The 57,671-nt window shown below is 33.6% G+C and carries 59 protein-coding genes and 8 pseudogenes (2 of these 67 cut by a window edge); 16 read left to right on the top strand and 51 right to left on the bottom strand.

Annotated elements, in window-relative coordinates:
* A protein-coding gene (locus NSS74_RS09960; protein WP_016101265.1) for a DUF6884 domain-containing protein crosses the window boundary here: on the bottom strand, positions 1-341 show its 5' portion. It extends 109 nt beyond the left edge of the window; only the first 341 of its 450 coding nucleotides appear in the window; the start codon lies at positions 339-341; the stop codon falls past the left edge of the window.
* Positions 342-361: 20 nt separating this feature from the next.
* Positions 362-1,570 (bottom strand): hypothetical protein, encoded by a 1,209-nt coding sequence (locus NSS74_RS09955; RefSeq protein WP_002192850.1) that lies wholly within the window; start codon positions 1,568-1,570, stop codon positions 362-364.
* 176 nt (positions 1,571-1,746) lie between these two features.
* Between NSS74_RS09955 and NSS74_RS09950 the strand changes: the two genes are divergently transcribed.
* Positions 1,747-1,935, top strand: coding sequence for a DUF4017 family protein (locus NSS74_RS09950; RefSeq protein ID WP_002032631.1), 189 nt, complete (start codon positions 1,747-1,749; stop codon positions 1,933-1,935).
* Positions 1,936-1,956: 21 nt separating this feature from the next.
* On the opposite strand, the gene NSS74_RS09945 is transcribed toward NSS74_RS09950, so the two are convergent.
* The 5 genes from NSS74_RS09945 to NSS74_RS09925 all read right to left on the bottom strand — a co-directional run bounded on the left by NSS74_RS09945 (position 1,957) and on the right by NSS74_RS09925 (position 7,029).
* Positions 1,957-3,654: a M3 family oligoendopeptidase gene (locus tag NSS74_RS09945; RefSeq protein ID WP_340813472.1), complete on the bottom strand. Its 1,698-nt coding sequence runs from the start codon at positions 3,652-3,654 to the stop codon at positions 1,957-1,959.
* 107 nt (positions 3,655-3,761) lie between these two features.
* The gene (gene ppaC / locus NSS74_RS09940; RefSeq protein WP_002032629.1) at positions 3,762-4,691 is read right to left on the bottom strand and encodes a manganese-dependent inorganic pyrophosphatase; all 930 of its coding nucleotides are present in this window, start codon (positions 4,689-4,691) and stop codon (positions 3,762-3,764) included.
* A gap of 150 nt (positions 4,692-4,841) precedes the next feature.
* Positions 4,842-5,507: a lytic polysaccharide monooxygenase gene (locus NSS74_RS09935; protein ID WP_002142085.1), complete on the bottom strand. Its 666-nt coding sequence runs from the start codon at positions 5,505-5,507 to the stop codon at positions 4,842-4,844.
* 247 nt (positions 5,508-5,754) lie between these two features.
* Positions 5,755-6,270 (bottom strand): DinB family protein, encoded by a 516-nt coding sequence (locus NSS74_RS09930; protein ID WP_002142086.1) that lies wholly within the window; start codon positions 6,268-6,270, stop codon positions 5,755-5,757.
* A gap of 255 nt (positions 6,271-6,525) precedes the next feature.
* Complete coding sequence (locus NSS74_RS09925) at positions 6,526-7,029, bottom strand: GNAT family N-acetyltransferase (protein ID WP_002065767.1); 504 nt, start codon at positions 7,027-7,029, stop codon at positions 6,526-6,528.
* Positions 7,030-7,134: 105 nt separating this feature from the next.
* Here NSS74_RS09925 and NSS74_RS09920 point away from each other — a divergent pair, with 105 nt between their 5' ends.
* A complete protein-coding gene (locus NSS74_RS09920) occupies positions 7,135-7,776 on the top strand; it encodes an HD domain-containing protein (RefSeq protein ID WP_002142088.1) in 642 nt (213 codons plus the stop codon).
* A 1-nt stretch (position 7,777) separates the two neighbouring features.
* The gene (locus NSS74_RS09915; protein WP_002012986.1) at positions 7,778-8,050 is read left to right on the top strand and encodes a hypothetical protein; all 273 of its coding nucleotides are present in this window, start codon (positions 7,778-7,780) and stop codon (positions 8,048-8,050) included.
* Between the two features lie 54 nt (positions 8,051-8,104).
* Here NSS74_RS09915 and NSS74_RS09910 read toward each other — a convergent pair whose 3' ends face one another.
* From NSS74_RS09910 to NSS74_RS09880, 7 genes are all read right to left on the bottom strand, one after another.
* Positions 8,105-8,470, bottom strand: a complete 366-nt coding sequence (locus NSS74_RS09910; RefSeq protein WP_002085063.1) for a carboxymuconolactone decarboxylase family protein — start codon at positions 8,468-8,470, stop codon at positions 8,105-8,107.
* A gap of 125 nt (positions 8,471-8,595) precedes the next feature.
* Complete coding sequence (locus NSS74_RS09905) at positions 8,596-10,086, bottom strand: alanine/glycine:cation symporter family protein (RefSeq protein ID WP_002142090.1); 1,491 nt, start codon at positions 10,084-10,086, stop codon at positions 8,596-8,598.
* Positions 10,087-10,218: 132 nt separating this feature from the next.
* On the bottom strand, positions 10,219-11,703 hold the full coding sequence (locus tag NSS74_RS09900) for an aldehyde dehydrogenase family protein (RefSeq protein WP_002142091.1): 1,485 nt from the start codon (positions 11,701-11,703) through the stop codon (positions 10,219-10,221).
* An 18-nt stretch (positions 11,704-11,721) separates the two neighbouring features.
* A complete protein-coding gene (dapA, locus tag NSS74_RS09895) occupies positions 11,722-12,618 on the bottom strand; it encodes a 4-hydroxy-tetrahydrodipicolinate synthase (protein WP_002142092.1) in 897 nt (298 codons plus the stop codon).
* 22 nt (positions 12,619-12,640) lie between these two features.
* Positions 12,641-13,582: a proline racemase family protein gene (locus tag NSS74_RS09890; protein WP_002142093.1), complete on the bottom strand. Its 942-nt coding sequence runs from the start codon at positions 13,580-13,582 to the stop codon at positions 12,641-12,643.
* Complete coding sequence (locus tag NSS74_RS09885; RefSeq protein WP_002142094.1) at positions 13,579-14,616, bottom strand: proline racemase family protein; 1,038 nt, start codon at positions 14,614-14,616, stop codon at positions 13,579-13,581. The genes NSS74_RS09890 and NSS74_RS09885 overlap by 4 nt, the downstream gene beginning before the upstream one ends.
* Entirely contained in the window at positions 14,613-15,788 is a 1,176-nt protein-coding gene (locus NSS74_RS09880; RefSeq protein ID WP_002142095.1) for an NAD(P)/FAD-dependent oxidoreductase, read from the bottom strand. The genes NSS74_RS09885 and NSS74_RS09880 overlap by 4 nt, the downstream gene beginning before the upstream one ends.
* Before the next feature lie 182 nt (positions 15,789-15,970).
* Here NSS74_RS09880 and NSS74_RS09875 point away from each other — a divergent pair, with 182 nt between their 5' ends.
* The 4 genes from NSS74_RS09875 (at position 15,971) to NSS74_RS09860 (ending at position 19,548) form a co-directional block, all read left to right on the top strand.
* The gene (locus NSS74_RS09875) at positions 15,971-17,632 is read left to right on the top strand and encodes a sigma-54 interaction domain-containing protein (RefSeq protein WP_002142096.1); all 1,662 of its coding nucleotides are present in this window, start codon (positions 15,971-15,973) and stop codon (positions 17,630-17,632) included.
* Positions 17,633-17,705: 73 nt separating this feature from the next.
* Complete coding sequence (locus tag NSS74_RS09870) at positions 17,706-17,978, top strand: (2Fe-2S)-binding protein (protein ID WP_002012972.1); 273 nt, start codon at positions 17,706-17,708, stop codon at positions 17,976-17,978.
* Complete coding sequence (locus tag NSS74_RS09865; protein WP_002142097.1) at positions 17,975-18,307, top strand: (2Fe-2S)-binding protein; 333 nt, start codon at positions 17,975-17,977, stop codon at positions 18,305-18,307. The genes NSS74_RS09870 and NSS74_RS09865 overlap by 4 nt, the downstream gene beginning before the upstream one ends.
* Positions 18,304-19,548, top strand: a complete 1,245-nt coding sequence (locus NSS74_RS09860; RefSeq protein WP_002142098.1) for an NAD(P)/FAD-dependent oxidoreductase — start codon at positions 18,304-18,306, stop codon at positions 19,546-19,548. The genes NSS74_RS09865 and NSS74_RS09860 overlap by 4 nt, the downstream gene beginning before the upstream one ends.
* Before the next feature lie 69 nt (positions 19,549-19,617).
* On the opposite strand, the gene NSS74_RS09855 is transcribed toward NSS74_RS09860, so the two are convergent.
* The 3 genes from NSS74_RS09855 to NSS74_RS09845 form a co-directional block, all read right to left on the bottom strand.
* Positions 19,618-20,340 (bottom strand): hypothetical protein, encoded by a 723-nt coding sequence (locus NSS74_RS09855; protein WP_002142100.1) that lies wholly within the window; start codon positions 20,338-20,340, stop codon positions 19,618-19,620.
* Positions 20,341-20,496: 156 nt separating this feature from the next.
* The gene (locus NSS74_RS09850) at positions 20,497-20,805 is read right to left on the bottom strand and encodes a YxcD family protein (protein ID WP_000447767.1); all 309 of its coding nucleotides are present in this window, start codon (positions 20,803-20,805) and stop codon (positions 20,497-20,499) included.
* Entirely contained in the window at positions 20,793-21,242 is a 450-nt protein-coding gene (locus NSS74_RS09845; RefSeq protein WP_002032604.1) for a hypothetical protein, read from the bottom strand. The genes NSS74_RS09850 and NSS74_RS09845 overlap by 13 nt, the downstream gene beginning before the upstream one ends.
* 257 nt (positions 21,243-21,499) lie before the next feature.
* Here NSS74_RS09845 and NSS74_RS09840 point away from each other — a divergent pair, with 257 nt between their 5' ends.
* On the top strand, positions 21,500-22,264 hold the full coding sequence (locus NSS74_RS09840) for a DUF1836 domain-containing protein (RefSeq protein ID WP_002032602.1): 765 nt from the start codon (positions 21,500-21,502) through the stop codon (positions 22,262-22,264).
* A 35-nt stretch (positions 22,265-22,299) separates the two neighbouring features.
* On the opposite strand, the gene NSS74_RS09835 is transcribed toward NSS74_RS09840, so the two are convergent.
* Together NSS74_RS09835 and NSS74_RS09830 are read right to left on the bottom strand one after the other, a co-directional pair.
* Positions 22,300-22,797, bottom strand: coding sequence for a GNAT family N-acetyltransferase (locus tag NSS74_RS09835; protein WP_002142101.1), 498 nt, complete (start codon positions 22,795-22,797; stop codon positions 22,300-22,302).
* Between the two features lie 36 nt (positions 22,798-22,833).
* Positions 22,834-23,949: an HD domain-containing protein gene (locus tag NSS74_RS09830; protein ID WP_002142103.1), complete on the bottom strand. Its 1,116-nt coding sequence runs from the start codon at positions 23,947-23,949 to the stop codon at positions 22,834-22,836.
* 282 nt (positions 23,950-24,231) lie between these two features.
* On the opposite strand from NSS74_RS09830, the gene NSS74_RS09825 reads away from it, so the two are divergent.
* Complete coding sequence (locus NSS74_RS09825) at positions 24,232-24,837, top strand: DedA family protein (protein WP_002142104.1); 606 nt, start codon at positions 24,232-24,234, stop codon at positions 24,835-24,837.
* 28 nt (positions 24,838-24,865) lie between these two features.
* Here the strand turns inward: NSS74_RS09825 and NSS74_RS09820 are convergent.
* A pseudogene (locus tag NSS74_RS09820) lies at positions 24,866-25,364 on the bottom strand (DinB family protein).
* Positions 25,365-25,513: 149 nt separating this feature from the next.
* On the opposite strand from NSS74_RS09820, the gene NSS74_RS09815 reads away from it, so the two are divergent.
* Complete coding sequence (locus NSS74_RS09815) at positions 25,514-25,738, top strand: hypothetical protein (protein ID WP_002142107.1); 225 nt, start codon at positions 25,514-25,516, stop codon at positions 25,736-25,738.
* Between the two features lie 47 nt (positions 25,739-25,785).
* Here NSS74_RS09815 and dltD read toward each other — a convergent pair whose 3' ends face one another.
* The 7 genes and pseudogenes from dltD to NSS74_RS09780 all read right to left on the bottom strand — a co-directional run bounded on the left by dltD (position 25,786) and on the right by NSS74_RS09780 (position 32,139).
* Complete coding sequence (dltD, locus tag NSS74_RS09810) at positions 25,786-26,967, bottom strand: D-alanyl-lipoteichoic acid biosynthesis protein DltD (protein ID WP_002142108.1); 1,182 nt, start codon at positions 26,965-26,967, stop codon at positions 25,786-25,788.
* Positions 26,968-27,302: 335 nt separating this feature from the next.
* Entirely contained in the window at positions 27,303-28,925 is a 1,623-nt protein-coding gene (locus NSS74_RS09805; protein WP_340813470.1) for a peptide ABC transporter substrate-binding protein, read from the bottom strand.
* A 20-nt stretch (positions 28,926-28,945) separates the two neighbouring features.
* Positions 28,946-29,947 carry a C40 family peptidase gene (locus NSS74_RS09800; protein WP_002142111.1) on the bottom strand — a complete coding sequence of 334 codons (1,002 nt, stop codon included), beginning with the start codon at positions 29,945-29,947 and terminating at the stop codon, positions 28,946-28,948.
* Positions 29,948-29,986: 39 nt separating this feature from the next.
* Positions 29,987-31,048 (bottom strand): dipeptide epimerase, encoded by a 1,062-nt coding sequence (locus NSS74_RS09795; protein ID WP_198286134.1) that lies wholly within the window; start codon positions 31,046-31,048, stop codon positions 29,987-29,989.
* A 104-nt stretch (positions 31,049-31,152) separates the two neighbouring features.
* The gene (locus tag NSS74_RS09790; protein WP_002012954.1) at positions 31,153-31,479 is read right to left on the bottom strand and encodes a DUF3870 domain-containing protein; all 327 of its coding nucleotides are present in this window, start codon (positions 31,477-31,479) and stop codon (positions 31,153-31,155) included.
* An 88-nt stretch (positions 31,480-31,567) separates the two neighbouring features.
* Positions 31,568-31,844 (bottom strand): annotated as a pseudogene (locus NSS74_RS09785) (hypothetical protein).
* Complete coding sequence (locus NSS74_RS09780) at positions 31,783-32,139, bottom strand: FtsB family cell division protein (RefSeq protein ID WP_002085024.1); 357 nt, start codon at positions 32,137-32,139, stop codon at positions 31,783-31,785. The pseudogene NSS74_RS09785 and the gene NSS74_RS09780 overlap by 62 nt, the downstream one beginning before the upstream one ends.
* Before the next feature lie 288 nt (positions 32,140-32,427).
* Here NSS74_RS09780 and NSS74_RS09775 point away from each other — a divergent pair, with 288 nt between their 5' ends.
* Entirely contained in the window at positions 32,428-33,354 is a 927-nt protein-coding gene (locus NSS74_RS09775; RefSeq protein WP_002127781.1) for an aldo/keto reductase, read from the top strand.
* A gap of 49 nt (positions 33,355-33,403) precedes the next feature.
* On the opposite strand, the gene NSS74_RS09770 is transcribed toward NSS74_RS09775, so the two are convergent.
* From NSS74_RS09770 to NSS74_RS09720, 11 genes and pseudogenes are all read right to left on the bottom strand, one after another.
* Entirely contained in the window at positions 33,404-34,000 is a 597-nt protein-coding gene (locus NSS74_RS09770) for a DJ-1/PfpI family protein (protein WP_002142113.1), read from the bottom strand.
* On the bottom strand, positions 33,997-34,488 hold the full coding sequence (locus tag NSS74_RS09765; RefSeq protein WP_002142114.1) for an ankyrin repeat domain-containing protein: 492 nt from the start codon (positions 34,486-34,488) through the stop codon (positions 33,997-33,999). Before NSS74_RS09765 ends, NSS74_RS09770 begins: the two co-directional genes overlap by 4 nt.
* Positions 34,489-34,872: 384 nt before the next feature.
* The gene (locus NSS74_RS09760; RefSeq protein ID WP_000789035.1) at positions 34,873-35,103 is read right to left on the bottom strand and encodes a hypothetical protein; all 231 of its coding nucleotides are present in this window, start codon (positions 35,101-35,103) and stop codon (positions 34,873-34,875) included.
* A 166-nt stretch (positions 35,104-35,269) separates the two neighbouring features.
* Positions 35,270-35,770 (bottom strand): invasion protein, encoded by a 501-nt coding sequence (locus tag NSS74_RS09755; RefSeq protein WP_002032582.1) that lies wholly within the window; start codon positions 35,768-35,770, stop codon positions 35,270-35,272.
* Positions 35,771-35,979: 209 nt separating this feature from the next.
* Positions 35,980-36,195 (bottom strand): annotated as a pseudogene (locus NSS74_RS09750) (hypothetical protein).
* 194 nt (positions 36,196-36,389) lie between these two features.
* Complete coding sequence (locus NSS74_RS09745) at positions 36,390-36,653, bottom strand: hypothetical protein (RefSeq protein WP_002142115.1); 264 nt, start codon at positions 36,651-36,653, stop codon at positions 36,390-36,392.
* 142 nt (positions 36,654-36,795) lie between these two features.
* Positions 36,796-37,358 (bottom strand): annotated as a pseudogene (locus tag NSS74_RS09740) (AAA family ATPase).
* Positions 37,359-37,473: 115 nt separating this feature from the next.
* Positions 37,474-38,232, bottom strand: a complete 759-nt coding sequence (locus tag NSS74_RS09735) for a class I SAM-dependent methyltransferase (protein ID WP_002142120.1) — start codon at positions 38,230-38,232, stop codon at positions 37,474-37,476.
* 228 nt (positions 38,233-38,460) lie between these two features.
* Positions 38,461-40,257 (bottom strand): Xaa-Pro dipeptidyl-peptidase, encoded by a 1,797-nt coding sequence (locus tag NSS74_RS09730; RefSeq protein WP_002142122.1) that lies wholly within the window; start codon positions 40,255-40,257, stop codon positions 38,461-38,463.
* Between the two features lie 136 nt (positions 40,258-40,393).
* Positions 40,394-41,770, bottom strand: coding sequence for a sensor histidine kinase (locus NSS74_RS09725; RefSeq protein ID WP_002142123.1), 1,377 nt, complete (start codon positions 41,768-41,770; stop codon positions 40,394-40,396).
* Positions 41,763-42,410 carry a response regulator transcription factor gene (locus tag NSS74_RS09720; RefSeq protein WP_000865958.1) on the bottom strand — a complete coding sequence of 216 codons (648 nt, stop codon included), beginning with the start codon at positions 42,408-42,410 and terminating at the stop codon, positions 41,763-41,765. The genes NSS74_RS09725 and NSS74_RS09720 overlap by 8 nt, the downstream gene beginning before the upstream one ends.
* 121 nt (positions 42,411-42,531) lie before the next feature.
* Here NSS74_RS09720 and NSS74_RS09715 point away from each other — a divergent pair, with 121 nt between their 5' ends.
* Positions 42,532-42,948 (top strand): hypothetical protein, encoded by a 417-nt coding sequence (locus tag NSS74_RS09715; protein WP_340813465.1) that lies wholly within the window; start codon positions 42,532-42,534, stop codon positions 42,946-42,948.
* A 43-nt stretch (positions 42,949-42,991) separates the two neighbouring features.
* On the opposite strand, the pseudogene NSS74_RS09710 reads toward NSS74_RS09715, so the two are convergent.
* From NSS74_RS09710 to NSS74_RS09685, 6 genes and pseudogenes are all read right to left on the bottom strand, one after another.
* Positions 42,992-43,488: pseudogene (locus tag NSS74_RS09710) on the bottom strand (DinB family protein).
* A gap of 97 nt (positions 43,489-43,585) precedes the next feature.
* Positions 43,586-44,044 carry a GNAT family N-acetyltransferase gene (locus NSS74_RS09705; protein WP_198286137.1) on the bottom strand — a complete coding sequence of 153 codons (459 nt, stop codon included), beginning with the start codon at positions 44,042-44,044 and terminating at the stop codon, positions 43,586-43,588.
* A 97-nt stretch (positions 44,045-44,141) separates the two neighbouring features.
* Positions 44,142-44,816: an HAD hydrolase-like protein gene (locus tag NSS74_RS09700; protein ID WP_002142130.1), complete on the bottom strand. Its 675-nt coding sequence runs from the start codon at positions 44,814-44,816 to the stop codon at positions 44,142-44,144.
* Positions 44,817-44,845: 29 nt separating this feature from the next.
* Positions 44,846-45,547 carry a 5'-methylthioadenosine/adenosylhomocysteine nucleosidase gene (locus NSS74_RS09695; RefSeq protein ID WP_002142131.1) on the bottom strand — a complete coding sequence of 234 codons (702 nt, stop codon included), beginning with the start codon at positions 45,545-45,547 and terminating at the stop codon, positions 44,846-44,848.
* 32 nt (positions 45,548-45,579) lie between these two features.
* A complete protein-coding gene (locus NSS74_RS09690; protein WP_002142132.1) occupies positions 45,580-47,205 on the bottom strand; it encodes a M3 family metallopeptidase in 1,626 nt (541 codons plus the stop codon).
* Between the two features lie 210 nt (positions 47,206-47,415).
* On the bottom strand, positions 47,416-47,781 hold the full coding sequence (locus NSS74_RS09685; RefSeq protein WP_002142134.1) for a DUF3888 domain-containing protein: 366 nt from the start codon (positions 47,779-47,781) through the stop codon (positions 47,416-47,418).
* 283 nt (positions 47,782-48,064) lie between these two features.
* Between NSS74_RS09685 and NSS74_RS09680 the strand changes: the two are divergent.
* A pseudogene (locus tag NSS74_RS09680) lies at positions 48,065-48,652 on the top strand (GNAT family N-acetyltransferase).
* Positions 48,653-48,823: 171 nt separating this feature from the next.
* On the opposite strand, the pseudogene NSS74_RS09675 reads toward NSS74_RS09680, so the two are convergent.
* A pseudogene (locus NSS74_RS09675) lies at positions 48,824-49,216 on the bottom strand (helix-turn-helix domain-containing protein); the annotation flags it as partial.
* A gap of 72 nt (positions 49,217-49,288) precedes the next feature.
* Between NSS74_RS09675 and NSS74_RS09670 the strand changes: the two are divergent.
* A complete protein-coding gene (locus NSS74_RS09670; protein WP_002142140.1) occupies positions 49,289-49,492 on the top strand; it encodes a hypothetical protein in 204 nt (67 codons plus the stop codon).
* Positions 49,493-49,981: 489 nt separating this feature from the next.
* Here the strand turns inward: NSS74_RS09670 and NSS74_RS09660 are convergent, their stop codons facing one another.
* Positions 49,982-50,842, bottom strand: coding sequence for a DegV family protein (locus NSS74_RS09660; RefSeq protein WP_002142141.1), 861 nt, complete (start codon positions 50,840-50,842; stop codon positions 49,982-49,984).
* 254 nt (positions 50,843-51,096) lie between these two features.
* Between NSS74_RS09660 and NSS74_RS09655 the strand changes: the two genes are divergently transcribed.
* Positions 51,097-51,528, top strand: a complete 432-nt coding sequence (locus NSS74_RS09655; protein WP_002142142.1) for a GNAT family N-acetyltransferase — start codon at positions 51,097-51,099, stop codon at positions 51,526-51,528.
* A gap of 369 nt (positions 51,529-51,897) precedes the next feature.
* Here NSS74_RS09655 and NSS74_RS09650 read toward each other — a convergent pair whose 3' ends face one another.
* The 4 genes and pseudogenes from NSS74_RS09650 to NSS74_RS09635 all read right to left on the bottom strand — a co-directional run bounded on the left by NSS74_RS09650 (position 51,898) and on the right by NSS74_RS09635 (position 55,580).
* On the bottom strand, positions 51,898-53,070 hold the full coding sequence (locus NSS74_RS09650) for a BC_2427 family protein (RefSeq protein WP_340813462.1): 1,173 nt from the start codon (positions 53,068-53,070) through the stop codon (positions 51,898-51,900).
* Between the two features lie 58 nt (positions 53,071-53,128).
* Positions 53,129-53,374 (bottom strand): hypothetical protein, encoded by a 246-nt coding sequence (locus tag NSS74_RS09645; protein WP_445661825.1) that lies wholly within the window; start codon positions 53,372-53,374, stop codon positions 53,129-53,131.
* A gap of 126 nt (positions 53,375-53,500) precedes the next feature.
* A pseudogene (locus tag NSS74_RS09640) lies at positions 53,501-54,195 on the bottom strand (CsxC family protein).
* A 614-nt stretch (positions 54,196-54,809) separates the two neighbouring features.
* Positions 54,810-55,580, bottom strand: coding sequence for a GNAT family N-acetyltransferase (locus NSS74_RS09635; RefSeq protein ID WP_002136817.1), 771 nt, complete (start codon positions 55,578-55,580; stop codon positions 54,810-54,812).
* A 421-nt stretch (positions 55,581-56,001) separates the two neighbouring features.
* On the opposite strand from NSS74_RS09635, the gene ycaC reads away from it, so the two are divergent.
* A complete protein-coding gene (ycaC, locus tag NSS74_RS09630) occupies positions 56,002-56,637 on the top strand; it encodes an isochorismate family cysteine hydrolase YcaC (protein WP_002136818.1) in 636 nt (211 codons plus the stop codon).
* 285 nt (positions 56,638-56,922) lie between these two features.
* Here the strand turns inward: ycaC and NSS74_RS09625 are convergent, their stop codons facing one another.
* Positions 56,923-57,671, bottom strand: partial view of a BC_2878 family exosporium-associated protein gene (locus tag NSS74_RS09625; protein WP_002136819.1) — the 3' portion only. Its footprint extends 31 nt past the window's final position; 749 of the gene's 780 nt are visible here — the last part of the coding sequence; its start codon lies beyond the right edge, outside the window; the stop codon is at positions 56,923-56,925.

Genomic DNA, 57,671 nt, shown 5'->3' with positions numbered 1-57,671 from the left:
GTCACTACTTTTTTATGCTTCTTTCCCGCAAGTAAGACGATCTCTTCAAACTGAAGTAAATCTTTATCAACCATCTGTTGTTTTAATTGTTCTATGCTAATAATCTCATTACTCTTTGAATCAAATGCAAGATCATAGTTTTCTTGTACGATATCATTTGGTCTTAAGAATCCATGCTTTGCTGATAATATAACCCAATTCTCAAAAAACTCAGTTGCATACGCCTGACATGCTTTTCCGAATGGACTAATATATACATCTTTTGCCTCTGCCTCTCCGTAATCTGAGTACTTATCCCAAATTTTCTTCTTTCCGCATGGAATAATGCATAATCTTTTCATTGTTATTTCTTACCTCGCTTCTAACTTTTTAAATATAAAAATAGAGAATTCTCCACTTCTTCATACTCAGCTTCTATGTCTCCAATTCCCACAACGTTCCAACTATTATTTTTTTCTACTGGTTTTTCATTCATAATGATATGAACTTGTTTCATATTTTTATAATCTTCTTCAAAAGATGCTAAAACAGGCTGATTTAGCATATATGTTTTATTATGCATACTTACACTTACAAAGGTTTTATGTAATGCTTTATTTCCCTTTAAATTTACGTTCATTGGATTAAACATATTTAATTTTATATCCCCTATAATATACAGGTGATATCCTTTTTTCTCATTAAATTCTTTAAAATCCTTGTCTCTTTCGTTTTGAACAAAATGAATCATTTGCTTTGTTTCATTACTTATTGTAATTTCATTGTTTAAATCCAAATCCACATTTATATTTTGTTTTAAAAAAGCATATAGCGATTTATCACTATTAAAGAAGCTCGTTTTCCACTCAGGAAGGATTTCATCTAATAATAAACATAAAAACATTCCTGAGCTATAACAACTCTTTCTTATGTTACAATTAGCTTCATATGCATCTAAAATTAATCTACTATATTTTCGTAATGTTTCACTTTCATCATTATTACATACTGTATTGTAAGCATTCATTTCAACATACCAAGCAGGCCCTTCTATACTTTCAACCATACACTCGTATGTTACAAACTCTTCTTTCATAAAATTAGCCCTTTGCTCTCTTAGTTCAATAAATTGCTTAATATAGTTATTCTTCTCAGCTTGTGACTTACAATGAACAGCATCATATAAACAAATTCGTTCTTTATTTCGTAATTCAATATTTTCTTCTAATATAGGATATTGAAATCCTAGGGATTCATTTGGAAATCTACTTTCACCATTCAAATATTGATAACAATGAAAAAGTTCATGCACTACAATCGCAAATAAACTTTCATAATCTCTATACCTATTCATATTGACGATGGCAGTTGGATAATCTTTGAATATGATGAATGTATCTCCTTTAAATTGTTCATTCCAATTTAAAACGGTATACCCATCATCATCCTCTGTCAGAAATAATGGATGATGAAATACATACACATACTCATCATCATACAATGCAAAAGCAGCCCTCTTAAAATCAGGCCATAGCTTATACAATAACTCCATATTTATATCTTGCTTCATTCTATTTAATATATTGTCCATTATACAAATCCCCCCTATATCATTCTTTATATATATCATCTACCCTATTTTCAAATAACCATTTCATTTACATAATTACAAAAATATATATCTTGTACATAATTTTCCAAATGAAAACTTATCATGTATTATATAAATATAGTCATAACATTGGTATTAAAAGGAGGTGAACAATTATGAAAAATATACTCCCAGCATTATTAGCTTATATTATTGTTTGTATCATCGCAATTATCATTCCAGCATCTGACGGCTATAATAATGTAGGATGGAAATTATTCGTTGGGCAAGCGTACGCAATACCTATTTTCATTATTGCTGCTATTGTTACATTTTATATAAACAAGAAACGATCTTATGAATAAAGAGGATAGCGAATGCTATCCTTATTTTAATTCACTTATAAACTTCAACACAGCTCCAGCAGTACTTTGTACCATTTCTTGCGAAAAATCAAATGCAACACCTGTATTTTCATAAATTTCCTGTATGGAAACGTTCCAATCCGCACTCGTTCCCTCTTTAAAGAAAGTAATCGCTTTTTCTTGATTCTCCCGATATATTTGAAATAATTGTAGTGCTCCTAATTGTGCAATTGCATATTCAATTTTGTAAAAAGGATACTGAATATAATGGAACGATTCTATCCAACTCGCACCAAGCCCTTCCTCATAGCCTGTAATATCGATTGACGAAAATTTATACCTTTTACATAATTCAAGATATTTCTCATCCCGTTCTTCTGATGAATGATTTGGATTGGTATAGAGCCAATGCTGAAATAGATCACCTGAAACTGGCGTAATTAATAAAGACAAAGCTCGATGCAGTTGTTCTCGTTGTGCCTTCTTATATTCATTCTCTTCCTTATAAAAAATGTTAAGTTTATCCATTAGTAATAGCTCGAGACTATGAGAATACAACTCAGCTACTTCTTCACGAAGATATTTTTCTTGCATACTACTTTCATTGTTAAACTGTTTATTGAAATGAAGTGCATGACCCACTTCATGTATGAGTGCATTAATTGCGTTAAATGATAGACTAAAATTAGAATAAATAAAAACCTCTTGGTTATAAGGTAAGGTAAAACAAGCAGCCCCCGGCGCCTTATTTTCCCGTTCTTCTACGTCAATTAATCCTGATTTCCTTATATGAATAAATTCCTCATGAAAATATGAATCTGTCTTTCTTAACATCTCTTCAATCCCATCCAATAAATCATTGGAATTTTGAAATGAAACTTTCTGCAATGTACAAGGAGCAAGATCCCATGGAAGATACGCTTTTACACCAAGATCCTTTTTAAAAAGATTCCCTAATCGTTTCCATACGGGTACAACCAGCTTCTCTATAGATTCATGAAGCGTATAACAGTCTTCAATACTATATTCTCTGTTTTTTAGCTTGAAAATATATTCGCTATAATTGTTAAACCCTGCATTTAGGGCCATTTGATTCCGTAATTGTACAAGTTCATTCATAATACAATCTATTTCTGGTTTTACTACACTTCGTGCTTCACATAAAGCATGCCATGCCTTTTCACGAATGCTTCTATTTGGGTTATCCAACTCTGCTTTAACGTATGCGTACGTCCTTATTTCGTTGTTCCAATTGATTGTTATGTTAGACATAATTTCTCTATACTTCGTTATAAAACCCCCCTCCTTAACGGCAAGAGAAATATTCTTTTCATTAAATAATTCGCTGTTCACCAATCTTACTTTTTTCATGTATCCGTATTTTCGTTCATCCAATAGCTTTGAAAACGGACAATCACTAAATTTCCGATCAAATTTTGCATTGTATTTTTTTAAAAGTGGTTGAATACTATTTTGGTTATATTTATGTAGATTACGTATTGTACTGTCTTTCGTATCTCTATACACAGCAATTAATTGACTCGTTAACACCTCTTCTACTTCAGCAGTTAAACGCTGTTCCTTTATTAGCCATTCCTCTAATTCAGCAACAGAAGAAATATTTTGATTTAAAAGTGATTGAAATTTGTTTTCCAACGTTTCCAAGTCATAACATTTCCTATTTCCATCCCTTTTTAACGTCTTTGAACCATTAAACATACGCAAACCTCCTTGTTTAAAATTATAATTTTCTGTCATTTTAAAAAAGAAAAAAACAAGCAGCCAATCTGACTACTTGTCCTTTCTTTTATCCATACTCAATAATATTAAGCTTGGAATGTTTCTGTTAATACAGGAACGATTTGTTTTTTACGAGATACAACACCTTTTAAAGTAGCTGTGTTGTTTTGTAATGTTACGTTGTAAGCTTTCTCAACAACGTTTGTTGCTTTACCAATCGCAAGACCAACAGAATCGTTAGTTAAGATATCAGTTACAACGAATAAGAATAGGTCCAAACCTTTTTCTTCTACTACTGTAGTGATAACTTTTTCAAGTTCTGCTTGGTGTACAAGAACGTCGTTTGTATCAACAGCGTTTACTTGTGCGATTTCAACTTTCGCGTTACCCATTTGGAATTCTTTAGCGTCAAGAGAGATTAATTGCTCCATTGTTTTTCCGCTTAAATCAGCACCAGCTTTTAACATTTCTAAGCCGTAGCTATCTGCATCTACACCAGCGATTTCCGCTAATTCACGAGCTGCTGCTACGTCTTGTTCTGTGCAAGTTGGAGATTTGAATAGTAAAGAATCTGAAATGATTGCAGATAACATTAAACCAGCAACTTCTTTACGAATTGTAACGCCATTTTCTTTGTACATTTTGTTTAAGATTGTAGCTGTACATCCAACTGGCTCACAACGGTAGTAAATAGGATCGCTTGTTTCAAAGTTAGCAATACGGTGATGGTCAATAACTTCTAACACACGAACAGATTCGATATCGTTAGCACTTTGTTGACGCTCGTTATGGTCAACTAAAATAACGTTGTCCACTTCGTTTGCTACTGTCTCAACAAAACGCGGTCCTTCTACTTTAAAAGAGTCTAACGCAAATTGAGTTTCACCACTGATTTCGCCTAAACGTACAGGCTCAGCATTCATTCCTAATTCTTTTTTCAATTCTGCATAAGCAATCGCAGAACAAATTGCATCTGTATCTGGGTTTTTATGCCCGAAAACTAGTACTTTTTCCATGTTTTCCACCTCTTCATGAAAAGGATATCTTAAAGAAGCAAATATGACAATATTTTAGACACATTTTTTTATAAATAATTGCAGTTTCTTCTATATTTTTCATAAAAAAAACATCTAAAATGAATTAGATGATCAAAATGTATATTTAATTTAAAATAGTGTAGGAACTTGCACTACATTGTTAAAAGCAAAATTGGAATTTAAACCATTATTCACAAGGTTCACATCAATAACTTGATAAAACGCATTTCCAGTGTCCGCAATCTCCCAAACAGCTAAAATAAGATGGTAGCCACTACGGTCAGTTGGTACATTTGCTTCATGCGTTACTGTTGTCCCCGGTCTAACTCCGCCATCATTTTTTACATAGAACGGCACTAAATCTAAACTAGACCTTGTTAAAGGCATATTTGGATTCCAATCCTTCTTTGTAATGTAGTATTTCCATTCTTTCGTACTATGAGGAGCGGTTAGTTTCCACTTGAATGTATTCATCCCGCCGTTTAACGTAACTTTCTTCCACCTATCAACTGCTTGAACGTCTAAAGCAGGAAAATGGCCAGCTCCTGCGATTTGTCCATCAGAAGGTCCTAATTGCGGAAAACCCCCTATTCCTTCTACACTTTGTGGTTCATATTGAACTGGACCGCAATTTACATTTACCCCTTGCTTACATAAATAAGATCGGCTCGCTGGTGATTCTACATACCCATGAGCTGAAGTCTTTTCTGAAAATCCAAATGTTAATAACCCCGTAAGTAATATCCCACCACTTAACATAATCTTTTTCATCTTTTGTAAACTTGTCTTTTTCATTCTTTCATCCCCTTCCCAAAAATGAAACGAAAATAACTATAGTTGCCTAGTCATCTTCTCTACAACCATTATAAGTGGAAGGGCATTACTAAAAGAACCCTCTAAAAACTTTCTCAAATTCAATTAGTATATTAAATAAAGTTTATTGATACATTCAAATAACACCGCTAGAAAAATATAGACGGTGTTAAATATACTCAATTAAACCATTCGTTTATAAATAAATTACGAAATTGGCAAAGGTAGTCTAGTTATCGAATAGCCCTCTTCCTCTCAGATTTGCGGAAACAGGCTCCTTTCCTATTTCACGTGCCCATATAGATAACTGGCCGATATGGTGGATTTCATGGACAATGACATGACGTATTATCTCTCCGTGTGTACATTCAATGACTCGGCGCCTGATTGGGGCGTCACTAGAGCTAATCGGTTCTTCATTGAAATCAGTTTCTGAAAGTTTCCGAGAATCCATTTCATTTGTCCAAGATGTCACAAATGGCTTCACTTTCTCGTGATATTGAGCTGAGAGATTTTTTACTTTTTGCAAGCTGGCATACTCTTCAAACAATGGCTCCTCAGGAACTGGCTCACCTCGCAAACCTAAGATCCACATATATTCCACATCTACAATGTGAAATAGGGTATGTAGTATACTGCCGAACCCACCGACCCGTTTCTTTAATAGTTCTTCATCCGGCATGTCTTCGCACAATGTAAACCACTCATCACGAACTTGCCAGTTATATTGAAACAGTTTCAACATCACAGCAACCTCCATCTTTTAGATTAACATTTAATATTCACCAAAAGACTTCAAAATTCCTATTTAAATAATACCTCTTATAAACCTATTAAAACCTTATACAAATTGGCCCTCAAATTGAACATTCAATATGAAGTTAATGAATGAAAAGAAAACCCCTATTATACAGGGGTTTATCAATCTTTTTATAAATCAATACTCAGACCTAATAACAACTTCGTGGTTTGAAAATATCCCTCTTTTTAAATAAAAATACTAAATCATTTTATAATAAATAACCGTTGCATCTAACTCACCATTCGGAGAAATTGCATATTCAGGTATTTTTCCAACTTCTTGATAGTCTAATGATTTATACAATCTATTGGAAGGGTCTCCTTCTCTCGTATCTAGTACTAAAAGAGACCGTTTTTCTTGTTTTGCTCGCTCCTCTGCTTTTTGCATGAGTAAACGTCCAATACCATTACGTCTAAAGTTTGGATGAGTCATTAACTTGCAAATTTCAGCTCTATGTATCCCATTAGGCTTTGTAACTAAATGTAATTGAATACTCCCTGCCACTTCATTGTTTATTTTAGCAACATACAATATCACTTCTGGTGCTAATACAGTTTGCCAATAATTTGTTGCTTCTTTTTGTTCCAGTGGAGGTAAAAAACCAATTGACGCCTCATCATTTACTACAGTTTTCAACAGTTCAGAAAGCTCTTCAATGTCTTCATCAAGTCGTTTAATTTCTTCTATTACTATACTTCGCATTCCTTTTCCCCCTTTTGTTTCATTGTAACAATTTTTAAAGCAGGAATAATGAAATACTAAGATGAAATTATTAAATATATGATTTTTTAGAGAAAGGATACCTATATGAAGTATATATTAGATAGGAAATATGCAAGAGAATTACTCCAGTGGGCATATGAGCAAAACCCAGGTCCGTGGTTCGATCATTCACGTAATGTTGCCCTTGCAACTGAAAAGATAGTTGTTGAACTTATTAATAATGGGTACGACCTAGATGCTGATATAGCATACAACGCTGCCCTCCTGCATGACATAGGAAGATATAAAGGTTTTACTAAATCTGTTATTCATTCCTATTATGGTTATATGTATATGAATGATTTAGGGTATACAGGAAACGCCATTATATGTGTGACGCATTCATTTCCTTGCAAAAATGAGCATTTAGATATCGCGGCAGAGTGGAGCATTGTTCCTGATTATATGGAAAGCCGATTAATTGAAATATTGAATGAAAACAGTGACTACGACTTATACAATAAGGTGATTACCCTTTGTGACGCACTTGCTGATGCGGAAGGCTTTACTACTCTTGAAAAAAGATTGGTTTCAGTTGGTTTACGTCATGGCACAACCTCTCATACTTCTTTACATTGGAAGGGATTCTATGCAATTAAGAAAGAATTAGAATCTTTAATTGGTAAGAGCATATACACACTTCTCCCTAATATCGAGACATCGATTTATAAAAACATAGAATATTAAAATGGGATTTGACTTGATAGAACATAAAGGTAACTTTGATTTTGGATATGAAGATATTGCGGGTATATCTCGGAAATGTAAATTTTCTAATTGTTCGCATACAAATGAACCACACTGTGCAGTAAAAAAAGCTATCTCTGACGGCATACTTTCTGAAGAAATATTTAATAGTTTTTATAGAGATTTAAACGAGGCACACTATGTTTCTAAACAGAGTAATAAAACAAAAGCTATCGACTATATGAAACAATTGAAACTCTTTCAAAAAAATTAGACTAAACTAGAAAGTCCCCCTTAAAAGAATATTTTAAGGAGGGCTTTTTCTTGTTTAATGACTTTGATGTTTCAATTCCACCAGACATTCTTGTACTAAGGTTACTGCCTGACTCATTGCAGCTCCCCCAGCAAACGCGGCTGAAACACCACAAGCTTCTAAAATTTCTTTATCAGAACATCCTTGGTCAATACAGCCCTTTGTATGATAAATCGTACAATATTCGTCTTGTGTTGCTAAACTAATCCCTAATGCAATGAGCTGCTTTTCTCTTTTAGTTAATGTACCCTCCTGAAAACATGCTTGTGTAAAAGCGTTATATGTTTCTGCAATTTCAGGGATTTGTTGCGTAAAATTCCCTATACCTTCTTTATAATCAAGTAATACATCATTTATAGAGCCATATTGTTGATTTTCCATCGTATATCCTCCATTCATTTTATTCACACTTACTTTAGTATGAGATAAAATGAAGGACATATACAAATATTTACTTTAAAAAATAGAATGAATTTTCAGTTTATTTTACTTTTAAATTTGTACATCTACAGTTTCAGCCCATTATCTACTGACACTTTTTCTTTAGAATTTTTCCTTTCAACCTCTTTACTTCTTTCTTCCCAAAATGTTAAACCTTCAATTCCCACATTTTTAGGATCAAACACTGGATCTTTCCCTTCTTTTTTCTGCGTTTCATAGTCTTTTAACACTTTTAATGCCGTTTTACTTAATAATAGAATCGCGATTAAGTTTAACCATGCCATACTACCGATTCCTAAATCTCCAAGGTTCCATAATAGCGACGCTGATTCTACGCTACCGATGTAAACCATAATTAAAAACCCAATTTTCAAAACTGGTTTTAACCAGCTATATTTGAGGTCACGATCTAAATAAGTGAGTGTCGTTTCAGCGATATAGTAGTACGCGAGTAAAGTTGTAAATGCAAAAAAGAAGATTGCGATTGAAATAAATAATGGACCAAATCCTGTCATAACAGTTTCAACTGCTTGTTGTGTATAGATTGGACCTGCATCTACATTTCCCATATTCTTTACAATAGCGCTTTTCCCTTCAGGTATTACATTATACATACCTGTTATTAATATCATAAGAGCTGTCGCTGTACATACTACAATTGTATCAATATATACAGAAAACGCTTGAACTAGCCCTTGTTTTGCAGGATGTGATACTTCAGCAGCAGCTGAGCTATACGTCGCTTCTCCAACACCAGCGACGTTTGAAAATACAGCACGCTTTACTCCCCATGCAATAGCTGCGCCGACGATGCCGCCAAACATTTCATTTACACCAAAAGCACTTGAGAAAATTAAAGCAAACATACTTGGAATTTCCGTTACATTGGCAATTAATACGATACATGTAACAATTACATAACCAATTGCCATAAATGGAACTAGCATTTGAGAAACGCCCGCAATTCTCTTTACGCCACCAAAAATGATAGCTGCTAATAATACGACTAACAATATACCAGTTATATATTTGCTAATACCATTAGAATTTTCAAATCCAACTGCGATACTACTCGATTGAATACCTGGTAATAAAACGCCATATGATAGTGTTACAACGACCGCTACAATGACCGCAAACCATTTCATTTTCAAGCCTTTCTCAATGAAATATGGCGTACCACCACGGTATTCATTGCCTACTTTACTTTTATATACTTGTGCTAATGTTGATTCAATAAATGCACTAGCTGCTCCTAATAATGCCATCACCCACATCCAAAATACAGCTCCAGGTCCGCCGAAAGCGATAGCTGTCGCTACTCCTGCGATATTACCAATTCCAACCCTACCTGATAACGCCAAACAAAATGCTTGAAAGGATGATATCCCAGTCTCCGAGCTCTTCCCTTCAAATAATAGTTTAATCATCTCCTTAAAATAGCGAATTTGTAAAAAACGAGTTGCAATTGTGAAATACACTCCTGCTCCTAATGCGAAAACAACTAAACCAATACTCCAAACTTGCCCTACTAACCATTCTACTAACTGCTCCATCCAAATCCCCCTTATAATTCTTTTGAAAAAGCAATTTTATATATAAGAAAACGGACAACTATTATTAAACCTTCCAGTTGTCCGCATCTCTCATTATTTCATCCCTCTATTTATTAACAGTTAGACTCTCTATTACTTTATATTTACCCAAACACTTTTCACTTCTGTATAGTTATCAAGGGCGTATGAACCTAATTCACGTCCGATACCAGATTGCTTATATCCACCAAATGGTGCAGCTGCATTTTCTAAGTTATAATCATTAATCCACACTGTTCCTGCCTTTAATTTATTGGCAACTTGATGTCCGGTTTTAATATTTTGTGTCCATACGCCCGCAGCAAGCCCGTAAGACGAGCGATTTGCTCTTTCAATTACTTCTTCTGTCGAATCGAACGGGAGTACAACGACAACTGGTCCGAAAATTTCTTCCTTAACGATTGTCATATCGTCTGTAACATTTGTGAATACTGTTGGCTGTACAAAATAACCTTTTTCAAATGCACGTTTACCACCAGCTGCAACAGTAGCACCTTCAGATTTTCCTTGTTCAATGTAATTTAGCACACGCTCTTGTTGTTTTTTAGATACGAGCGGTCCCATTTCAGTTTCCGCCTCCATACCTGCCCCTAGCTTCACGTCATTCGCCATTTTTACAAGTTCATTTACGACTGTTTCATAATGTTTTCGGTGGACAAACACGCGAGATCCTGCGCTACAATTTTGACCATGATTATACATAATGCCTTGGAACGCACCGTTAATCGCTTCTTCTAAGTCAGCGTCTTCTAAAATGATGTTTGGTGACTTACCACCAAGTTCTAACGTTACATGTTTAATTGTTTCTGCAGATTGACGCATAATATATTTCCCTGTAACTGTTGAACCTGTGAAAGCTACTTTATCAATATCATGATGGTTTACAATTGCCGATCCTGCTTCAGGACCGAAACCTGGTACAAAGTTTACGACACCGTTTGGAAAACCAGCTTCTTTAAAAAGCTTCGCTGTATATAGTAAAGATAAAGGTGTTTGCTCTGCTGGTTTTAATACAATCGTACAACCCGTCGCAAGAGCGGCTCCCATTTTCCAAGAAGACATAACGAGCGGAAAATTCCACGGGATAATTTGACCTACAACGCCAACCGGTTCATGGCGTGTGTAATTTAAATAATCTTTTGAAATTGGAATGGTTTGCCCAATAATTTTTGTAGCCCATCCCGCGTAATAGCGGTAATTTTCTACAGTCGCTGAAATATCATCATCAAGTGCTACTTGATATGGTTTTCCATTATCTAAAGCTTCCAGCTGTGCTAATTCTTCTCTATGCTCTTCAATTAAATCTGCTAATTTATAAATAAGGTGTGCTCTTTCAGCAGTAGTCATCTCTGCCCACGGGCCTGATTCAAAAGCAAATCTTGCCGCTTTTACTGCGACATCAATATCTTCTTCTTGCGCTTCACATACGACTGCTAGAACATCTTCTGTCGCTGGATTGTATGTTTCAAATGTCTTCCCACTTATTGAAGAAACAAATTCACCATTAATGAACATTTTAATTTCTTCATTTAAAAACGCTTTCACTTTTGGTTTCAGCTCAATGTTTGTCGTTAACATATATACTCTCCTCCTTATTTAAACAGCTGCATGAGCTGCAATTTCTAGTAAAATAGCTTGAAGCTTTTGATCTTCTTCTTCAGTTAATCCTAATCTCGGATAACGTGAAGGTCCTCCGACTTGCCCATGTAATTCCATTGAACGTTTAACGATTTGCACATACTTTCCTGATCCTTCAAGAAACTCACAAAGAGGTAAAATAGCATCGTTCATTTCCCACGCTTTTTCTAATTCACCATTTTGAAAATGCTCATACATTTTCGTAACGAGTCCTGGAACGATATTTCCGGCTACTGAAACCCATCCCGATGCACCGACTAAATAAGATTCCATAACTAAATCTTCAGATCCGCAGAAGACTTGGAAAGCACCTTCACCTTGTCTTACTAAATCTCTCGCTTTTCGAATATCTCCGCTAGATTCTTTAATATGTGTAACATTTTCACACTCTTTTCCAATACGGAGCATTAACTCTGTGCTCATATCAACACCAGAAGTAAATGGGTTATTGTATAGCATAATTGGTATATTTACAGCGTTTGAGATTTCTTTAAAATGAAAATAAATCTCCTCTTCCTTCGGTTTACAATAGTAAGAGTTTATAATTAATGCGCAATCCGCTCCGTGCGCCTCTGCATGTTTCGTGTATTCAATCGTTTCTTTCGTCGTCTCTGCAGCAGTTCCAACAATGACAGGAATACGGCCATCAACTTCTTTTAATACTGTTTCTACCATGTTAAATCGTTCTTCTTTTGATAAACTAACAAATTCCCCTGTACTTCCATTAATAATAATTCCAGCTACCTTTTGCTCAATAAAGTAGTTTACGTTTTGTTTTACGCCTTTCCAATCAATCTCTTGAAATTCATCCATCGGCGTTATTAATACTGGAAATGCCCCTTTAATTTTTTGCATCTTTATCTCTCCCTTTAACATATTATTTTAATAAGAAACCTGTTGGAAACGGATCAGTAGGATCTAATATAAATGTTTGCATACCTGTAATAAACCCTCTACTTTCAAATCGAAAAATGTATCCGAGTTCTTCTTTCTTCACTTTTTCTACTGTTATAAAGCTATTAAAAATACTTTCATTTTTAAAAGGTTTATCCGCTATATAATCATTTTTAAATAATGTATGAACATAAGACACAATAGTAGAAACAAAACCTGGTGAACGTACTATAAAGTTATCTTCATGAAATGTAATCGACTTTATATGGTTCTTTTCTTTTTGCATAGAATCTACTAAAATAAGTCTTTTTATTAATGACTGTTTTTGTATAGCTTGAAGTGTAGCTTCACCCCATTTTTTTAATTTAGAGATGTTTTCAATACTGATTTCTGGCGAATACGTATCCTTTTCTACAACTGCATATACTTTATCTGCCTGTATGAGAGAGTAACTTATATTACCAACCTTTAAATTTTTCTCAATCATATAACATAGTTTGCTTTCAAACGAAACAGATACAACTTCATCATTCTCTACATATGCATTCACTGAAAATATGCCAGATAGCGTTTCGATTTTGTATTGATTAGACTCTCTCTTTTTTAAATACCCGCTTTCTAGTAACATCGTTATTACTGCGACAATGCCTCCGTAATGAAGAGGAATGGATCCTTCATGATTAAAAAACAATACAGCTGCATCCACTTCATTATGAATAGAAGGAACGACAATACATCCATTTAAACCGATAAAACCACGTGGTTCATTTAATAAAAGCTTCATTTCTTCTGCTAATTCACCTGAAAATTGTTCGTTTAATTGCTCCAAACTGTAGTAGTATTTACATGGTACGTCTTTCATTACACGAAATGCCTCGCCATTTACGTGTACGTCTACTGCTGTATACATTTTTTGAATGTTCATTTTACATCCTCCGTTTCATGTTCCATCGGCGGAATTAGCAAAAAGCCTTCTTTAAGTGGATCCTTTTCATTGTAAAAAAATCTATGCATACCCATAAGCCAAGCTGATCCCGTAATTTTCGTTACTACAGCTTCAATATTTTCTACATATGTTGTATTCATAACACACCCTTTAAATAAAGAACCTACAATACTCTCATGAACAAATTCTTCATCGATATCAATTTTTTTATGAGCATATAATACAGCTAACTTCGCTGATGTTCCTGTGCCGCATGGAGATCGATCAATTCCTCCTGGCGGAACAACAACTGTATTTTTCACATGCGCACTTACATGAGTAGGATCTGTATAAAATTCAACATGTGTTAATCCTCTTATAAACGAATACTCTGGATGAATGATTTCAAACTTCTCATTAATTGTATTTCTAATATGAATAGCCTTATCAATGATTGTAGATGCGTTTTCTGGTACTAACTCTAAACCTACTGACTTCGCATCGATAATGGCATAAAAATTCCCTCCATACGCAATATCAGCCTCTACAGTTCCAATTTCTTCGACGTGTACAGAAATATTTTTCAGTAAAAAAGCTGGTATGTTACAGAAGGAGACTTCTTTCGCTTTCCCATCTTGAACAGAAATATCTACTTCAACTAAGCCAGCTGGTGTATCTAGCTTTAAAGAAGTAACCGGTTCAATTACTGGAATTAAACCTGATTCAACTAAAGCTGTACATACACCGATTGTATCGTGGCCACACATCGGCAAATATCCACCTGTCTCTATGTATATAACACCTATATCAGCTTCAGGATGACATGGATCTGTTAATAATGCCCCTGACATTACATCATGACCACGAGGTTCATTCATTAACAATTTCCGAATCCAGTCATACTCTCTTTTCATATGTAACATCTTCTCTGCCATCGTCTCTCCAATTAACTTAGGAAGTCCGCTAATTAATGTCCTCGTTGGATTCCCGCCGGTATGTGTATCAATCGTCGTAAAGACTCTTTGTGACCTCATCCGTTTAACACCCTTTCTGTAAAACGACTCAAACGAAGTGGTTCAATAGGAATGATTGTTTCTTTTTCATTTAATAACTCTTCAATCACTTTCCCAGTAACTGCCGCAAGACTAATTCCATCACCTTCATGTCCTGCTGCTATAAAGTAGTTCGGAATATGTTCCACTCGTGAAATTATCGGCAAATGATCTTCTGTCCACGGGCGTAATCCAGCATATGAACGAATCACCATCATATCTGCCATTTTCGGATAAAAACGAATTGCTCTATTCGCAATACATTTAATAACCTCGTTATTTATCTTCGTATGAAAACCTACAAACTCTCTACTACTACCAATTAAAAAATTTTGGCTTTCTGTCGGTTCAAATACAAGTGCCACCCCATACTTTTCAGTTAAAGCATCCACTTTTCGTTTTCCACCAAATTTAGAAATTAAATAACCAAATTCCATTACTTTACGGCAGCCAACGTGTTGTTGCCTTGAAGCTACAATAATATGTCCCTTTCTCGGTTCAATTGGGATATTCACATCTAACATCTGTCCGATTTTAGGAGCCCACACACCGGCTGCGTTCACAACTTGCTTCGCAGTAAACGTTCCATTTGTTGTTTCTACAATAAAGGAACCGTCTATATCTCTTTTCAATTCTTTAACTTCTGTATGATTAAAAGCTTTTGTACCAAATTTCTTCGATTCTGCAAGAAGTGAAAAAGCAAGAAGATATGGATTTACAGTTGAATCCGTTGCACATTCTAAACCGCCTAATAAATCATCTGCAAAAAATGGTGATTCTTCTTTTATATCTTGCCTATCAAGCATTCGAAATGGTAAACCAACCTCTTTTTGACGATTTACCCATTGCTGTGCTGCCTCCATCTCTTCGTCTGATTCACAAACGAGAATGCTTCCTGGCGCTCTATATTCAAATGAGTGCTCCAATTCTTCACTTAATTCAGTTACTAAATTTTGACTTACTAACGACATTTGACTATCAAACCCTGGGTCTTTATCAATCGCCAAAATGTTCCCGTCACACCGTGAAGACGTTCCACTGACAAACTCCCCTTTTTCAATGATTGTTACGTCTCTTCCGTATTTTGATGTGTAATAAGCGATAGAACATCCTATAATACCACCGCCTATTATTAAAACGTCACAGTGTCTCACATAGCACCCCTCCTTTCTCCTAAATCTCTCACTTTCTATTTATGCAATTGGTGTGCCAACTCTACATACAGAACTATTTATATGAAATAATTTTTATTTGTAAAAATATTTTAAATTTATCGTAAATAGGTGTATTATTTTTTTATCACTGTCTAAATTTTTATACATAATAGGAGGGCAATATGGCATTTTCATTCCCAACAATAAAAGAGTTAATAAAAATTTTGTCAATTGATTGTACAAGTATCGTTAAGCGCATGACACAGGTAGGTGAAAAATTTTATTACCTCCATTCACCTACTGAGGAATGGAGGTGCGCAGTTATATATGAAGATGACTCTTTCACTACTTTAATCGACGCATTTTCTCATGAACTAGCCGTTGTCATCATTAAAGAAAATCAAGAGCCTTTATGCTGTATAACTGCTCAGCAAATGATTCCTTTTCTTTATAAGTATTACAATGAACTACTAGCTTTTTATAACACTGTTATTCAAACGTCTGATTCTTCTGTTACAGTCATCGACGATAAAGAATGCGTTCGTACTTGGACAGATGGCGCTGAAAAGATTTTTTCAGTGAACCATAATGAAATTATCGGACAACCCATCACCCGTTTTTTTGATTATAAAGATTTGGAAATTTTGCAATCATTACATGACGGAAAAAGCATAATTGCTCAGTTCCATCAGCCACGTCCAGATTTGTTCGTATTAATTAATTCAAACCCAGTTTATTGCAACGATAAAATTATTGGAGCAGTCGTTTCAGAAACGGATGTTACAAATCAAGTCGTATTAAATGAAAAACTATTTAATATGTCGCATGAAATGCACCGTTTAGAACAAGAAGTAGCAAAATATAAAGATACATCCGATCCTTTCCTTGCGATGAATGGAAAAAGCCCTGTTATACAAAGAACGATTCAATTAGCTAGAAAGGTTTGTTCAGTGAAATCCACGGTTTTAATACTCGGAGAAAGCGGAGTTGGAAAAGAAGTGTTTGCGAAAGCAATTCATGAAGCAAGTGAGACAGCAAATGCCCCTTTCATTTCAATTAACTGCGGCGCAATCCCAGAAGCGTTATTTGAAAGTGAATTATTTGGTTACGAGCGCGGGGCGTTTTCTGGTGCAAATAGTAAAGGTAAGAAAGGTAAAATAGAACTTGCACAAGGCGGTACTTTATTTCTCGATGAAATAGGCGAAATGCCGCTCGATATGCAAGTGAAACTTTTGCGTGTACTGCAGGAACGAAAGTATTACCGAGTTGGTGGAGAAAAAGAAATCAATATTGATTTCCGCATTATCGCTGCTACAAACCGTGATTTACAAGAAGAAATGAGAAAAGGAACTTTCCGAGAAGATTTATACTATCGCTTAAATGTAGTTAGCTTGCTTATTCCACCGCTGCGCGAAAGACGAGAGGATATTATCGAATTGACGTACTCCTTTTTAAACGATTTTTCAATAAACTATAACAGGCCTATTCGAGACTTACCTTCAAATATTATGCATGAACTACTTCATTACAATTGGCCTGGTAATATTCGCGAGCTCCGAAACGTAGTTGAAAGACTCGTCGTATTTGCGACAGACGGCATTATTAAACAAGAATATTTACCATTTCATACAAATGAAACTTTAGACAATCATACAGCTCAATCCCTATTACTCAGCAACAATAATACGATTCTTTCTTTACAAGAAGAAATGGATGAGCACGAGAAAAAGGTAATTGAAAGAGCTTTACGCATTTTAGATGGTAATAAATTAGAATGTGCGAAACAACTTGGCGTAACAAGAGCCACTTTATATAATCGTTTAAAAAGACTGGGGTTACAATAATCCCTCTCCTCCTCTGTATTGGCATAGTTTTTGCATAATAATTTGTGCAAACCGAACTAGAGGAGGAATACATATGACGAATAAAGAGAACTTAATTGTTTGTCGTTGTGAAGAAGTTACATACGGACAACTTCAATCGACAATTGCTGAATATAATTGCTCAGCTCGTGAGCTAAAACTAAGAACACGTGCTGGTATGGGTTTTTGCGGCGGTAGAACATGTAGAATGACGATAGAACGAATGGTAGAAAATGCGAATCCTAACATATCCCAAAATGAAATTCCATTAAAATATCAACCGCCAGTGCGTGCTGTTACTTTTGGAGCGGTAGGTGACAATCAATGAGTAGAATTACACATCACCCTATTTTAGGTAGTTTAAATAATAGTGAACGCATCACTTTTCAATTTAACGGTCAACAATACGAAGCTTATGAACACGAAACGATAGCTGCTGCCTTGCTAGCAAACGGAATACGAACTTTAAGGGTCCATGAAGATAGCGGGACACCACGAGGTATTTATTGTAATATCGGGCATTGTTCAGAATGCCGCGTGACAGTAAATAATCAATCGAACGTACGAGCATGCTTAACAGTTGTAGAAGACAATATGGTTGTTGAAAGTGGAAAACAGCATCCGAATATCGTGAGAGAGATGGTGAAAAAGCGATGATCGATGTAATTATTATTGGCGCAGGACCAGCAGGATTATCAGCGTCTATCTCTTGTGCCCATTTTGGACTTAACGTACTTGTTATTGATGAATTTATGAATCCGGGCGGGAGATTGTTAGGTCAGTTGCATCAAGAGCCTACTGGGGAATGGTGGAACGGAATAGAAGAATCAAAGCGCCTTCATGAAGAAGCAAAATCCCTTTCAGTCGATATTCGGTGCGGTGTTTCCGTATATAACTTAGATGAAGATGAGAGGTCTTGGTTCGTGCATACAAATATCGGGACGCTAGAAGCACCGTTCGTACTAATTGCTACTGGGGCTGCTGAGTATTCCATTCCCCTTCCTGGATGGACACTTCCAGGAGTTATGTCAATTGGAGCAGCTCAAGTTATGACAAATGTTCACCGCGTTCAAGTTGGTAAAAAAGGAATCATTATCGGTGCTAATATTTTGTCATTCGCCATTTTAAACGAATTGCAATTAGCTGGAATCACAGTGGATCATATTGTACTCCCTGAAAAAAGCGAATTAAGCCAAAAGGCCGGTGAACCAGAAGAAGTTTTAAACTCACTCTTAAATGCGGCTCACCTCGCCCCATCTCCCTTCCTACGTATAGGTAGCCGTTTTATGAAATATGATTGGATTCGAAAAGCTGGATTAACATTTTATCCAAATAGCGGCATGAAAATAAACGGGACGCCGCTTCATCTTCGTAAAGCTGCACTTGAGATTATCGGAGCGGAACAAGTTGAAGGTGTTCGTGTTGCTAACATTGATTCTAAAGGAAATATTATTAATGGATCAGAAAAGATATATGAGGCTGACTTCGTTTGTATAGCCGGAGGTTTATATCCGCTTGCTGAGCTTGCCGCTGTAGCAGGATGCCCTTTCCATTACATTCCAGAATTAGGCGGACATGTTCCACTTCATTCAGAAGAAATGGAAACCCCTCTTCCAGGTTTATTTGTAGCTGGAAATATTACCGGAATTGAAAGTGGTAAAATCGCAATGGCACAAGGTACTGTCGCTGGATATTCAATCGTGAAGCAAGCAATTCAAGCATCCAATTCGGTTGAACAACACTTGCAACAAGCAATTCAAAATGTCCACACTGTGCGTCAACAAGCTGCGATTCAGTTTAATCCGATGGTTGATGTTGGTAGACGGAAGATGAATGAACTTTGGCGTGATTTTCATTCTAAAAAAGATACTTCATATAAGCAACAAGAAATTATTTAATATACTTATACTACACTTTTTATAACAAAAAGCTCCCCTTATCAACAACAATAAGAGGAGCTTTTCAAATTATTTCACTTCAATTGTCCAATCACCATCTGCTTGAATAGTGAATATATGTATACCGTTTTCTTTTACAGGCATTTTTTTCGTTGTATCAGCTGCACCAATTTCATTAAATACTATACTATCATTTAATTCAACAATAAAATTACTTTCACCGTTCATATGTACACCATGTAACTCTTTCAAGCCTTTTTCAAGTTTTACAAAAACAGCATCAGATCCATGGCCACTAATTGTTCCCGGAGTTGTTATTACTTTATCCATTGAAATAGACTGTGACATATTAACTTTCCAATGACCATCCGCTGTAGGATTAATGAAATATTTACCGCTCTTTTTTATGAGAACTAACCTTTTTTCTTTTCCATTACCAATAAAATTTGAAAGTGAACCAGCGTCATTACCTTGTTCGTCTTTCAACTCAAGAATCGCATTACTTTCTCCTGTATGTTCTACCTCAGCAATGACAAATCCAGATTTCAATTCAAAAAAGTCAGAAGAATTCTCACCATCACCTTCTAATGACACATTATGATCTTGAGATAATCTCTCCACTGTACTTTTTTCTGTTATTTCTTTAGCTTTCGGACTAGTAGTTCCAGTTTGTTGTTCCACATTATTATCTTTCTTTTCGTTCGCTTGTACATCTTTCGTTTGTTCTGTTGAATTGCAAGCAGTTAAAGATAAACAAACCGTAGCTAATGCTACTAATAATTTATTTTTCATTATATCCTCCTATTAACATAAAATATTCTTGATTATAATAACATGTTTTTACCAATTCATTAGTTTATTAATAATTGGATTTTATCCCAAAAGAGGAAACATACTAACAATATTAATCCAAATAAAAAACTGTTAGAGCATACAGCTCTAACAGTTTTATTGTTCATTATTATTAAATTTCGCTAATGCGTAGATGCCTTCTTCATCATCTAATTCAAGTTGCAATCTTGCTGCAAATGAATTGACGTTGTATTCTCGATCAAGCAACAAGCGTAGTGCTTCGATTAAGTTTGCTTGAATTAAAATTTGCTGGCGACCATTTACCTCTACTTCTGCAGAGAAACCGTAGTCATCATCATACATTAGTTCAACTGAAACTTCTTCTGGACCAACTTGTCTTTTTTCAGCGATATATACGCAAAGCGCATTTATAAGTTCTTGTTCAGAAATTTTTATTGTTTCCATGCTACTTCATCTGCCTTTTTCTTACGTTGATCTTTGAAGTATTTAAATGCACGAACTGCTAACATTACGATACCAGCCATTACTAACATATTTACCATAAACGCTAATACAGAACCAAGTGCTCCCATATTTGCAAATAAGCTACCCATTAGTAAACCACCAAGACCACCTAGTAATAAGCCTTTCATAAAGCCACCTTTATTACTTTTTGGCGCTGTGTTTGTTGCTTTTGTTTTTGAATCAGTTGTCGTTTTTTGTGAATTCACATTAGAATCTTTTTTGTTTAAATCAACTTTTGACTTTTGACCTGAACTTGGTGTATATGATTTTTTACCAGATTTGTAACTTTTCGCTGCCGCATGATCTACGAACATAAAGCTACTAGCCCCAAAGATAACCATGAATGCTGTCATTACTGCTACAAGTTTTTTCAACATATTATATCCATTCTCCTTTTATATAGATATATGTGAAATCTACCTTTCTAGTAAATTCAGAATGATAGATTTGTTTTAAAACCATTTTAAAGGTTCTTATGAACTTATTATATGAACTTTTGTCGAAATATGCAAGCATTATTTACTTACGACAATTTCATGACATAGGAAAAATTAAGCAAAACGGAATTGACTTTAAATGAAACAAAACATATTATAAGTTCATAAGAACTTTTTATAATTTTGGAGGTGAAAAGATGGAAACATTTCATCTCACACGAAACGAAATGGCAACGCTCCTTCTATCACTAAGAGGATGGAATACGAAGAAGCCTCTCGGCATTTTACAAGAAGCTTGGGCAAAGTCACATAAAAAAGATATTGAAAGCGGACAAAGCGTTACTGCTTTTATTACAACCGCACTTTCACCTATTTTTGAAAAATTGATTAAGATTGACGATACGGATGTCGGTTTTTCTTTAAATGAAATAGTTGCGCTTGGCAATCAGATTGAAAACACGAGTTTCTCTGTAACTGCTATGCAAAACTGGGTGAAACGAGATATAAAAGAAATGATTGGCTCCCCTCAAAAAGGGAAAAAATACTCAATCGAACAAGCAGCATTACTATTCATTGTCGAAGATTTAAAAACAGCGCTTGATTTTGAATCTATTCGTAAGCTATTACGTCTTATCGTAAATGACCCAGCCGATCGAAGTGATGACTTAATCAATCCTGTTCATTTGTACGGAGCATACTCTTCTCTATTTGAAGAACTCAATCAAGGGAATTGCTTACAATTAAATGCAACAGACACAATCCATACAATTGAAAATATCGTGAAAGAAAGAGCTGATAAAATAGCAAGTAAGTTCGATCAAATTAATAACGAACAACGCGAAGCAATTCGTAACGCCATTATTATCGCCACCCTTTCTGTACATACCGCATATGTACAAATGTTAGCGAAACGTTACGTAACAGCAACATTATTTTTACAAAATTTAGAAGTGAAACCGTAAAAAATAGGAGCAGATTTGCTCCTATTTTTTAATTTCTATACTATTTTGCACTCCTTAACTCTTTGCATCTCATACATTTTCAACTGATTCTCTACATATGATTCAATTTTTTTGAACCCTGCTTTCTCATAGCATCGCATTGCCCTCTTATTATCTTCCCTAACTTGCAATACAACCGCTTGTATATCAGGGTCTAAAAATGATTTAGCGATAAAATAATTTGTAATCTCTGTTCCAAGCCCTTTTGAATATAAATTTGAGACGCCAATCAATATTGAGTACTCCATCACATATATATCGTCATTTCTCTTCTTTTTTAATCCAACTCTCCCTATTACTTCATCCTCTACTACGATCACATGATAACTTGCATAAGATCGAGACAGTTTTTCTGTCCAATACTTTTGAAGTTCTTCTATTGTATATCGTTTGAATAGTTTCACGTCCGCTATGTTATGTAATTCTTCGTCATTATACCACTCTAATATAATTGGTAAGTCATCCATTTCTAATAAACGCTCATGCCAATACATATTTTCACCCCATCCAATTTCGAATTACTTGGTCAATTAAATTGAATACGCATATTCTTTTTTTGGCAAATTCACAATGTCCCGAATGTAAAATGATCGTTCTATTATATCTTCTAACTGACCATTTCTATAAACATAAATACCACCTACATATGAACTGTAAGCCTTTTTCTCAGTTATTATCGCTAATTTGTTATTTTCTTCGTTAAAATCACCTTCTAGCCCTTTTTCAAATGCTAAGCTTTTGGATGTTGAAGAATAAAGCTGAATTAATGATGCTATTTCTAAATGATTTGATTTTGCAAGGTACTTTATTTCATTAGCAATCATTTCATCCTGCAATGGAAGAAAGCCCTTCACTTCTAATTTCTCTACTTTACGAAAGAAATTTTGTAACTCCAGAGTATAAAACGACAGTTTTTTCTCTTCTATCTTTTTAAAAATGCTTTGTAACAATAAATCTTTACCTACTACAAACGGATGACCAAACCCATTATTATAAAGCTCTTTTTTCATCTTAATTAGCTGTTCAATAAAAGGTATTCCCGTTTCTTCAATAACAAGCTTTCCATCTATAAAACGCATACTGGCAATTAGTTCTTTTATCTCAATACCTTCTAACTCAAGCGATGAATAATATAAATCTCTATTCCAAAAATCTAATTGATCCATTCCTAGTGAATTAAATAATAGCTCATCTATAATCGGAAAAACTCCATCTTCTGATAAACCTTTCGTTACATCTTCTAATAATCCGGAAGTCTTATTTAAAATTGTGCGTATTTCATCATCCTCTTGAATAATTCGAACAGTCCAATCCCCGTGATCCTCTCCAGATATTTTCTGAAAGCAATGCGAATATGGACCGTGTCCAACATCGTGTAGAAGGGCTACAGTAGATACTAACTTTCGCTCATATTCTGACAAATGAATGTCACCAATCTCCGTAAGATGTTCTATCACTTTATTAACTAGTACATATACACCTATTGAATGTTCGTTCCTCGTATGTATTGCGTTCTCGTGTAAAAAATATGTATGTCCTTGTTGTTTAATATGGGCCAACCTTCGAAACGCTTTAGTATCGATCAATCGTATAATATCTCTATCTTGAATAGTAATTGATCCGTAAATAGGATCTGTAAAACGCATAACTTCTCCCCCTTTGTAAATTCAACACTTACATCATTATACAAAATTTTCAGTCTACTAATCCTTTCATTCTCTTTAAATATGAGAAATTTTTAATAATCTTTTCATTATCTCTTCATGAAAACATGGCTTATATCCTTTACTATAATACTTATGAGAGACATAAAAGAATTGAAATGGCAATCCCCTATATGAATAAGGTATAATCTACATATAGTGAACCTTTTATGTTATTAAATAAAGGGGCTTATATTCAAAATTCATAAATTAGAAGGTGCAACAATGTTAAGTAGTTTTATTCATTCAGTATTAACATTTTTTGAGGGATTAGGTTATTGGGGCATAATGCTTGGACTTATGATTGAAATTATTCCAAGTGAGATTGTCCTTGCTTATGCGGGATACTTAGTATTCAATGGTAGTATCTCATTTGTAGGCGCAGTTATATTCGGTACAATTGGTGGTGTTATTGCCCAAATCTTTGTTTACTGGATTGGTCGATATGGTGGTCGCCCTGTATTAGAACGTTACGGTAAGTATATTTTCATACATAAAAAACAAATGGATGCTGCTGAAGATTGGTTTAATCGTTACGGAACTGGCGTAATTTTCACTGCACGTTTCATTCCTATCGTTCGTCATGCGATATCAATTCCTGCTGGTATTACAAAAATGCCATTACTACGTTTCACTACATTAACAGCACTTGCGATCATCCCTTGGTCTATCATTTTCATTTATTTAGGTGAGAAACTAGGTGAAAATTGGGAGAATATTAACGATATTGCTGGACCGTATGTGAAATCGTTCGCTATCGGTGGCATTGTACTTATACTTTTATATTTCGTAATAAAAAAATGGACAAAAAAACGTAAAAATCTTGCTTAAGATTATAATAAAAACCGCTATAAATTCATTAAGAATTATAGCGGTTTTTATTATCGGCTTGATCATGTATTAGAAATTGTATTATTTCTTTTTTATGCTTTAAGTCATGCTCGATAAGTGATGAAAAATAATTATTTAACCTCACTTTTTTTGCACCAAATTGATAGTCATTATTAAAATTACGAGCAGGAATTCGCTCAATTTGGTCTACTAATTGTTTACGAGTAAAGCTAAATTGATCTATTAGTTCTTCTTTTGAAATACCAGACCTTGCATATTTTATTGCACCCTTATTCATTTCCTCAACATCTGTTGGAACATTGGGTACAGATTGTCCGCTTATAAAGTATGGAATTCTAAACTTCATTAAAAACTCATCCCAAACGATTAAATGTGAAATCACATCCGCGGTTCCCCATGAACCTTTTCTAAAAGGTTTAACCATACATCATTTTAGTTACATACTTCAACGTTTGGCACCAATCTATTAGACTTAACTTTTTTTCTAGAATACTTTCTTTCTCCATAATTCATTCCTTCCTCTTTCACACTAATAATCGATTCATATATAACTTCTAGACATTACATAAAAACCCCTCCAGTCTAAGATTTACATGGATAAGCAACAATTCCACCATAAAATACGTATAGTAACTCAAAAAGGATTGATTCCCCTATGCACTGGCATCAAAAAATACCATACTTAATCGGACGCCCTATCGGCATCTCCTTCGTTAATGGGCAAGGAGCTTCTGGGGTATTATGTTCTGCACATGATGGTCAATTATATGTTTATGAATATCTCTACCAAGCCCAGTTCGCCATGAAACATTATGACTTTAGACAAATTCAAGATATACACGCCTTTCCAAATTGCCCACACCAAAATCCTCTATACTAAAAAACAGGAACGGCTTTATTGCCATTCCTGTTTCTATTGTTTATGCATTATTTTTCAGAGTAAAACTTCTGCACTGCTTCATCAAAATAGATCCATCCTTTCCAGCCTAAATGAATTGTATCTTTTAAGAAATACTTATCATATTCATGGCTAGAAAAATCGACTACTGGGTATCCTGCTTTCTCGACTTGATCGCGAACCTTATTGTAATACACATCACGACGCTCTTTTGGGAAACCAGCGTAATCATACCACGGTCCGTTTACAGGCACAGAAATAAAGAGTGGTTTTACATTTTTTTCTTTGAAAAGATCTAAAACAATTTGTAAGTCATCATATTCTGGTGAATCATCATACGATTCATTTGCTCTAAAGTTTTTTAAACCTTTTAATTTTTTCTTTAAATTATGTTTATAATAATATGGATTTTCAATTCCGAATGTATTTGTTGTGGATCCTACTTTACCTTCTTGTTCCGCATGTTTACGTGCATCTTCCCAAGAAAGCGAACGTAATCCCATATTTGTTTCCTCTTTCATCGGTTCGATCTTAAATAGAGAGTTAAATAAATCTCGATGATCTAAAATGTTCCGGTACATATACGCTAGCGGTTTAGCTAGTCCGGCTTTTATGTTATGTTTTGTATCGTTATATACAATACTTTCTAGCGAACTATTTAATATCGCATCCTTACGAACAACTTTATAATCTAGTAAACGTTTCGCGATTTTTTTCTTCATTTCAGGCTTTATTTCGTCATTAAAAATAAAGTGATAGGCTTGTTGTTTGGAGAAATTATTTGTAAAATCCCCTTGTGATACACCGGTTTTTGTAAACCATTGTGGTGAAAGAACAAAGACTACCTTTTTATCTTCTAATTCATCCATTGTAGACGTCATATTTAATATATGAGCCAAGCTTTGCGTACCACCAGTCCCTATTAAAAATGGGGTAAAACCTGCTGGATTTACTTTAAAATAGTTAGATGGATGATATGCATCCATTCGTAAAAACTCTGATGAACCATACATCGGTAAATACTGCGAATTCTCTAACATTTTCTGTTGCAAGAAAACACTTTGTAATTTCTCTTTTTGTAAGGAAGTTGCTGCATCTTCTATTTTTTTATCGCTTATTAGTGATACTAAACTCTTAGATGGAATAAGCAATACAATGAAAAAGAGTAGACACGCTAAAATAATTGGACCAAAAGCATGCTTCATCTTCATCGGTTGTTCCTCTTTCTATTACGAATAAATTGTAACCCTTGTTTATGACACGTCATCATTTTTCTCCTTTTTTCTATACATGTCCCATTCTATTTATCTATTATATACATGTATGTATTTCCTCCCTTACTCTATTAAGTCCTATACAAATAGCGCAAGAAAATGCTTCCAAAGAAACATGTTAATTATACAAGATTCTACATAAATTTCACACTGGAATTTATGTAATAATTTTATTTTTAAGTGATGAAAAAACTTATAAAATGTCTATAATTCATTTGAAGCTATAAGAAAAAACAGACTATCACATACGTGAAGTCTGTTTCTCCATCACTTTATTTTTGTACATCTGCCCATTTTAAACTTGTAGCTGGACCGAATTGATGTACATATAATTCTTTCACATATGGTTTTTGTAAGTAAGAAAGACCGCGCTGGAATACTGGTGCAATTACCGCATCATCAAGGAGCACTTTTTCCGCACCTTGCAGTGCTTTCCAACGAGCTTTTTCATCATTACCTAATTCTGTTTTAATCTTCTTAATTAACGCATCATACTCTGGATTTGCATATCCTGTATTATTTACGGTACTTCCCGAAAGGAAAACTTCTAAGTATGTCATTGGATCTGGATAATCAGGTAACCAGCGTGATAACGACATTTCGTATTCTTTTTTCTTCTCTAATGCTAGTTTTTGCGTATGTGGTTGTAATTTCACATTTACTTTTAGCCCTGGTAAGTTTTTCTCAAGCTGTTCTTTAATATATTCGCCTACTTTTTTAAAGTTCTCTAAGTCATAGTTTAATAGTTCTAACGTCACTTCATTTGTGCCTGTCTCTTGCTTCGCCTTTTCCCAATATTCCTTTGCCTGTTTTACATCCGTCTTATTAAACTCGCCTGCTGTACTTCTAAAATCTTTCTTATCTGGTCCTTTTAAGAATCCTTTTGGTACGTAGTAGTTCGCCGCAACTGATCCGTCATTTAAAAATGATGTCGCCAAGCCCTTTTTATCAAACACTGTACTTAGCGCAAGACGTGCATTTTTATTTTTAAGAATCGGTACATTTTCATTGAAACGGAAGAAATACATAACCGGATCTGTATATTGTTTCAACTCTTTATTATTTTTATATTTATCTACGAATTCTGTTGAAATGACAGCTCTATCAACTTTATCTGTCTCATATAAATTTACCGCAGTTGAAATTTCTTTAACAATTTGATAGTTTACTTCATCTAACTTCACTTCTTTTTTATCCCAATATTTATCGTTTTTCTTCATTGTAAAGCTCGCTTCGTGCTTCCACTCTGATAATGTAAACGGCCCATTATATATCGCTTTATTTGCCTCTAACCCGTATTTATCACCTTGCTCCTTCGCATATTTTTCATTAATTGGATAGAAAGATGGTAAAATGAGTAGTTTCGTAAAATACGGTACAGGATGTTCCAGCTCTACAATGAACGTTTTATCATCCTTTGCTTTCACACCTAATTCTTCTAAGCCTAATTGTTTCTTATTTATCTTCTCCGCATTTTTCACATCGTACGCGATATATGCATATTGAGAGGCTGTATCTGGATTTATAAGTTGCTTCCAAGCATATACGTAATCATGAGCTGTTACTGGATCTCCGTTAGACCATTTCGCATCACGTAAGTGGAATGTATATGTCTTACCATCTTTACTCACTTCATATTTTTGTGCTCCCGCTTGAATCACTTCATCATTTTTCGATAAACGGAATAACCCTTCCATTACGTTATTCAAAACGTTAAATGATACCGCATCTGTTACTTTCCCTGAATTTAATGATGGAATTTCACCCGTTTCTAGTAGTTGTAATACTTTCTTCTCAGCTTTCGGCTTTGTAGCTGTTTTTTCTTTAGCACAGCCTACTAAAAATGAAGATACAAGTAGAGTACTAACTAATGAGTAGCGAACAACCTTTTTCATATAAAGCCCCCCTATCTTTTTTAAGGTAAGTAACGACGAGCACCAGCGTATTCTTCTATATATCCTGGTGTATTTAGCGGTATAATTTCTACCGATCTTTCAGCCTTTGGTGAGTGAATCATATTTCCATCACCAATATACATGGCAACGTGATGAACACTACCTTTTCCTTGATTATGTGCAAAGAATATTAAATCGCCCTTTTGTAGGTTTTCTTTATCAACCGCAATTCCTGCTTTTGATTGTGGACCAGAATCCCTCGGTATTGTAATACCATGTGATTTATAAATCGTATGTGTAAATCCAGAGCAATCAAATCCGAATCCACTTGTACCAGCCCATATATACGGTAATCCTAAAAACATTTTTCCGGTGTTTATTAAGTCATCAGCGGTTGGAGTCGGAATATCATTTTGAGAATGGTAAACAGTTCCATCATTTTTCCGTAGCCACGCCTTCTGACCATTTGGCAACAATACGCGGTATGAGATCGTATCTTCACTTAATAGCGGTAAACGCGTATTATAACTGACTTCAAGCGATTTATGTTTTTCAGAAGGGTTAATATATACAATTGCTGTCGGTTTCGTTACTAATACAAAAGCTTCGTTTGTTTTATCTGCAAATTCCTGATTATACGTTAATTGTTTTTCGAGCATCCATCCCGGGTAACCTACTTCGTTTCTTGGTGTTGGCTGACCGTGGACTAACACTTTCACCCAGTCACCTTTCTTATCAACAACCGTTACTTCTTGACCGAGTAGCGCTTGCGTTTCTAATTTATTTGCACTCGTTAACCAAAGCTTCTCATCTAGCGTCATTGATTTCGTCCACTTCCATAAATCAACTGGATTTGTCGCACTCGGTGCATCAATTGGTCGTAATGAATCTGGTGCAGTCCATAACGTTGCAGCAGATACATCTATAAATGCTTTACTATCCTTCTTCTCTTCAGCATTCACCGAAGTAAACGATGAAAATATAAATAAAGTTGTTAAAAATGCAGTTCCTACTTTTTTCATATATATCCCCCTTATAAGATAGTTTACTAGGTACTACTTCTAAGATTGTATATTCACTATAGAATGTAGGTTTACCTCTGGACCAGTGTAAGTCATCCCTTCTGGCTCTTCTACTAACCATAACGGTGCATCAAGATCAAAGTAATGAATATTCGGATGTGCCGCAGCTAAATGGGCAACAGCGCTAACTGAAAGTGAAGGTTCCATCATACTTCCAACCATACATTTCACACCTGCTGCTTCCGCAATATCTGCAATTTTCCATGCTTCTCGTATGCCGCCGCATTTCATTAATTTAATATTAAGTAGGTCTGCATATCCTCCTTGGACAATCTTTAATGCATCGCTTGCCGAAAACATACTTTCATCTGCCATAATAGGCGTTTGTACATTGTCCTTCACGTACTTTAATCCTTCCCAATCTTTCGCATGAACTGGTTGTTCTACAAATTCTATATTTAAATTTCTATTCTCCATTTCTCTAATAATAGAAACCGCTTCTTTCGGTTTCCATCCTTGATTTGCATCTAAACGTAACGTCGTATTCTTTGGTACTACATTTCGAATTGCCTCTATGCGTTCTAAATCTAAATGTGCCTCTTTACCCACCTTAATTTTTAATGTTTGGAATCCCTTTTCGATATGCTTTTTCGCTTCTTTTGCCATTAATAAAGGCTCATCCACACTTACCGTAATATCAGTATGAATCTCTTTCTTCCCACCTAACAATGCATATAACGGTATGTTGTGAAATCGACAATATACATCGTATAAAGCCATATCTACCGCCGCTTTCGCACTTGTATTTCCTATACAGCTCATTTGAATGTGTAACAATAACGTTTGAAATTGCAGCACATCTTTATCAACTAATACGGATCGAATTGGCCCTAATATTGCTTCCTCAATCCCGTTGGCAAAATCACCTGTAATAACCGGTGTTGCTGCAGCAGCTCCTTTTCCAACAATCCCTTCATCTGTATGAATAAACACATCTATACTTTCGATTTCCGTTACAGTGCGAAGCGCAGTTTTAAACGGTGTATGAAGCTTTACATGTCGGCGGTTTACCTTCACATCGGTAATTTTCATTTTGTTCATCCTTTCATTGTTTATAGAGTGATACTTTAATATCCGGGTGGCTTTTCCGTTAATACGAAACAAAAAAATCCAGCCATAAGAAGATTCTTACGGCTGGATTTTGTCTATGAATGGGTAGACAAAGCAGCGATCTGATTATATTTTTTCTGTGCATCCTTTAGCGCTACAAGTAGCGCCTTTTGAGACGAACCGAAGTACCGATTTTTTATTTCTGTTACTAATGCTGGGTCATTAATATTTTTATGTAGAAACAAATATTTAACAAATTGAGATGTTAATGCAATTGTGGCTGAGCAATCTGCATCTACAATTTCCCCTGTATCCTTCTCAAGTACAAATGCTACAAAATAACTTTTGAACTTTTCGGTAATGGGATTATTTTGAGGTGCTTTCGCATCCCCTACGACGTAAATTGTATTTGAAGCGTACACAGCTATCTTCCTTTCTTATACGAGGATAACGGTTTTCTTAACAGACGTATAAGCTGTTAACTCAACGTTGATTAAAAAATGTATCCGCTTACTTTGTATTATATACAATTGACAGAATTTTAACAATATTTATTTTGACATATATTCCATAATTATGAAAATCTCTTAAAACAATTAAAATTGGCTCAAACTTCTCATTTTTACAATATGTCATTGCTCCTTGTACCATGACATTCACACTACAAACAACTTTTCCCTCATACATCAAAAAAACAGTTAGCTATCGCTAACTGTTCCACCACTTCACTTTGGCAATACGAATATTGTTTCGTTTGACTTAGAAAATTGATACTCTTTTCTAGCAAACTTTAAAATCTCTTCTTCATTATCGGTTAAATTCTCAATGTTAGTCTTTAAAGAACCTTGATCTTTCTTTAAAGAAACTAATTGTTTCTTTTGATTTGTTATTGTATTTTTTTTGCCATTAATTACTTCTTGTTGTTTCGTTAAAATATATTGAACGTACAAAGTAGTCGCAGCAATAAAAATGAACATGAAAATAAAACGCCTTAACTTCTTCTTATTTATAGTTCGCTTGTCGTTAGGCTGTGATAGTTGCTCTGGTATATTAGGAACATTGACTCTTTTGAGTTTCCTCATTTTCAAATCCCCCTAACCCATATTTTCTCACTACCATAGGCACGATCTCTTACTAACTTAAATTCTATTCTTATAAAATAACCTCCTTCACAAAAAAATCTCACAAATTAACCAATTAGAGATAGCGTTCGACGACATCTCTGTATTTAAAATGAGAATTTTTATTTATGCTGCTATAAAATAGTAGTTTATGTTATTCTTTTTCCCCAATTGTAGAAAACATTTTTACACATATAAATTCTAGTTTTGCATACCGATGTTATAACATGCTTACAAGGAGGAAAAATGATGCACTACCGTACATTAGGTAAAACTGGAATTACTGTTTCTGAAATTGGCTTTGGAGCGTGGGCGATTGGCGGCGATGAATGGGGTCCTGTTAACGACAAACAATCTATAACCGCTATGAAGAAAGCAATTGAATGTGGCGTAAACTTTATTGATACTGCTGATGTATACGGATTAGGACATAGTGAAAGGTTAGTAACTCAAGCGATAAGAGAGCACCGTAATAATATCGTTTTATCAACGAAAGGCGGTTTAATTGGGCATCACTATGATCCAAGTGGAGAGCCTGTTTATAATACTGCAGAAAAAGTGATCGCAGTATTTGAAACTAGCTTACTGCGCTTAGAAACAGATTATATTGATGTTTATTTCTGTCACATTTGGTGGGATAAACAAGAAGAAACAGAAGCATTTTTACGAGCATTTGAAATATTAAAACGGGACGGAAAAGTAAGAGCTGTTGGTGTTTCAACTCACGACATACAATATATAAAACACTTCAATAAAAACAATGAAATTGATGTTGTGCAACTTGATTACAACATATTAAACCGAAAACCAGAAAACGACATACTGCCCTACCTACAGGAGAACAATTTAGGAGCTGTTATACGCGGCCCTTTAAAAATGGGGATATTAACTGGAAAATTTACAAATAAAACAACTTTTCTTGACGGAGATTTACGCAAAGAATGGCCAAAAGAAAAGTGGTTTCAAGAAGATTTACAAAAAGTAGAGAAACTACGATTACTCTCAAATGAAAATCAAACCTTAGGGCAACTTGCACTTCGTTATGTCCTCACTCATCCAGCGGTATCGGTCGCAATTCCTGGCGCAAAAACAGAAAAACAAGCGAAAGAAAATGCAGACTCGTCTATCCGTCCGATTCTTACAGATGAGGAATTAGCGCATATTCAGTCAATATAAAACAAGACCAGCAGCTGGAAATATCCAACTGCTGGTCTTGTTTTACTTTTTAATATTGTAAATCAATATCATATTCCATCATCTTCGCTGTTTCTTCAGCAACCCGAGCACCCAACAAATTTCTCACAATGTGAAATGACATATCAATTCCAGCTGAAATTCCTCCAGACGTAATAATATGCCCCTCATCTACAAACTTTACATTCTCTAACACTTCCACATTCGGAAAATCATTTCTAAAACTTTCAATACTTGCCCAATGTGTTGTCGCTTTGAAACCATCGAGTAATCCAGCTTTCGCAAGTAAAAGCGCACCGGTACAAACAGAAGTCATTAACTTTACTTCTTTCATTTGCTCGCGGATCCAATTTGTTATTATTTCATTTTTCATTTCGTTTTCTCTAACACCTAACCCACCAGGAATAATTAAAATATCAACTGGAGGCAAGTTTTCGATACTATAGTCCGGTTGTACCTTTAATCCATTTCTCGCTGTAATCATTTCTCCATCTTTACTAACAGTATGAACTGTAAATGGTTGACCTTCACTTGTTGATGTAACGGAAAAAACTTCAAATGGACCCGCAAAATCTAACACTTCCACTTCATTAAAAAGAAAAATCCCTACATTCCAGTGGCTAATCATAAGCTCACTTCCTCTTGCAAATGATGTAATAGGGATTCATGCCCTTTTTCTAAAGCAATATCATATGCGGTTTTCCCATCATTTTTCTTAATCATTTTATTAGCACCATTTTCAAGAAGTAATATAATGATTTCTTCATTTCCTAATAACGCTGCTTCATGAAGTCCTGTCCAGCCACCACTTTGAACTGCATTCACATCTGATCCCTTTTCAATTAAGAAAGCTACAAGCTCGCTTTGTTTGTTCGCAATTGCTGCTTGAAGTGGCGTATTTTCATTTTCGTTTTTTGCTCTAATATGTATATCTGCACCCTGTTCTAAAAGGAAGCTTGCTAGTTCTTTCTGTCCAAAATAAGCTGCTAAATGAAGTGGTGTCCAGCCCTCTTCACTAAATTCGTTAACAACACTTGGATCCGTATTAATGATTTCTACTACCTTTTCTTTTTCCCCGCTTATGACTGCTTGTGATATTGATATGATTTGTTTCATAATGAACCTCCATGTATACAAATATTAAGTATCCCTTAATAAATTCCATTAATAATCACATGTTCCTTTCTAAATAATTAAGTTTACATAATAATATTATTTTTATAATTCGCTATCCTAATAAAAAAACAACCGACTCTAATGAGTAGACTGTTTTTGAATTTCATTTTTATAATTGTTTAAAAAAATATCATTTTCACTTACAACTAATAAACATTAATAAAAATGAAATGAAATTATATATTTAGCAGCCATAAACTCTTTACATATCAAAACCGGCTATTTACTTAAATTAATAGTTTTTTATCATTTGAAAATAAAAACGGAATTTATCCTTACATTTGAAAAATACATATATAGCAAGAATCTATAGCAGTACTCTTATCATACTAATCTATAACAATTCTGCCTTCTTCCCTTACCTGTATCCTTTAAAACATAAGACTTTAAAACGAGTGCTGTTAGTGAATCTGTTAATGTTTTATATGATAAATTTGAAAGAGCTAATAGATCGTTCGTATATAACATTCTATGCTTCTCTAATAATAATAGTACTAATCGTTCTGACGGTTTTAATGTTTCATCACTTTCTAGTATAAAATCTATATTTTTCATATCCCTACTTCTTACTCCTTATATAAAAAAATGATTTTAGTAGTTATTTAATATAAAAATACTACACAACAAATTTGAAGATATATCGAAATAACATAACACCCAAACACTTTTATACTATAACATAAAAAAGACATTTCCCCAAATTGAAAATGCCTTTTTATATCTACTTCTCTTTTTTATATAATTGATATGATTGTTCTAGCCCTTTATTATATTTCGTATTATTATCTGTCCATTCTCCCCCTAAGTTTCCTGGCCACCCTGATGTATTAGCAACATATTTAAGCAACTCCCAATCCTGCAGTCCTTTTTTCACACCACGTTCATACGATTTGACCATACTTGAAATTGCTATCGTTGTATTTATACGCGAATCCACTAAACTCTCTTCCGATAATTGCGCTGGTGCTAATCCACCACGATGTAATTGGAATAATCCGAAAGATGTTCCGTTATCCCCTATCGCTTTTCGGTTAAATTTTGTTTCATGATCAGCAATAGATAATGGTATCCAATCTGGAATATCATACCTCTTTGCAACTTCACTAATTACTTGTTTATTATTTTTAATCTCTTTCTGCTTTTCATAGTTAATATAAATTACATAACTTAAAGTAACTAACGTAAATAATATGAATATATATTGTAGTGCCTTTTTCATCATTTCATCTCCTGCTTTGTATATGTTTCACTTTCTATATACACTATAAGACTTTTATGTGACATTCATTTGACAAAATGATATTAATTATACATAAGCTGTTACAGTTTTAACTATCAATCTAAAAACTACAATTCTTCTAAAAGACTCCTTCAACACATAAAAACAATCAGCCTTTCATGTATAGTACATGAAAGGCTGATTGTTTTTCACTACACTTTTTTATGTATACAGTATATCCCTGCTATAATAAAACAAATTGAAATTACCGATAAAATTGTACCCTGGATTTCATAAAATGCAGTAAAGAATTTCCCGCTTCCTCTATCCCAAATTTCTAATGAACCCGCGGAAATTGCGGAAGTTATACATGTAAGGCCGAATAGGAGAACACCCGAAAAAACATAGGTTACTCAAATATTTTTCATTATTAGCTCACCTCCATTAATTTGATTTGTGAATAAAACAAAAAAGACCTTTATACGTTAAAGATCTTTTTCATCTTATTTTTGTTAGAAAAAACGCCAGAATCTAAAACAAAAACTCACTTTATTATACGTATCTCCATATAAAAATTAAAGACTATAAGGTTACCAGCGTCTTCTCGATTATCATTTTCACATTAAATGTTTCTTGCAATATGCGGTTTGCTGTAATGACTCGTTCCACCGCCACCTACTACTACTTTACCACCTTTTTCGAAGATTAATAATTTACTTGAACCATCTGAAAGTAAAACTATTACTTCAGCATGATCACTTGTAGCTACATAGATTACATAACCACTTTTTGAAATACAAGTTTCCCAATTCTCATCAAATTCTGATCTCACTACTCGATTTGAATACACTTGATTTTCAATTCTTCCTTGTTCTTCGTTTTCCAAGTTTATTCCTCCCACTTCTCTAAAGTGTCATTTATAGTAAAATAACAGCCCATTTAAAATAGTGACTGACTTTAACATAAATAGTATATGTAGTTAGTAGGAGAATGCTTGGACAATGAAAACGTAACAGCATTTAAGTATTTTACAATCGGAATTTTTCCTTAATCATTACAGCTACTTCTTTAGCACTCAAATGAGTATTATTAATTTTTATGTACTCTTCTTTTTCAATTTCATCATGAAATGAATTTAATCTATGTTTTTTCATCGTTTCTTTTAAATTTTTTTCAGACCATTCAATGTCTCTTTTTTTCGGTTTATGCTCTAGTCTATGTGGACTTTTATTTCGCTCTAATCTTTCATCTAATTCTGCCTCGAGCTCTACAAAATATACTGCTGCGCCTTTTGATTCAAAAATACTTACTACATGGTTTATGTACTCCCAATCCGATTGAAGGTCAAATGCCCATACATATGTAAAAATCATTCCGTATAAATCACTTTTAGACACTTCTTCAAACAGTTCATTACGAAACAAACTTACTAACCGTTGTGCTTCCGCTTTGTACTGTAATCAAAAAACGAGCTAACAAAATCAATCGTCATATGATTATGAAATAGCTTTAAATCAGTTATTTTTTCTAACTCATGCCCGACCGTCATTTTCCCGACTGCTTGCGGGCCAAATATTAAGATGAATTTCATTTGTTTGCCTTCGATTTTTCTCTATAAACAATGAAATAAAACATATCCTAAAATTGAAAATAAGGCAGTCGATGTTGTGTCGATTGCCTTATTTTCATGAATAGTTCCTATATTATTACTTTCGTACAGCTTCAAAAGTAATAATTTGTTCTGCATTTGACGGTTGCTTTTCATAAACATAGTCAGCAGAGCAAGTAATGTCAGTGAAACCTATACTTTCTAAAAGGAGCTTAAACTCTTCTATTCCATACCACCGCATTGCAAAACGTTGTAGTTCAGTTTGTACTAACTGTCCTTTACTCCATTTTTCATATTTTAAATATGATACAGTTACTTGGTTAAGCCAATCTATTTCAATTGATTTATTTTCTAATGTAATTCCGTCCCCGCTTGGCAGAGAAAAAATCGATGTATGAATCTCACCCGTCTTCCAGTCATATGGAAGCGCAAGATCTACAATTAAACGCCCGCCTAGATTAAGATGTCGATAAAAACATTTCAGAGCATTTATAGAATCATCACGATTTTCAATTAAACAAAAGGATCCAGTAGGAATTATTATCGCTTCATATTTATGTGGCAGTGAAAATTGTTGTAAGCTTCCTTCATATAAATTAGGATGCAAGCCTCTCTCTTTACACCGCATACGGCAAGAGTCTAGCATTTCAGGCGAATAATCTATCCCATCAACTTTAAAGCCAGCTTCAAGAAATGGAATAATGACACGTCCCGATCCTACTGCTGCTTCGAGAATTCTCCCTTTACAACTTTTTAAACGATCTTGATAATATTCAATATCACCATTCAAAGAGTAACCGACAGGTTTTGTGAAATCATATAATTCCGTACAAAGTGTACTATAATAACTAAACATTTATTTTCTCCTCCGTTTTATGTGTACGGAAGATTCTAATTTACTTAATCTTTCCGTACCTCAAATTTTAATGAGAATTCGAAAGAGCTGACTGTCATAATATATCACTCGCTTTCTATATAATATATTTACATTGTATAATATTTCCTAGCGATTGAACATATAAAACTTGAAAATTCTGATTATAAGCAAAGAGCTTACTATAGTAAGCTCTTCATCAAAAACCATTTATTTCACAATCGGCAATGTTACTTCACTCAATTTCACCGTAAGCTTTGTTCCTGCTTTCGGTCTAATTGTATAATCGTAGTCACTTGCGATTAAAACGACCCCCATTTGATGTCCTGCTTTAAATACGTAATCATCTGGCTGCATGTCCCATGTAAATGTGTAATCTTTACCAGGTTGAATCGCTGTTGAATTTTCTATACTATTTAAGTTTTGCGGATCCATCCAACCTCTCGTTACAATTTCAGGCCTCGCTCCGCCATAATCAACAAGTAAAGCTGTTAAATTTGAAACAGATCGATCAATATTTCCTGTTATTGAAATTTTAGGCGTACCACTTATTCGCATATCTTTTTGCAGTACAGGCATTGTATATACTAATCGATTCGCTATTTCTAACTCAGGGTTTTCTACTAGTTGATTTGACTTTATTTTGGCATCATCTACTAATGAGAAAACATTGTTTACTGATCCCATACTTAATGGTAGATTGACTGCTTTATTACTTAAATACATACGGACTTTTGATGGTACAGCTGCTGGATCTGGCCAATTTTTTATTTTTTGCCACGATTTATTTTCACGTTGTACATCTACCATCGGTTCATCCATAATTCCATTTTCAATTCCATATAACCAATAATCGAACCATTTATTTTGGGTTTGTTGCCAGTTATTACTTGATGTTCCGCCGTGTCCACCTTGATGTAACCACATTTTACGAGGAACATTATTTTCGCCAAGAGCTTCCCACCACTGTGAGAACTGCTTCGTTTTTACATTCCAATCATTTAAACCGTGAACAACAAACACACTAGCCTTCACATTCTTAACATCTTTTACATAGTTACGTTTATCCCAAAAATCGTTATAATCGCCTGTTTTACGATCTTGTCCAGCTGTTAGTTCTTTAATAATTTGCCCGCAAACTTCAGGGTTCTTTCTTGTTAGTACTGCTTCAGCCATATTATCTGTATCTTCTCCTTGATAACCACCCGGCGCAATAACCGCCCCATTTGCACGATAATAATCATACCAACTACTAATCGCTGCGATTGGAATAATTGTTTTTAACCCTTCCACTCCTGTCGTTGCGACAGCATTTGGTAACGTACCATTATAAGAAACTCCTGTCATTCCTACATTTCCCGAAGACCAATTTGCATTTACTTCCTTACCATCCTCTGTATATGCTTTTGCACGCCCATTTACCCAATCAATGACAGACTTCGTCCCTAGTATTTCTTGTTCATCTCCAGTTGTCGGACATCCATCTGATTTTCCAGTTCCGATACTTTCACCTAAAATAACTGCATATCCTCTCGGAACATAATAATTGCCGTATGAACCAAGATTAACTGCCCCATACGGTTTTCCTTCATACGCATACAATTCTTCATCAACATTATAAACAGGAACGTCTTTTAATCCAGATCGATATGGACTCATTTCATAAATAACAGGAACTTTCACATCTGGATTCGTCTTTGGACGCATAACCTTTACTGATACACGATCTTTTTTACCATCTCGATCACTATCAACTTCTGTCTCTACAAATAGATTTTCTACAATGGCTTCATCAAGTGAATAGATTGGTTTCGTCATCCCATTTTCCAATTGAATTTTCGTATTTGGAGTTAAAGCTTCTGAAACTTGTCCATTTAACTTAACATCATTCTCTTTTACGAAGCTCCCTTCCTTATTTTCCGCATGTGCAGTTATACTAGAAACCCCTGAAGTAATTGTTAAAGATACTATAGCTGAAAGTGTAATTGCTAATTTCTTTTTCTTCATACCCTTCCCTCCCCATATGTTCCTTCTCTTACTATACATCAAAAATACAGAAAATTCAGTTTATATTTTATAAAAAGTTGAGAAATTTGTAGAACTATCAAATCTTTTTATATAAAAGAAAAGGAACTAATAACAATTAGTTCCTTTCTATATACATATAAAATTGTATTTCCCCATCTACTACCGAAACCCCGTATTCAAATCCATGTCTTTCTAAAATACTTTTTACAATCGCTAGTCCTAATCCAGTACCTGATTTCTCTTTACTACGAGAAGATTCTAATACGTAAAAAGGTTCCCAAATTTTATCTATCTCTTTAACGCCCTCAGCAGCAATACCATTTTGAATTTGAAAATACACAATGCCATTTTTCTCTTCTAATGTGATTTTTATATTTTGATTCGTTGTATATTTTATCGCATTAGAAATTAAATTTTGAAAGACCATTCTCATTTTATTTAAATCAGCATAAACAATCGTTTCACCAACACTATAGTTCACTTGCAACTTGATTTCTTTCGACTCCAGTTCAATCTTATGCTTATCTATTATACTTTGTACTAGTGGTTCAATAGGGAATTCTTCTTTTTGTAAAATATCTCTTTCTAGTTTAGAAAATCGCAATAACTCTTCAATTAAATTTGAAATTTGATCTGTTTGTTTAATGATTGTATCAACATATGTGCCATCATCTAAACCGTCTTTTATTCCCATAGAATATGCTTTTACTAATGCGATTGGTGTTTTTAATTCATGAGTTACATCGCCCATAAATCGTTTTAAGTGGTCATTTCGATCTGTTAAATCTTGATGTGCTTCATGTAATTTATCACTCATAATGTTTATACTATTTGCTAAATCACCTATTTCATCATTCGTTTTAACTTTCGTCCGTTTAAATTTCAGGCGTGAAATATCTTCTGCGACATCACTCAATTCATTCAGTGGTGTAGTGATTGTTTTTGAAAAAATCCAGACGAGCACGATAATAAGAAATAGTGAGAATCCCAAAATGTATAAATAAAATGAGTTAAGCGTTTTAATTACTTCATTGGAATGTGCGATAGAAACTCCTACTAAAATCAACATATCATCTTTCGCAATGTATTTCGCAAAAAAACTAGATTTTATCTTTTCTTGATCATATATTTTATTCGATTGTCCGAGGTTCTTCACTTTCGTAATTTCTTCTTTTGTAATCCAAAGTTTATTCAATGCAACTCTCTTTTTTGTAAGTTGCATTCGTAATTCTTCATTAATAGCATCTTCTGAACTATTTATTGATGTATAAGCAATCGTAACATTACCTTCATTTTCAATACGATTTATAGCATCATCCAGCTCTTTACGCGGTATTGACTGGATTTGCGCTGTAATACCTTCTAAGCTTTCGCGTGTTTTGTGCACATTATATTTTGGTAAAAAATAGTTAATTAATAATAAAGAGACCGTATAAATAAGGATGACTGTTAAAGAGATGCTGAAAAATAACTTTTTACCGAGTTTATTCACACTCTTCCTCCAAACTGTATCCTAAACCGCGATGTGTCTTTATAATATTTTCTCCTATTTTTTTACGTAATCTTCTTACATGCGTATCAACCGTTCGCTCTTCCCCAAAATAATCAAACCCCCAGACGATATCTAACAACTTTTTCCTCGTTAAAATCGTGCCTTTATGATTTAAAAAACATTTTATTAATTGTAATTCTGTCTTTGTAATGTCTAATTCTTTCTCGTTTTTATATACTTTATTTTTGGTGAAATCTATTTTTAAATCTTGAACTTGAATAACATCTTCATGCTGTACAAGCTTTTTCGCTCGCGTAATTAGCACTCCTGGGTGAAATGGTTTTTTCACATACTCATCTGCCCCGCTTTGAAGAGCTGCTAATTCATCTTCACTTTCACTTTTCGCCGTAAGCATTAATACTTTTACACTCGAATTCTTTTTTATTTCCTGACAGACAGTAATACCACTACTTTTCGGCATCATCCAGTCTAAAATAGCTAAGTCAATTTTCTCATCATAAAATATTTGAAGTGCTTCCTCTCCATCTTTTGCTAATAAAACTTCGAAGCCTTCTTTTTCAAAATACGCTTTTAAAATTTTCAGCATATCTTGTTCATCATCCGCGATTAATACTTTCATTACATTTCCTCCATTACTTATAAACAAATATCAATTTTATCATACAACTTCTTTGTTACATCAATGTGACATAAAAATATTTACAACGTTTGCGGGTATAGTAAGTGTGAGGTGTTGTTTCATGTTCAAAAAAATAGGAGTGATTACTCTTCTCTTCTTTTTATTATCAACAAATGCGTTCGCAAATACAAATAAACAAATTGAAGTATTTGATTGTAAAAAAGAAATGGTGGTCCAAAAACAATCTTTAGATTCAGCCATTCAAAAAGAAGCAGTTCAATACGCAAAATCAATTACTGGTCCATTTAAAAACTTAAATGTCGTTCCGAAAGATGGACATATGATAAAAATCCCATTATCGAAACCTGTTCCTATTACAAATCAATGGTTACATACAACAATCGATGAAGTAATCATCCTTCTCCCACTTAATGAAAAACCTTACATTATGCTTTACGATGATGAGAATAATCCCCATTTTTATTATGTAAAAGGTGATCCGAAGGGTTTATTGAAACAAATGAATGTTAAATTATAATTAAAAAAGATCCCGCAAGTATCATTCGCGGGATCTTTTTTTATCAGTTAACAACTTGATTTTCATTTAAAAAATTAATAATCTGCCTTTTGTGATGGTTATCGTGATCTACGAATTCTTTAATAATATATATTAGAGAGTACGGCATTCCAGTATGAGGACAATATGATACTCCATTGGCAGTTAAATGTTCCTTTAGCTTTCCAATAGACAGTCGGTTAAGCTCTTGAACAAGTAAATCTCTTTTAGCTTGTGCTTCTTCAAGAAGTTTTATCTTAGATATACCTGATTTTGCATAATTAGAGGCTAGTTTATTATATGTATCAAAGTCAGGGAACTCCATTCCCTGTCCATCTCTCACTATGATAATGTCTCACGTAAAAGATAGTCATCCCAATTCATAATATGAGATACAATCTCACCAATAGTCCATTTCCCCTCTGATATTGGCGCTGTCCACACTTCTTCTTTCATACCTTTCAATGTGGTTATCCACATTGAATAATCTTTAAAATCATTAATAATTTTATTTTCTCCCATCATCTAATCCCCATTCTAATAGTAGATTCAAATAAATTATACCATAAATCTACATAAGGTAGAACGAACGTTCCCTTTAAGGCCAAATAATAATTCACTACATCCTTTTATCTAAGTCTAGATAATGGCTTGTTCCTACATACATTTTCCCCTTCACAAATCCACTCGAAGTATAAAATTGATCCCCCTGTTCTGTATCTGTATGTAAGACAACAATAGTAAAATAGATTTTTGCATAGCTTAAGATTCTCCCTAACAGTAACCTTCCTAATCCTTTCCGCCGGTAATCTTTTGCAATGTAAAACCTTCTTAATCGGCCAATCTTATTATCTTTCGTATACGGATCTTGATTTAATCCCCCGATTCCAATTAACGTATCACCTCGAAAAATTCCATATAAACATTCGCCTGTTTTACTAAATGTATTTCTTTTACTTTCATATTCATTTATTAATTTTATTAGGAAGTTAAATCCTTCTTCTGTACTTTCTTCGACAAGATGATTGATCTCATATTTAAACAAATCTTCAATCTGCTTAATTTGTATATCTTCCAGCTTTATCCCCCACTTTCTCTATTCAAATGTATCTTTTTGAAAAATAAAAATGCCCAAGAATATATCATCCTGAGCATTCATTTGTCTGTTCACTTATTCAATTTGTAGTGTAAGAATTCTTCAATTCAGGTAATATTCCCTTCAATTCCATTAAATCATTAATTACTAAATCAGCATGAGCAAGCTCATCTTCTTTTGCAAAGTCAAAATTGCATCCAATCGCAATCAAGCCATTATCTTTAGCTGCATTTATATCAGATAAACGGTCCCCTACTACTGCTGCTGCTTTTATATCATATTTCATCAAAATACTTTTTACTAAGTCACTTTTATTAAGCGATTGTATTTGCTCAATACTGAACGTTTCCGTAACCCATTGGTCTAAATCATAATGAGATACGATTGCTTGCAAATATTCTGTTAAACCATTACTATCTATGTAAATTGAGCAATCATTTTCTTTTAAATAATTGAAAACTTCTTTTACATTCGGATATAAAGCACCTTTTCCGCTCTTTATATTTTCAATTAACCTTTCTAAAAAATATGCATCTGTTTGTTCCCTTACTTCATTAGAATGATTGGGTAACAAAGCTTCCCAAACTTTAGGTAAAGGCACACCCATAATTTCACGGTATTTATCAATTGGAGTTACCGTATCCCATAATTGTAGTGACCGTAAATGATCAAATGTATGATCTAGTGATAACTCTAAAATTTTGTCTGTTTGAAATAAAGTTCCATCCATATCGAAAATTAGTGCTTGTAACATGACATTCTCTCCCATTCTTTACTTATGAACTACAATACAGTTTTACTCGAAATATTTTTAAGCATCTCAACAATAATTTCTGAACAATAATTCGCTGCGGTTTTCGCAAAGTCATCATATGAAACTTGCGCTGAATCATCTGCACTGTCAGAAATGCATCTCAAAACGAGAAACGGTATGTCATTTATATAAGCAACATGTCCAATTGCCGCTCCTTCCATTTCTGTACAATGAGGTGCATATTCAGTGACTAATTGCTCCTTTAATTTTGAATCCTCGACGAAGCATTCTCCGCTGACGATTCTTCCTTCATGAACAGTAATATTTAAACTACTACTATTAACAGCTTTTCGAGCTAAAGCTCTTAATTCCTCGCTTGCATGAAACTCTTCTTGAAACGGAAATAGATTCTTCATTTGATTTTTATTAACATCATGATGCGTAACATTTGTAGAAATAACTAGATCGCCAACTTTCACATCCGAATGTAATCCACCCGCAACACCTGTATTAATGATAGAGTCTACATCAAACTTACTAATTAATATTTGTGTACATGCAGCTGCATTTACCTTCCCTACACCACAGCGAGTAATAATAACTTCTGTATCCATGAAATTCCCTTTATAAAAAGGCATTCCTGCAATAGTTTGTTCCTCATCTATATGTAGTTTTTCTAAAAGTAAGTCTATTTCAATTTGCATTGCTCCGATAATACCGATTCTGTTCATAATGTATTCCCCTTTATCTATTTGTGCGCCCCCTACATAAGCTGCAAATATTCATCAATATCTTTATGAATTTGTATAAAAGCTTTATTCCAAAATTCATAATTTGTTAAATCAATTTCAAAATGTATTTTCATAAGTTCTTCAACTGGAGCTTTTCCCGTTTCTCGCAAAAATTCTTTATACTTCAAATGAAATTCACTTTTATTTTCTTTCGCTAATTCTAGTAAACTAAAACTTACTAAATAACCAAATGTGTATGGATAATTATAGAAAGGAACATCTGCTATATAAAACTGAACATATTTCATCCAAACAAACGGCTGATATTCTGTTAGTGCATTTCCGTATGCCTTTTCTTGCGCGGCTATAGATAATTTCTCAATTTCATCAGCACTTATAGGACCTTCTTTACTTTTTTCATAAAAACTCTTTTCGAACTGAAACGATGCACGAATTGCCATAACATAATTAAAACTATTTCTTATTTTCCAGCTAAGCAATGACTTTTTCATTTCTGTACATTCTGCTGTTTTTATTAAGTGATCTACAAGCACCATTTCAAAAAAAATAGACGCTGATTCAGCTGTACTCATTGGCAGATAATCATCTAAAAATGAAGTGGATTGTTCAAAACTCATAACATAAAAATGCCAAGCATGTCCTAATTCATGAGCAAGTACTCTTACACTATCAATTGTTCCATCATAACGCATTGAAATACGGGATTCTTTTTCACTGAAAAAAGGAGCACAAAATCCACCCGGCGGTTTACTATCTCTTGGTTCCGCATCAACCCAGCCATTTGCTATTGCATTCCGTGCAAATTCTGCTAATTCTTCATTTATATTTTTAAATGCATCATATATGTTTTGTACTGCTACTGAAAAAGGAATAATGGACTCATTATTTTCTTTTACTGTCATCAGTTCATGCCATGTAATCGAATTCTTTTCCTTTTTAAAAGCGTTTAAAGCACTTACTAGCTTATCAAGTTTAGATTCCGTTGCATCCCACATTTGTGATAATACAATTTCAGAAATGCCATTCATTTGAAGGGATTGAGTTAACACTGCTCTCCTTTCTAATTCATTACTCTTTGTGTTACGTAATCTTCCTACTTGGTTCAATACCGTAGCAAAGATTTCTTTTTCCTTATTCAAAGTATTTGTAAGAGAATCGAATACTTTTGACCTTTCATTATGATCATCACTATTCATCGCAACATAATTCGCTTGTCCAAAAGATAAAGTCTCTTTATCGTGAGTTATTTCTAATTTATTCCGTAATTGTATGTACATATCTTCCCAAGCTTTTAGTTCATTTTCTATTAGTTTAATACTTAAATTATTAGTATTAATATGTTGTTGCTTACTAGATTCTATTAATAGCTGAACTTCTTTCTTTAATTGATTTACTTTTACACTTAGTAAAGTATCTTCAGGATGCTTCTCATCTTCAGCAGCACGGCAATATAAGTAATACTCTGCTTTTTCGATAGCCTGTATAAGTTGTGAAAGGATTACTGAGTCTTTTGTTGCTTTATATTCAATTTTTAATCTTTCTATCGTTTCTATAGAAAACGTGAAGTTTTGTTCTTGAGGATATAGCCTGTCCAAATCCCATTGTGATTGAGATTGGGCTTGTATTATTTTATTCATTTTGCATCCTCCTTTTTTTACAAATAGTTACAAAATTCTGCTCTTTTCACTATTATATATGAACTATTTAATTTTTAACATATTGAAATATTTTGACTTATATGAATGTAATTTGACACTTCATTTTCTGTTTCTACCTATCTATATAAGTTGTAAGTATTACTACTTCTTTTAAGGAACTTCTATGTTCGAATAGACAGCTCTGCTTTTTTACTCTTTCTTAAGTTTGAAGTTTATAACTTTTACTCCACTTGGATTATTATAAGTAATTGTTACAGCATGATTTTGAGGGTTATGAACGTTTGTGTAAGTTTGATGCTTTGCAACGACAATGAAGTTAAAAGTGTATTTTGGGGATCGGTCAATTTTTATAACCTTCGCATCAGTTAAACTATACTGATGATACGGTCCAAATTTGCTTTGAATCGTTCGACTTGCATACGGAGCCAATAAAGTGTTATAGGAATCATAAAAATCTTTATCAGATATGTTAGCTGCGTTTCCTTCTTTCGGAGATGCAAATATGACCATTATTAAAATTCCGTAAATTATTAGGGATAGTTTACTCTTTAGCATGAGATTCACTCCAGGCTTATTAGATGATAAACTTTCGGATGCTCTAAAAAATAATGACTATTCTTTTTATGTTATTCTTAGCTTATTAAACATCAAATAAATCAGAGCTTTTACTTGCGAGTCAATATTTTTAATAACATTTACGCTAGCTCGAATGACTGGAACTGATTTTTAAATATATTTCAAACAAATTGAAAAAAATACCATCCTAACAATCTAAAGATGCTGGCTTTTACTGAGTATATACAGAATTTAAACATAGTAGAAAGTGAGAGAATAACTTATGACAACTCATATTGTACAATCAACCGACTATAATCAAGCATCTGATGCATTACGACGCGAAATTGCTGTAATGCTACAGTGAGTTTGGCCAGATTCCGATCCCCTGCCTGAGGGGAAAATTCCTGAAACACATCTTAAAGAATTTAATGTACACTCATTTTATTCCTATATAGATGAAAAGCTAGTCAGCTATGCAGGTGTAGTGCGCAAAACTATCCATCATAAGGGACAATCATTTAATATAGCCGGACTGAGTTGTGTAGCGACTGATCCGGATTATCATGGGCAAGGTTTAGGTTTACAAACAGTTGCTGCAGCTACTGAATGGATTGAAAAACAAAGCAATATAGATTTCGGTATATTCACATGTAAACCATCTTTAGCTCCCTTTTATAATCGCGCTGGTTCCTGGCCTGTTTTACCGGATGTAGTACTTATTGGTAGAGAAGATGAAGATGCTTTATCTAGTGAATCCTTAGAAGTTGTTGTTTTAATGCGTTTGTTTTCAAAGAAAGCGAACTTCCATAAATCAATGTTGTGCCATACCACTATCAATCTTGATTTTCCAGTTGGCCAGTTTCTATAATACAGATAAACAAAAGCGAATTTCCATACGTTAAGGACATTGGCTTTTTCTTTTTTATTTTGCTTCATATACGAAATTCGTATTTTGTGATTCCTTCCCATACAGAACCATTAATGCGTGGGAACCTCTTTTAATTAATAATCTGAGAAAACATATTACTGAAACCCTGTTTTAATCCATTTTATTTTCAGCTGAAATTTTAAAGTACTTCGCAGATAATTTATAAGAGCGATTCTCATTATAAAAGTTACCTAATTCATAGGATAATTCAGCAACTAAGCGATGTTGCTTTTTTTCTACTCCCACTTCAATTGCTTTTTGCATATTTTTTTCATATTCATAATAATCTCCACGTATATTGAATATTTTAGCTTTCAAACTATATAGTTGGACATGTGCAATTGGTACATCATAAACCGATAAAAAATGAAATGCTTCATTCATAACTTTATTAACATTTTTCCAATCTTTAAGTTCTATATACACCTCTATCATGTTTCGTAATGCATATACCTTTTGATGTTTCTCCGATAAAAATTCACTCAATTTCAAAGTTTCTTCATAGATGAATTACCAATATCGCATCCTAGTAATTAGTTTGTCGAATTATTTAGTAAACTCGAAAGGAAGATAAACATGATTGTAAGACTTAAAGATGAATCCGCACGAAAAATAGTAAGATATGTTGGAGTCGCTGTTTTACTTTTAATAATCGCTTCTTTCCTTTATCAGTGGAAAAATGACTTAGTAATTGATCATACTGAAAGAGTCAGCTTTGCACTAGCTATCACTACTTTCCTATCTACCTTCTTACCTTTTAAAGAGAAAGTTAAGAAGTAATTACATATTTTTCATTCGCATAAAACAATTTTTTTAGAATTTAAAAAGGATTGAATCAAAAGTTAACTATCATTCTTAATTTAAATAGCATGATTGGTTAAACTTGCCGATTACATTGAGGGCATCTATTGTAACCGAAAATAAATTAAATAGGCTTAATAGATGAATTTCAAATATCACATCCTATAATTTAGTTTATCGAATTATTTACTAAATATGAAAGGGCGATAAATATGATTGTAAAACCTAAAAACGATTCAACACGAAAAATAGTAAGATATTCTGGAGAATCCGCAACTCTTTTAATACTAGCATCCTTCCTTTATCAGTGGAACAATGGTTTAGTAGTTGATGATACTGAAATATTTAGTTTCATACTAGCCTTCACTTGTTTCCTTTATACCTTCTTACCTATAAAACAAAGCACTAATAAATAGTAAATTCTATATTTTATTTAAAGAAAAAAGGATTGATCAAAAGATCAATCCTTTACTCTACTTCATTTAAGAAGAACAATGTTAACGCACCAGGTCCTGTATGCGCTCCGATTGCAGCTCCAATTGTATTTACGATAAATACTTCACAACCGAATCTTTCAGTAATTAATGCTTTTAATGCTTCGGCAGTTTCTAAATCATCACCGTGAGTCATACCGATTGTTTGACCTTTAAGGTCTTTCCCACGCTCTTCCATAATATCAACAATTCGGCTTAATACTTTCTTTTTCCCTCGTACCTTTTCAAGTGGTACAAGTTTTCCTTCATCCACATTTAAGATTGGCTTAATGTTTAGCAAACCACCGATGAAACCGGCTACTTTACTTAAACGTCCACCTCTAACAAGGTACTGTAAGTCAGCTACAGTGAATATATGCTCCATATGCTCCATTAGAAAAGCGACACGGTTTAATATTTCTTCTTTTGATGCGCCCTCTTTTGCCATTTTTGCAGCCTCTAATACGACAATACCCTGACCGAGTGAGGCACATTTTGTATCGATAATTTCTAAATCTAAATCAGTGTATGTTTCTTTCACTTCTTTTTTAATGAGAACTGACGATTGATATGTACCAGACAATTCAGATGAAAAAGCTAAATATATACAAGGGTTACCTTCTTTTGCATAGGAAACAAATTTTTCTTGGAATGTTTCAAGTGAAGGCAATGACGTTTTATAAACTGCGCCTTCTCTCATTTTTTGCAGTAATGTAACTGATTTTAATGTAACCCCATCTAAATACTCTGTTTCTGCTTCATCATATACACGGAGTGGAATTAAATCTATATCATATGCTTGCAGCAATTCTACCGGTAAATCCGCCGCACTATCCGTAATGATTTTAACACCCATTTTTAAACCTCTATTCTGTTATAAATATAAAAAATATAAAATAAAAATAGTACTTTTAAATTATATACGTAAAACTTAAATGAAGAAAGGAAAAGACTTTATATTATATGCACTCTTCTTCAAAACTTGAACTATTATTAAAAATGATACCGTTTTCTCCTATTTTCATAATTTATTGTGCCAATTATGAATTACAACTCGTATCGTTCTTTACATAATAGAAATATTAAAACATTTCAAATGGAGGCTTAAAAATGGGAATTCAACTAGCTATACCTAATGATATAGAATGGATTAATAAACAATACGAATCAATAGGATTTGTACCGAGTGATTTATCACAAGATAAGGTTGCGATCATTACATGCAACAAAGAGTATGCGGGTGTTGGACGTTTAGTCCAAATAGATGAAGATACAATTGAAATGGGTGGGATTTTCATTCTTCCTAAATTCAGGGGTCTACAATTAGCTGGGGAACTTGTTTCATTTTTAGTACAAACTGCGAAAAAATTACAAATACAAAATGTATATTGTCTTCCTTTTGAAGAACTAGAAAGCTTTTATAAAAAATACGGCTATACTGAAGTCGATACTACAGAAGAAGACGTCCACCCAATTATTCTAAAAAAATATAATTGGTGTTTGGAAAATTACGATAAACATGTTTTACTATTTAAATTGTGAGTTTTGTAAAAAAGGAGTGAATATACTTTACATTACACCCTAGGTTATAAGATGTAATTATCTATGTTATTTAATTAGCTTCATTAATCAAACAACATTTACGCCAATTTTATGTCCGTTTTAAATAAGTGTTAGCAAGAACGTTTACAAACTTGTTAGCACTTTTTTAAAGCATAAACCTGAAGAAATTCATACGATTAAGTAACTATCCTAGCTAGCAACAATATCATCCTTCATAAATATGAAAATGAATTCATTGAAGATAAACTGTTTGGAGGATATTCTATAGCACTGAATGATTTACAAAAGATTACGCATTGATACGCTACGAATAAAAATAATGAGCTAATCAAGGGAATATAATCATTTTTATGTAATTCGCACTTGTACTTCCTGTTCTTGTATCACTTGAATGATTAATTCCAATACAATATTTTGTACTAACTGATACACATTGTCATGAAATGTACTTTGTTCTGATATGTATTCAATACATTGATATATATATCCTTCTACCAATAAGCTCCCTTTTTCAACTGTAAATTTATTTTGTCCATTCTTTTTGACTTTTGGTACTAAAAATTCGGTTTTTGTCAAAACAATCTCCTGTTCCACCTCTTTTATTCCTATGACTTTTTCTGTAAATACCACTTTTTCTCGTAAACTAATTTCACCTTTATATCTTCCTATTTCTATTGGTAGTCTGGCTGTTATAAAATTATTTACTTCTCCCCCATTTTCACTCTCTAATATTATGCTGTGAATAGGAATCCATGAAGATGTCTCTACCTTATTCTCTTCATTATTCCCTTTAACTTTTTGGTTATATAATTCAAAAAGAACTCTCTTTTCATTAAGGTTTAAAGATACTATTTTACAATAAGCCTCCGAATGATACTGTTGCACTGTAGTTAATAACTTAGAATCTAATTCACGCCCCTCTGCATCTTTTCCATTTCGAAATACAAATGCATCTTGATTTTTCACATTTATTTTTGGAAATACTTTAAAGCTAGACACTTCTGAAATAATAGAAAATGGAGTTTTCACTACCATTGAATGCACTGAAGTCTCTATTTTTGATCCTAAATCTATACTTTCTCTCTTTGATTCAGTTTCTTCACTTTTTTTCTCTGATTCATTTGCTACTTCTTCTTTCTCTAATCCAATCACTTTATTATCTTTTGCTGGTTCAGTCTCTTCACTTTCTTTCTTTGATTCAATTGCTATTTCTTCTTTCTCTAATCCAATTACTTTATTATCTTTTGCTGGTTCAGTCTCTTCACTTTCTTTCTTTGATTCAATTTCTATTTCTTCTTTCTCTAATCCAATTACTTTATCTTCTTTTTTTGACTTTGTTTCTTTACTTTCTTTCTCCAATCCAATTACTTTATCTTCTTTTTTTGACTCTGTTTCTTTACTTTCTTTCTCCAATCCAATTACTTTATCTTCTTTTTTTGACTCTGTTTCTTTACTTTCTTTCTCCAATCCAATTACTTTATCTTCTTTTTTTGACTCTGTTTCTTTACTTTCTTTCTCCAATCCAATTACTTTATCTTCTTTTTTGACTCTGTTTCTTTACTTTCTTTCTCTATTCCAATTACTTTATCTCTTTTTTTGACTCTGTTTCTTTACTTTCTTTCTCTAATTTAATTGCTTTATCTTCTTTTTTTGATTCAGTTTTTTCACTTTCTTTCTCTATTCCAATTACTTTATCTTCTTTTTTTGACTCTGTTTCTTTACTTTTCTTTTTTTCTCTTATTTCACGTGAATCATCTTGAACATTCAGCATTTTCCATTTGTAAACTTTGTTCCATATTTCTTTACCAACCCATGGCTTATTCATCACCATCCCCCCTCTGATGTAATTCCTAAAAATATGCTTTTTGTACGCGACCATTTCATCATTATATATGTTTTATAATAATAAAAAAGACATTGTCTTTTTAATAAAGACAATGCTTTTTTAATTTTATACCTGTACTTGTTGTACTTGTAAAACTTTTAAAGTAAGGTCTAGTACAATTTTTTCACGAAGAGTTCCAAATGGCTCGTTTAATTCTGTTGGACAAGGTGAAAAGTCTAATTCAAAAATTGAGCGCTTACTAATTCACAATATGGTTGTTCATTATAAAACACTGTATTTTCGAAGAAGTATTTGTCTAAACGTGGTAAATCACCATTTTTAGGATTAATAAAGTGAGATGTAGTATCTGAAGAAGAAGCTACTATAGCTTGTGATAGAAAATCTGCTGCTGTTAAATCTGCAAAACCAGAAAATGGAACATTTGCAATACGATCATATAGCACTCCATTACACTCATCATTTGCATATTCAATATTTTTACGAATATATCCTTGTACAAATAATTTTGCTCTTGTAACTCGGCGGTAATTTGTACCTGGTACTGGAGTAAATGCTACAGGAACTAACTTACATTGTGTTAAAAATACATTTTTTAAGATACGTTTAATTTCAACTGCTGGAGGATCTAATGAAATATCAGATTCTACAACAATTTGAATTGTTCTTTCTGCTAATACAACTGGTATTTTTACAATCGGTGCTCCTGGAGTAAGAATTGGTGTTGCAGCTGCATCACTTAATGGCGTTTGAGTTTGTCCATCTACCTGACATGGTACATTAATTGGGCATTGTTCGCTCATATTTTATAATCTCCTTTATATGAAAAATTTAGAGCTTTTTTAACTCTCTATACTGTATATGTTTGTCTTCTATTAATGCGTGGGTTCCTGTAATAGTTACTTTCATCATTTACAAAATAAAGTAGCGATTTTAAGTTACTAATTAAACACACAGAACTAAATATATTGAGCCTTTATAATTATCTACCTATAAAAAAGAGAATTTCCGAACCCTCATCTCATAGTGGAAGTAGGAACTGATGGGTTAATTATATTCAATAGTAATGGAAGAAAAATCAAATTTATTGAGACAGATACATTTAATACTTCCATAAAACAACAAATCAATATTGGTGGCACTCTACTGACAAAAATAAAAAACCGACTTAAAAAAGTCGGTTTTTTCACCCAAAATTTTGTGAAATCCCATCATTCTTATCATTGTTTTATCCTCAAATTCTACAATAGAATTTATCAACACTTCTAAGGAAACTAATCTGATTGTCGTTTCCTCCTTAATTAACATATCCTTAAACGCCTTTAGCTAATTTATGTTTGCAATTTTATAGAAAATACAACTAATTAACGTTAATTCATTAGATTTGATAGCCTTATGACGTTGTATACCTGTTCATTTACCTATTATTCACAAAATAAGTATCATACGCCTTATCAAAAACATAACCTAGCTTTTCTGCTAATTTGGCAGAAGTACTATTCGCTGCATCCCAGTTTGGATATTTCCCCTGTTCTAAACAATTCAATATTAAGGCCGCACTAACTACAGTTGCTAAACCCTTTCTTCTATGATTCGGGTCAGTAGCAAGTTCGATTTCAATACCACCATCATAAATACTATATGATGATGCGCCACATACGACTTCTCCATCATATAAAATACTATAACCTATGCCACGATCTATATAATCATCTATTGATCGAAATTGACTTGTAAAATCTTCAGAAACCTTATGTAATGTTGGGTTATTCACAATATGCTCATCTATTTTTCTCAATTCATATCCTTTTGGAAGTGCAGTTATAAAAGATTTTAATTTTGAGCCATTAAATACTTCTGGATTTCGTTTAAATTTATATCGTAAAAACTTATCTATTTTTCTTTCAGAGAATGCTTCTAAACGCTTTTTCCATTCATCACTATTTACGATTACTAGAATTCTTTCAGGGATGTTACGTAATAACTCTTCTGTTTCTTTTGCATTTGGATCCCCAGCGTAAAATGTGAAAATCCCTACCGTAATTTGCGCTACTGTCGGATTTTCAAGATCATTCATCCACGCAGTTCCCATATGTCCTTGTAAATAAGAAAGTAAAACAACATTATTGAAATCCTCAAACATAGAAAATAATTTTTTTCTTGCATGTATATTCGCTTCATATATCATTTACATTCCCGCTTTCCTTAAAATCAACTATGCTCAACATTTTCATGAGTTAACTTTTATTAGTATTCTTATACACACTTATTAATTATCTAAGCAAATGTCTATGAAACTCAACCTTCAAATATCAAATAATTATAAATTATACGTAAATGCAAATTTATTATAACATCTAATTACATTGAAATGATTTACCAATCAAGAATTGCTATTTTTAAATCCATTTTAATCCTCATAGCTATCCACTCAATTAATACATTGTTCATCAAAACGAAAAATTTGTAATTACTCAATATAATATATATATATACATTATTATATTCTAATACAAACTATTTGTTGATAAATTTTTAACCATATACCCAATCAAGCCGAATAACTGTAAGATTGATTTATAAATAAACTTTTTAAGGGGGATTATAAAATGACTGATTTCTATTCTCGTCTTTCAAAAAGTGATGCCGCCGTTCTTCTAGTGGATCATCAAACAGGTCTTATTTCCAGTCTAGTGCGCGACTATGGTGTTGATGAGTTCAAAAACAATGTTTTAGCTCTTGCTAATACAGCTAACTTTTTTGATTTACCGGTTATTTTAACGACTAGCTTCGAAGACGGTCCTAATGGTCCACTCATGCAGGAATTAATTGAACTATTTCCAAATGCGCCTAAAATAGCGCGTCCTGGACAAATTAACGCATGGGACAATGAGGAATTTGTAAAAGCTATTGAAGCAACGGGTAAAAAACAGCTAATTATCGCAGGAGTAGTTACTGATGTTTGCGTTGCGTTCCCAGCTCTATCTGCTATCAATGCAGGGTATGAGGTGTTTGTTGTAACTGATGCATCTGGAACTTTTAGTAAACAAGTTGCTGATGCTGCCCTTATGCGCATGGCTCACGGAGGAGTCCAGCTAATGAACTGGTTTAGTGTTGCAGCAGAATTACAGCGCGACTGGCGAAATGATGTTGAAGGCTTTGGAGCTTTACTTGCTAAGCATCTTCCAAGTTATCAAAATATCATTGGAAGCTATATGGGAGCTCAAAAAGAATTTAGTAAATAAATTAATTCTTGATTAAACTTGATATCAATTTTGAATAACTATGTAAACTCAATAAAAACTACCAATAGCTATTTACATAATTAAGAAAAGGGCTGCTTTAATAGCCCTTTTCTTAATTGCTTTACCGATATTGTATGTTCCTCCGTCACTATATTTAAATTACAAATAGCAATTATTAGTACAACTAGCCATCCTATTTACTTCTAACATCCATACTAACAAAGCGATTTCTTCCGTTACTACAATCCGCCTCATATATTTTAAGAGGATTAATCAATAGGTACGTTATAACTCCTTCTTAGAAATAAAAGATTCCGTCGCACCATTTTTATATATTTTAGTCAACTTAATAATCGACTTGTACGTATTATTGTCATCCACTATCATTTTTTTCATCTCTTCTATTTCGGCATTGCCAGTTCCACTCTCTATTTTTAAACAGTTCGAAATGGAAAGGTATCCGCTTGATACTAAAATAATAATAAAAGTAACATCAGGGAAATTAATAAATAGCAATCCATAGTTCAAAGGATCCCCAGCTGGATGCGATAAAAGCAATCGGAAATCTAGTAGTTCTGGCACTTGAACAAAATCTTTAGAAACAATCGCTTCACCTACTATTGTAATTTGCTTTACTACATTCCCAAGTTCATCTGTAAATTCAATACATCTAGGCGCATCAATTGTTTTTGCTTGTAGAGATAAATTCAATTCAGAATTATAAAAATCGAAAAAGAGTGTACTTCCCTCCGTTAAACACTGTGGACAAACATTTCCAAGGAGACTAAAATCCTCTTCAATAAATTTAACTTTCGCTTTACAACTACACACTTTTCCTATTCGAATCGCATCAATCCTTGAACAATCTACAAATATTACCTCATTGTCTTCTTGTGCAAATGAAACTATACCTTTTATCTCATTAAGTGAAATGAAATAGGATACCACTATTTCGTTTCCGTCTATTGTGATACTCTCAATCCTAGAATAAGGATCTAAACTTTTCAAAAATTCACATATACTATTTTGACAAC

This window comes from Bacillus sp. FSL E2-8868 (genome assembly GCF_038005505.1).
In the GTDB taxonomy this organism is placed as follows: Bacteria; Bacillota; Bacilli; order Bacillales; family Bacillaceae_G; genus Bacillus_A; species Bacillus_A mycoides.
The sequence above is the reverse complement of the archived record's forward strand: the minus strand, read 5'-3'. Positions and strand labels throughout refer to the sequence as shown.

Coding starts and splice junctions, on each gene's coding strand:
- NSS74_RS09955 (WP_002192850.1), bottom strand. CDS start 1,570: ATGGACAATATATTAAATAGAATGAAGCAAGATATAAATATGGAGTTA.
- NSS74_RS09950 (WP_002032631.1), top strand. CDS start 1,747: ATGAAAAATATACTCCCAGCATTATTAGCTTATATTATTGTTTGTATC.
- NSS74_RS09945 (WP_340813472.1), bottom strand. CDS start 3,654: ATGTTTAATGGTTCAAAGACGTTAAAAAGGGATGGAAATAGGAAATGT.
- ppaC (WP_002032629.1), bottom strand. CDS start 4,691: ATGGAAAAAGTACTAGTTTTCGGGCATAAAAACCCAGATACAGATGCA.
- NSS74_RS09935 (WP_002142085.1), bottom strand. CDS start 5,507: ATGAAAAAGACAAGTTTACAAAAGATGAAAAAGATTATGTTAAGTGGT.
- NSS74_RS09930 (WP_002142086.1), bottom strand. CDS start 6,270: ATGTTGAAACTGTTTCAATATAACTGGCAAGTTCGTGATGAGTGGTTT.
- NSS74_RS09925 (WP_002065767.1), bottom strand. CDS start 7,029: ATGCGAAGTATAGTAATAGAAGAAATTAAACGACTTGATGAAGACATT.
- NSS74_RS09920 (WP_002142088.1), top strand. CDS start 7,135: ATGAAGTATATATTAGATAGGAAATATGCAAGAGAATTACTCCAGTGG.
- NSS74_RS09915 (WP_002012986.1), top strand. CDS start 7,778: ATGGGATTTGACTTGATAGAACATAAAGGTAACTTTGATTTTGGATAT.
- NSS74_RS09910 (WP_002085063.1), bottom strand. CDS start 8,470: ATGGAAAATCAACAATATGGCTCTATAAATGATGTATTACTTGATTAT.
- NSS74_RS09905 (WP_002142090.1), bottom strand. CDS start 10,086: ATGGAGCAGTTAGTAGAATGGTTAGTAGGGCAAGTTTGGAGTATTGGT.
- NSS74_RS09900 (WP_002142091.1), bottom strand. CDS start 11,703: ATGTTAACGACAAACATTGAGCTGAAACCAAAAGTGAAAGCGTTTTTA.
- dapA (WP_002142092.1), bottom strand. CDS start 12,618: ATGCAAAAAATTAAAGGGGCATTTCCAGTATTAATAACGCCGATGGAT.
- NSS74_RS09890 (WP_002142093.1), bottom strand. CDS start 13,582: ATGAACATTCAAAAAATGTATACAGCAGTAGACGTACACGTAAATGGC.
- NSS74_RS09885 (WP_002142094.1), bottom strand. CDS start 14,616: ATGAGGTCACAAAGAGTCTTTACGACGATTGATACACATACCGGCGGG.
- NSS74_RS09875 (WP_002142096.1), top strand. CDS start 15,971: ATGGCATTTTCATTCCCAACAATAAAAGAGTTAATAAAAATTTTGTCA.
- NSS74_RS09870 (WP_002012972.1), top strand. CDS start 17,706: ATGACGAATAAAGAGAACTTAATTGTTTGTCGTTGTGAAGAAGTTACA.
- NSS74_RS09865 (WP_002142097.1), top strand. CDS start 17,975: ATGAGTAGAATTACACATCACCCTATTTTAGGTAGTTTAAATAATAGT.
- NSS74_RS09860 (WP_002142098.1), top strand. CDS start 18,304: ATGATCGATGTAATTATTATTGGCGCAGGACCAGCAGGATTATCAGCG.
- NSS74_RS09855 (WP_002142100.1), bottom strand. CDS start 20,340: ATGAAAAATAAATTATTAGTAGCATTAGCTACGGTTTGTTTATCTTTA.
- NSS74_RS09850 (WP_000447767.1), bottom strand. CDS start 20,805: ATGGAAACAATAAAAATTTCTGAACAAGAACTTATAAATGCGCTTTGC.
- NSS74_RS09845 (WP_002032604.1), bottom strand. CDS start 21,242: ATGTTGAAAAAACTTGTAGCAGTAATGACAGCATTCATGGTTATCTTT.
- NSS74_RS09840 (WP_002032602.1), top strand. CDS start 21,500: ATGGAAACATTTCATCTCACACGAAACGAAATGGCAACGCTCCTTCTA.
- NSS74_RS09835 (WP_002142101.1), bottom strand. CDS start 22,797: ATGTATTGGCATGAGCGTTTATTAGAAATGGATGACTTACCAATTATA.
- NSS74_RS09830 (WP_002142103.1), bottom strand. CDS start 23,949: ATGCGTTTTACAGATCCTATTTACGGATCAATTACTATTCAAGATAGA.
- NSS74_RS09825 (WP_002142104.1), top strand. CDS start 24,232: ATGTTAAGTAGTTTTATTCATTCAGTATTAACATTTTTTGAGGGATTA.
- NSS74_RS09815 (WP_002142107.1), top strand. CDS start 25,514: ATGCACTGGCATCAAAAAATACCATACTTAATCGGACGCCCTATCGGC.
- dltD (WP_002142108.1), bottom strand. CDS start 26,967: ATGAAGATGAAGCATGCTTTTGGTCCAATTATTTTAGCGTGTCTACTC.
- NSS74_RS09805 (WP_340813470.1), bottom strand. CDS start 28,925: ATGAAAAAGGTTGTTCGCTACTCATTAGTTAGTACTCTACTTGTATCT.
- NSS74_RS09800 (WP_002142111.1), bottom strand. CDS start 29,947: ATGAAAAAAGTAGGAACTGCATTTTTAACAACTTTATTTATATTTTCA.
- NSS74_RS09795 (WP_198286134.1), bottom strand. CDS start 31,048: ATGAACAAAATGAAAATTACCGATGTGAAGGTAAACCGCCGACATGTA.
- NSS74_RS09780 (WP_002085024.1), bottom strand. CDS start 32,139: ATGAGGAAACTCAAAAGAGTCAATGTTCCTAATATACCAGAGCAACTA.
- NSS74_RS09775 (WP_002127781.1), top strand. CDS start 32,428: ATGCACTACCGTACATTAGGTAAAACTGGAATTACTGTTTCTGAAATT.
- NSS74_RS09770 (WP_002142113.1), bottom strand. CDS start 34,000: ATGATTAGCCACTGGAATGTAGGGATTTTTCTTTTTAATGAAGTGGAA.
- NSS74_RS09765 (WP_002142114.1), bottom strand. CDS start 34,488: ATGAAACAAATCATATCAATATCACAAGCAGTCATAAGCGGGGAAAAA.
- NSS74_RS09760 (WP_000789035.1), bottom strand. CDS start 35,103: ATGAAAAATATAGATTTTATACTAGAAAGTGATGAAACATTAAAACCG.
- NSS74_RS09755 (WP_002032582.1), bottom strand. CDS start 35,770: ATGATGAAAAAGGCACTACAATATATATTCATATTATTTACGTTAGTT.
- NSS74_RS09735 (WP_002142120.1), bottom strand. CDS start 38,232: ATGTTTAGTTATTATAGTACACTTTGTACGGAATTATATGATTTCACA.
- NSS74_RS09730 (WP_002142122.1), bottom strand. CDS start 40,257: ATGAAGAAAAAGAAATTAGCAATTACACTTTCAGCTATAGTATCTTTA.
- NSS74_RS09720 (WP_000865958.1), bottom strand. CDS start 42,410: ATGAAAGTATTAATCGCGGATGATGAACAAGATATGCTGAAAATTTTA.
- NSS74_RS09715 (WP_340813465.1), top strand. CDS start 42,532: ATGTTCAAAAAAATAGGAGTGATTACTCTTCTCTTCTTTTTATTATCA.
- NSS74_RS09700 (WP_002142130.1), bottom strand. CDS start 44,816: ATGTTACAAGCACTAATTTTCGATATGGATGGAACTTTATTTCAAACA.
- NSS74_RS09695 (WP_002142131.1), bottom strand. CDS start 45,547: ATGAACAGAATCGGTATTATCGGAGCAATGCAAATTGAAATAGACTTA.
- NSS74_RS09690 (WP_002142132.1), bottom strand. CDS start 47,205: ATGAATAAAATAATACAAGCCCAATCTCAATCACAATGGGATTTGGAC.
- NSS74_RS09685 (WP_002142134.1), bottom strand. CDS start 47,781: ATGCTAAAGAGTAAACTATCCCTAATAATTTACGGAATTTTAATAATG.
- NSS74_RS09670 (WP_002142140.1), top strand. CDS start 49,289: ATGATTGTAAGACTTAAAGATGAATCCGCACGAAAAATAGTAAGATAT.
- NSS74_RS09660 (WP_002142141.1), bottom strand. CDS start 50,842: ATGGGTGTTAAAATCATTACGGATAGTGCGGCGGATTTACCGGTAGAA.
- NSS74_RS09655 (WP_002142142.1), top strand. CDS start 51,097: ATGGGAATTCAACTAGCTATACCTAATGATATAGAATGGATTAATAAA.
- NSS74_RS09645 (WP_445661825.1), bottom strand. CDS start 53,374: ATGAATAAGCCATGGGTTGGTAAAGAAATATGGAACAAAGTTTACAAA.
- NSS74_RS09635 (WP_002136817.1), bottom strand. CDS start 55,580: ATGATATATGAAGCGAATATACATGCAAGAAAAAAATTATTTTCTATG.
- ycaC (WP_002136818.1), top strand. CDS start 56,002: ATGACTGATTTCTATTCTCGTCTTTCAAAAAGTGATGCCGCCGTTCTT.